Here is a 55,763-nt window from a genome sequence, read left to right as displayed (position 1 = left end):
GCCCGGGAACGCGGGCAGGAACGGCCGCCACCAGGTCCCGGTCGCGGAGATCACGGCGCAGGCCGTCCACACCCCGCTGTCGGACTCGACCCGCAGACGGGCGCCGTCGCGATGGACGCCGGACACGCGCACCGGCCGTACGACGGGCAGCTCGTATCGCTTCTCGTACTCGCTCAGGTAGGCGACGACATGGGCGGCGTCGGGATACCCCTCGCCCGGCCGCCCCGGCATGGGACGGCCGGGCAGGGAGGAGAACGCCGCCGGGGAGAACAGGCGCAGCGAGTCCCATGCGTGCTGCCAGGCGCCGCCCGGCGTCGCCTGCGCGTCGAGGACGACGAAGTCCAGGTTCTGGCGGCGCAGGTGGTATCCGGCGGCGAGCCCTGCCTGGCCGCCACCGATCACCACCACATCGAGCACATGACCCTCGCCGCTCGCGTCCCTCACACCGGGCACACGACCCACACCGCTCGCGTCCCTCACACCGGGCACACGACCCACGCCGCTCGCATCCCCCACATCGAGCACACGACCCACGCCGCTCGCATCCCCCACACCGGGCACGCCGCTCACGAGAACCTTCCTACAGCGTGTTCAGCGGGGCGGACGCGAACTTCTTGCGCCGGGCGAGGGCGACGTAGACGAGTCCGATCAGGACCGGGACCTCGATCAGCGGTCCGACGACCCCGGCGAGGGCCTGCCCGCTCGTCACCCCGAAGGTGGCGACGCAGACCGCGATGGCCAGCTCGAAGTTGTTGCCGGCGGCCGTGAACGCGAGCGTCACCGTGCGGTCGTAGGCCATCCCGAGCGCCTTGCCCAGGGCGAAGGACCCGAAGAACATGATCGCAAAGTAGACGAGCAGCGGCAGCGCGATCCGTACGACGTCCAGCGGCTGCGAGGTGATCGCGTCACCCTGCAACGCGAAGAGGATGACGATCGTGAAGAGGAGCCCGTACAGGGCCCACGGGCCGATCTTCGGGAGGAAGTCGGACTCGTACTTCTGCCGGCCCATCCTCTTCTCGCCGACGCGGCGGGTGAGGTAGCCGGCGACCAGCGGAACGCCGAGGAAGACGATCACGTTCAGGGCGACGTGCCACACCGGGACGTCGAGTCCCTGGCCGTCGCCGAGGCCGAGCCACTGCGGCAGCAGGTCGAGGTAGAACCAGCCGAGCAGGCTGAACGCGATGACCTGGAAAACGGAGTTGAGGGCGACCAGCACGGCCGCCGCCTCACGGTCGCCGCACGCGAGGTCGTTCCAGATGATGACCATGGCGATGCAGCGGGCGAGCCCGACGATGATCAATCCGGTGCGGTACTCGGGCAGGTCCGGCAGGAAGATCCACGCGAGCGCGAACATGACGGCCGGGCCGACGATCCAGTTGATGACCAACGACGAGACCATGAGCTTCTTGTCGCCGGTCACGGTGTCGAGCCGGTCGTAGCGGACCTTGGCGAGCACCGGGTACATCATCACGAGCAGGCCGAGCGCGATCGGCAGCGAGATACCGCCGATCTCGACCTTCGACAGCGCGTCGCCCAGCCCCGGGATCAGGCGGCCGAGGCCAAGGCCGACGCCCATCGCGAGCAGGATCCACACGGCGAGGTAGCGGTCGAGCGTCGACAGCTTCGCCACGATCGAGGAGTCCTCGGCCGGGTGCGTCGTACGGGTGATGGTGGCGGCGGACGGATCGTCGATGCGGGTCACGGACAGGCCCTCTTGTTGTCGGCGGCGGCACGGGCGGACTCGGCCAGGTCGGTGAACCGGCCGGCCAGGGTGGCGATGACGTCCGGGCGCAGCTTGTAGTAGGTGAAGCGGCCGCAGGGCTCGGTCTCGACGACCCCCGCTTCGCGCAGCACTCTCAGGTGGTTGGAGAGGTTCGTCTGGCGGGCGCCGGTCTCCTCCACGAGGTGGGTGGTGCACAGCGTCTCGCGGGCGAGCAGGGTCACGATCCGCAGCCTGAGCGGGTCGGCCAGCACCCGGATCAGATCAGCGTCGGCTGACGTCATCATGGACTGATACTGTCACATCAGTTGCCGCTGATGTAACGAGAGAGACCCTGATGCCCGACAAGCCCTCCGTGCTCTTCGTCTGTGTCCACAACGCCGGCCGTTCCCAGATGGCCGCCGCCTGGCTGGCCCACCTGGCCAAAGACCGCGTCGAGGTCCGCTCGGCCGGATCGAACCCGGGCGAGCGTGTGAACCCGGCCGCCGTCGAGGCCATGGCCGAGGTCGGCATCGACATCTCCGCCGAGACCCCGAAGATCCTGACCGTCGAGGCGGTCAGGGAGTCGGACGTCTGCATCACCATGGGCTGCGGCGACACCTGCCCCGTCTTCCCCGGCAAGCGCTACCTCGACTGGCAGTTGGAGGACCCGGCCGGCCAGGGCGTCGCGGCCGTCCGCCCGATCCGCGACGAGATCAAGGTGCTCGTCGAGGGCTTGATCGCGGAGATCGCGCCGCGGCCGCGCGACTGACCGCCGGAAGTCGGCACCCACCCGCCCCACGTCGGCTTACGCCACGTCGTCCGACACACACGCGTGCGGCCGGTGCCGCTCTCGCTCGGCCCGGCGACGGCCGCGGACAGACCCACCCGGCGACGAGCGGCCGGCCCCGCTCCCGCCGTCGCCCGACCCCCCGCGGGCAGCATGTCACTCCTCCCCGACACGGGCCTAAATGCCCGGACCAGTAGTAAAAGTGAGCTTTCATCACTTTAAGGCGACTTGTCCATGCAGGGAGGCGCCTCCTCCCACCCGGAGAGGAACAGAACATGCTTCGCAACAGAACCCTGGCGGTGACCGCGTCCGTCGGGGTGGTCCTCATGGCCGGGGTGCAGGGGACGCCCGTGGCCCAGGCCGCCGCGGGAGACCCCTTTCCGGCCGCCGACCCCCTGGTGTTCGTGGCCCAGGGGCCCGCCCGCGGCGAGCCGAGCACGCTCTACCAGGCCGTCCAGGGCGCCGAAGCGATCTCCTTCGTCAAGCAGGGCACCGCGACGTTCGGGTACAACGCCATGGGATTCCGCCTCGCCGACCGGTACCTGTACGGGGTGAACGACAACGGCGGCCTCACGCGCATCGGCCAGGGCGGTGCCGCGACGGCGCTGGGCCAAGTCGGCCTGCCCAGGAGCGAGTTCAACTACAACCAGGGCACCTTCGGCGGCGGAGCCACCGCGGACACCCTGTACGTGCGGCTGGCGACGGCGGACAAGAACCTGTACGCGATCGACGTCCCCAACCGGACGACCACCAGGATCGCTCTCAGCGCCACCGTGCCGAACATCTCCGACTTCGTATGGGCCGACGGCTACCTGTGGGGGGTCTACGGCGAAGGTCGACGCCTCTACCGGATCGACCCCGCGACGGGCGCGGTCCTGTCCGTCCCGGTCACCGGTCTGCCCGCCAACCCGTACGGCGCCCAGTGGGTCTACGGCAACGGCAACATCGGCATCTCCAACAACGTCACCGGGACCGTCTACCAGCTGCAACTGAACAACCCGGCGTCCGACTCACCGTCGATCACCATCGTGTCGACGACCAAGGGGCCCGCCAACTCCCAGAACGACGGCGCCGCGTTCCCCGGCCTGCCCGCCGACCTGGGCATCACCAAGGACGGTCCGGCCACCTATACGGCGGGCGAGGACTTCAGCTACACGCTGACCGTCCACAACTACGGCCCCGGCAACTCCTCCGGTTACACGGTCACCGACACGCTTCCGGACAATCTGGAGAACCCGGCCACGGCCACTCCCGGCTGCGAGGTCGTCGCCGTCGGGACGGGCAACGCCGTGCGCTGTTCGGGAGCGGCGCTGGCCGCCGGGGCCGACGGCCCGCCGATCGTCATCACCGGGAAGGCCCCGGCGAGCCCGCCCGCCGACTGCACCGCGGGCGCCGTGCGCAACAGCGCCGAGGTCCTGGGCAACGAGAACGACCTGGCTCTGGGCAACAACAAGGCCAGCAGCACCGCCTGCCCCGCGGGCGCCGCGGTCCCCTCGTTCACGGTGTCCAAGAGCGCCGACGTGTCCGCACCGGAGCACGTGAGCCTCGGCGACACGGTGACGTACACGATCGACGTCACCAACACCGGCACGGTCGACTACACGGACGCCTCGCCGGCTTCGTTCACCGACGACCTGGCCAACGTCCTGGACGACGGCGAGCTGGTCACCGACAGCATCACCGGCGGCGCGGCCTTCAGCAACGGAAAGGTGACGTGGTCCGGACCGCTGGCCGCGGGCGCGCACACCACGATCACGTACCAGGTCACCGTCGGCGATCCCGACAACGGCGACCACCTTCTGACCAACGCCCTGGTGGCCGGGCCCACCGGCGCGTGCACGTCGGCGGCCGACTGCCAGGTGCAGACGCCCGTGGCGGAGTTCACCGTCGAGAAGTCGGCCTCCCCCGGGACGGCCGCTCCGGGCGGTGTCGTCACCTACACCCTCAAGGTGAAGAACACCGGCAAGGTGGCGTTCGACGCCGACACCCTGCCGGCCAGGGTCGAGGACGACCTGAGCAAGGTGCTCCCCCACGCCGCCTACAACGACGACGCCACCGACGGCGGCACCCTCGCCGACTCCGTCCTGAGCTGGGGACTGGATCTCGCCGTGGGCCAGACCAGGACCCTGACGTACTCCGTCACCGTCGACGACCCGATCGACACACCGGCGACGCTCGTCAACACCGTCACACCCGGCACCGACGGCACCTGCGCCACCAGCGACGCGTGCAGCACCACGGTGGACGTCCCGTCGGGCAGCTTCACGGTGGCCAAGGCCGCGTCGATCGACACGGCGGGCCCCGGTGACAAGGTGACCTACACGGTCACGGTGAAGAACACCGGGAAGACCGCTCTCACCGGAACCCACCCGGCGGCCTTCACCGACGACCTCGCCGCCGTCACGGACGACGCCACCTACAACGACGACGTCACCGGCGGAGCCACCGTCGAGGGCTCGACGCTGAGCTGGTCGGGTCCGCTGGCCGTCGGCGCGTCCACGACGATCACGTACTCCGTCACCGTCAACGACCCCGACGAGGGCGACCACAAACTGCGCAACACCGTCGTCCCCACCGGCCCCGAAGGCACGTGCGCCACCGCTGACGGATGCACGACCACAGTCGACGTCCCCACGCCGTCCCCGACGCCGACGCCCACCCCCACGCCCACCCCGACGCCCACCCCCACGCCGACGCCCACTCCGACACCGACGCCTTCACCCACCGGCACCACCACTCCGGCGCCCACCGGCGAACCCACCCCGGCACCCACCGGTTCCCCCACCCCACCGCCCGTCGACGATGGCGAGCTGGCGGAGACCGGATCCACGACGGCCGGCCTCGCGTGGACGGCCGCGGCCCTCGTCCTCACCGGCCTGGGCGCCCTGACCGTCCGCGCCAGGCGCCGCCGCTCCTGACCCGACCGCGCCCCACCGCACCACCCGCCATGGCCGGTACGCACCGCGTGCCGGCCATGGCCGTACGACGAGACCGGTCCGCCCGCGCTCAGCCCGTTTCGGTCAAGGCCGCGTGCGCGGCGGCGAGGATCTCCTCGGAGAGCGGGGAGCCCTTGGTGGCCCGGGACAGGACCAGCGCACCGAACAGGGTGCACAGGCGGACGATGCCGTCCTGGTCGTCACCGGCCAGGAAATCGGCGAAGTCGGCCACCCCCTCGGCGTAGACGCGACGGGCCTCGCTCCCCCCGCGCTCGCGCGCGATGTCGGTGGCGAGCGCGGCGACGGGACAGCCGTCCGCCGGGGCGTCACGGTGCTCGACGGAGAGGTAGGAGTCGATCAGCGCCCGCTGGGCATCGGCGCGCTCCCCGTCGTACTGCTCGAGTTCGACGCCGTGGCGTCGGGCGAGCTCGGCGAAGGCGTGGGCGGTGGCCTCGTCGACGAGCGCCTCCTTGGAGGCGAACTGCTTGTAGAAGGCGCCGTGGGTCAGGCCGGCCGCCTTCATCAGGTCGGCGACGCTGACCTGCGTGCCCTGCTCCCGGAACAGCCGGGACGCGGTGTCCACCACCCGCCGGCGGTTCTCCTCCGCCTGCGCCTGCGATACGCGGCCCATGGCCACCTCCCGTTTGGATGTCGACTGGCATCTATCATAGGCCCGTGTTTAGATTGTGCACATAATCTAAACGAGTCGCGGGTGGCCGACGGCACCCCGCCACGACCAGGAGCGAACATGGAACTCAAGAACGCTGTCGCAGTCGTCACCGGCGCCAACCGGGGCCTCGGACGACACCTGGCCGCCCAGCTCGTCGAGCGCGGCGCGAAGGTGTACGGCGCGGCCCGGCGCCCCGAGACGGTCGACCTGCCGGGCGTCATCCCGCTGCGCCTGGACGTGACGGACGAGGCGTCGGTACGTGAGGCCGCGCGCGTGGCGTCGGACGCGACCCTGCTGATCAACAACGCGGGCATCTCCACCGGCGCGACGCTGACCGAAGGCGACATGGCGGACGTGCGCCGGGAGATGGAGACCAACTTCTTCGGCCCGCTCACCGCGACCCGCGCCTTCGCCCCCGTGATCGAGGGCAACGGCGGCGGCGCCGTGCTCAACGTCCTGTCCGCCCTGTCCTGGTTCCACCCGGCCGGCCTCGGCTCCTACGCCGCGTCCAAGGCCGCCGCCTGGGCGCTGAGCGACGCGACCCGTGAGGAGCTGGCACCGCGCGGCATCACCGTCTCGGCGCTGCACGTCGGTTATATGGACACCGACATGGCCGCCGGTGTGCCCGCCGATCAGAAGGTCGCCGCCGCCGACGTCGCGACCCAGGCCCTGCACGGCGTCGAGACCGGCCTGCCCGAGATCCTCGCCGACGAGACCAGCCGGTACGTCAAGCAGAGCCTGTCCGCGGCACCCCAGCCGAACGCGGCCTGAGACTCTCGCCCACCCCGGCGCGAACGGACGCCCCGGCACGAACGGACACCCCGGCCTCGCACGGACGGGAAACGGAACGGAGACGACGATGAAGGCCTTCACGGTCGAGAAGTACGGCGACCAGGCCGGGATGCGTGCCGCGGACCTGCCCGACCCCGAGGCAGGTGCCGACGACGTCCTGGTCAAGATCCACGCGGCGGGCGTGAACCCGCTGGACGTCAGGATCCGCAACGGAGACTTCAAGGCGTTCCTGCCGTACCGTCTCCCGCTCGTGCTGGGCAACGACCTCGCCGGGACGGTCGTCCGGGTCGGCCCGTCCGTCACCCGCTTCGCGGTGGGCGACGAGGTCTACGCCCGGCCCGACAAGGACCGCATCGGCACCTTCGCCGAACTCATCGCCGTCCACCAGGACGACCTGGCGCCCAAACCGGCCACCCTCACCATGACCGAGGCCGCCTCCCTCCCCCTGGTCGCCCTCACGGCATGGCAGGCACTGGTCGAGCGGGCGAACGTCCAACCGGGCCAGAAGGTCCTCGTCCACGCCGGCACGGGCGGCCTCGGCTCCGTCGCCGTCCAACTGGCCAAGGCGCTGGGCGCGCACGTGGCCACCACCGTGAGCACCGCCAAGGTCGACCTGGCCAGGGACCTCGGCGCGGACGAAGTCATCGACTACCGCACCCAGGACTTCTCCGAGCTCCTCCGCGACTACGACGTCGTCCTGGACTCCCTCGGCGGCGAGAACCTCGCCAAGTCCCTGCGCGTCCTCAAGCCCGGCGGCCTGGCCATCTCCGTCGCGGGCCCGCCCGACCCGGCCTTCGCCCGCGAACTGGGCGCGAACCCGATCCTCCGCCTGGCCATGACGGCCCTCAGCTTCACGACCCGGCGCAACGCCAGGCGCCGCGGTGTGACGTACTCGTTCCTGTTCATGAGGGCCGACGGCGACCAGCTCCGCGAACTCACCACGCTCATCGACGCCGGGAAGATCCGCCCCGTCGTCGACCGCGTCTTCCCGTTCGACGAGACGCTCCAGGCCATGGAGTACGTCGAGAAGGGCCGCGCGAAGGCCGGCAAGGTCGTCGTCACGATGGCGTAGGCGCGAGGACGTCCTGCGGGCGCCCGCCCGATCCAGGTCGAGGTCCCGGTAGCGGGCACGCACGGACCGGGCGGCCCTTAGGTGATCCTCCGCGACCTCGGGGACGGCGACGCGACCGCGCCGCATCCGGTTCCGGAGGTCATCGACCGCGCTGAGCGCAGCTCCACGGCCGAGTTCCCGGGTGGCTGTGTGATCGGTCTCCGCGAGGAGCCCGGAGGTACCCGCGATGACGATGCTCGCGACCCGCACGACGTCGTCGCCGAACTCCTGCGGACAGGGCTTGGGCACAGCGACATCCGTCCCACCCTCTCCGCGGGGCAAGCCGGTTCAGGTGTCCCCCGATCGTGCGGCAGACCCGTTCGGGGAGCTGTGATGAGGTGAAGGGAGCGGCAGAGATGACGAGCAGCGGCGGGACAGGGCACATCCGATGATCGCGGCGGTGAACCCGGCCAGTCCGGCCGTCGCGAAACCGCCCGCCGGCACGGAGCTGTTAATGGCCACCCCGACGATGGGGGATCCGAGCGCGAAACCCGCACTCTGCGCAGCGGATTGCAGACCCGTCGCCTCACCCCGCACGCCGGTCGGCGCCATACGGGTCACCGCATCGGCCACCGCGGAAAGGGTCGGCGCGGCGAGAAGCCCGATGCCGACGACGGCTGCGCACAACCAGGGCCAGTCGTGGGCCAACCCTGCGGGCACCGTCACGAGCCCGAGCAGGCCGAGCAGCAGCCACGTGGGAAGCGACCGGGACAGCGCGCCGTAGATCAGCCCCCCGACGACGGACGTCACGCCGAGCACGGCCACGACCACGGCGGCCCGGGACACCTGGTCCGATTCCTCGAGTACGGCGACGACGGCGAGGTCGACGCCGCTGAGCAGCGCGGCAGTACCGAACGCCATCGTCAGTACGGCCTTCATCCCGCTGCCCAGCCACTCTCGCCGCGGAAGCCGTCCAGCCGCGCCGGACTTCGCCTCGTGCTCGGCGCGCAGCGGCGGGTCGAGCAGGGCGATCCCGGCTCCACCGGCCACGATCGCGGCGCCGAGCCCCCACGCCACCACATCGGTGGGCGCCTGCGCGGCGCACAGGATCACGACCGCCGGGCCCACCATGTACGACAGTTCACCCTGTACCGACTCCAGCGCGAACGCGGATCGGCGCTGCTCCGCCGTCGTCATCGCGGCGATCGCCTGCCTGGTGACCTGCTGCACCGGCACCATCAGCAGACCCGCTGGGAAGACGGCCCCCAAGAGGGCCCCGTACGGCAGGGTCGGCATGCCCAGCCAGAACACGGCCTGCGCCACGACGGTGACCGGCAGCACCGTACGCAGGCCCCACCGATCGGTCATGCGGCCGAGCAGCGGCCCGCCCAGGGTCAGCCCCGTCGTGAGAGCTGCCGTGACAGCACCGGCCGCGACATAGCTCATGTGCAGGCCCAGGACGACGTGCATCGTCAGTGCCATCGTGGCCGCCGTGATGGCGGTGCGGGCGAGAAGCGACACGGCCAGCAGTGATGGCATCCCTGGCACGGCGAGTATCTGCCGGTATCCCCTCACGTGACGGTCACCTGGGCCAGCGGGGCGAGAACGGCGTCGGCCAGCAACTTGTAGGAGGTCATGCGGTGTTCAGGAGCTGCGGTGACCGTATTGATCATGATCTCGCTGACCTGGTGGGCGTGGGCCAGTGCGGTCAGACGGTGGTGCAGCTGATCGGGGGTGCCGTGCAGGACAGCGCTGCGGTGCAGGGCTGCTTGCGTGCGTTCTTCCGAGGTCCAGGTGTGCTGCGCGAGGGTGTGCAGGCCGGGGACGGGACCGTCGTGGCCGAGGTCTTTGCGGGCTCTCCACAGCAGCATGGCCTGTGCGAGCGCGGCGGCCTTCTCGGGATCCTCGGCAGCGATCACTCGCACGGCGAGCAGAGGGGAAGGCTGTCGACCGTCGGGGAGATGACGGCGATATGCGGCCAGGGACGCAGGCCCGTTCCGGGGAGAGAAGAAGTGCCCGAAGGCATAGCCGGCGCCGAGCCTTCCGGCGAGCGGGGCTGTCGACCCACCCGCGCCGAGGAGCCACAGACCGTTCTCCGGTTCGGCGGGCGTGCTCGGCACGGGCGGATCTGCGGGGCCCTCGTCCATGAGGTGTTGACGCAGACGCAGAAGCTTCTGGTCGAAGTCGTCGGCAGGACCGCCACCACGGGCGATGCCCACGTCGACGCGGCCCGGGCTGAGGCGTCGCAGCAGATTCATCTTCTCGGCGACGGTGTCGGGGTGGTACCGGGGCAGCAGAATGCCGCCGGTGCCGACGCGGACCCGGCTGGTGTGCTGCAGCACGGGACCGGCGAGGACTTCCGGTGACGTACCGGCGAACGAGCGGGAGTTGTGGTGTTCGGCGAGCCAGTACCGGTGGTAGCCGAGGGAGTCGGCGAGGCGGGCGAGTTCGAGGGTGGTGTGCAGAGCGTCGTCGGGGGTCCGGCCCTCGCCGATGGGCGACTGGTCGAGAACGGACAGACGCAGTGGGCCGAAGTCGTTCATCGCGGCTGGGGTCCTTGGGGGTGGTGCGGGCGAGGATGGGCGTGGAGGGCCGGGACGATGCGCCAGTCGCGCTGGAAGACGAGGTTGTGCAGGTCGGCGGCGACGATGGCGCGGAGCGTGGGGACGAGTTCGTCGGCCTGTTCGGGGGTGAAGACGTTGAGGGGCCAGTCGGCGACGGTGGCGCCGCGCAGGTGGGGGTGGTGGAAGCCCGCGCCGTAGTGGGCGTGGAGCGTGAGCGGGGAGATGCCCGCGCGACTCTGTTCGGGCCAGGTCAGATTCCAGGTGGCGTGGCTGCCCCCGTGCTGGTCACGACGCAGGCCGGTGGCGTGCACGGCTCCGGTGTTCAGCAGCAGGTGGGTGTTGAACTCGGCGAGGACCTGGCGCGCGGGGGCGTCGAGGAGGAAGGCCGCCTCCTGGAAACGGCCTTCCTTGGCGGGCCGGTCGCGGTGCCCTCCGTGTGTGCCGTCGCGCAGGTCGGTGAAGTGGCGCACGAGGGCTGCCAGTGGTGAGGGCGCCTCAGGGCCCACGGGTCCGATGGCGCGGGCTGCGGAGTCGGTGTGAGTCATCGGGCGGATTCCTCCTCGGAAGGCGACGTCGAGCGGAGGTCGCGTAGCGCGGTGCCGAGAATCGGCAGCAGGCGGCTGTGTGGCCGGAGCAGGTCGGCATGACCTGTGTGCGGCGGTTGGACGAGGCGGACGGGCACGGACGCGTCACGGAGCCTGGCGGCGTACTCCACGACGTCGTCGGCTACCGGATCCTCTGCCCCTACGGCGAGGACGGCGGGCGCCACGCCGGCCAGGGAGCAGGCGTCGAACGGCGTGCGGTGGAGGGGCGTTCCGTCGGAGGTGGATACGAGGCCGGGCGACGCTCCGCGCCAGGCGCGCCAGGCCAGGCGCAACTGGGCGGGGTGCGGGAACCCCAGGGGGTCGCGGCGATAACTGGCGGCGGTGCAGTCGGGATCCAGCGGTGGATAGGCCAGCAGCTGCGCCGCGAGCGGCCGACCCCGGTCGCGTTCCGCCAGTGCGACGCATGCGGCCAGCGTGGCGCCGGCGCTGTCACCTCCCACCGCGACGGAGACCTGCGCGCCGGGGCGCTGTCGCGCCCAGTCGACGGCGGCGCGGAGATCCTCCAGAGGGGCCGGATACGGGTGCTCCGGGGCCAGCCGGTAGTCGACGCTCAGGACGTTCCAACCGGACAGGGAGGCGAGACGGTGGGTGACGGCGTGCCACTGGGCCGCGGAACCGTACTGCCAGCTTCCGCCGTGCGCCCACACCAGCCAGCCGTGCTCCTGCTGCGACGTACGGGCCGTGCCAGGGCGGTACATGCGAGCCGGCACCGGATGTGCGGCCGGCAGCATGACCTGCTGCCAGTGGACCGCGGTCCCGGCGGAGGGCGTGGAAGTGGTGGGCGCGTCCCGAACCATGGTGGCGAGGTCCTTCCGGGCCGAGCGGATGGGTCTGCGGCGCGGTCCGGGTTCAGGAGCCGGGCCGGCTCTCCGGTGTGTTCGTGCGGGTGCGCAGGAAGAGCGCCGCGAGGACGACGCCGAGCAGGACCAGGGCGGCGTTGACGGCGATGGCCACGGTGACGCCGTGGTGAACGGCGGAGGCCGTGGCCGCGCCCGCGGTGGTGGCGGTGACGACGGCGGACATGATCGGGGTGCCCATCGTGATGCCGACCTGCTGGGACATGGACGCCAGGCCGGTGGCCAGGCCCTGTTCGGCGTCCGGGAGCCCGCTGGTGGCGGTGACCATGAAGCCGACGATGACGAGCATGTTGCCGACGCCGCCGAAGAAGGTGGCGGGCAGGAGCAGGGCGAGGGAGGCGCCGGTCGTCGTACCGAGGAAGAGCAGGGCCGCGGTGAAGACCGTCTGGATGACGCCGCCGGCGACCAGGGCGGTCAGGGTCGACGTCCGCGCGATCACCTTCGGCGCGAGCAGGCCGCCGACGACGGTGCCGATGCCCAGGACGCCGAAGGAGACACCGGCCGCGAGCGGTGAGAAGCCGAGCGTCTTCTGCAGGTACAGGGTGAGCAGGTAGACCAGCGAGGTCTCGGTGACGAAGGCGAGCAGGCCCAGCACGTTGCCCCAGGCGACGGTGCGGCGGCCGAGGGTGCGCAGCGGCACAAGCGGTTCGGCGACCTTCCGCTCGACCAGGAAGAACGCGGCCAGGAAGACCACGCCTGCGGCCAGGCCGAGCAGTGCGTGCGGGTGGGACCAGCCGTACTCGCCGGCCTGGGTCAGGCCGTAGACGAGGCCGAGCAGACCGAGGGTGACGGCGAGCGCGCCGGGCAGGTCGAGCCTGGGGCGGGCGGCCGGCTTGGACTCCTTGATGACGGTCGGGGCGATCAAGACGACGGCGAGAGCGACGGGCACGTTGATGAAGAACGCCCAGCGCCAGGAGAGCAGGTCGGTCAGTACGCCGCCGAGGATGGCGCCGGTGGTGAAGCCGGCCGACATCAGCGCGCCGTTGATGCCGAGCGCCTTCTGCCGCAACGGCCCTTCGGCGAAGGAGGTCGTCAGCAGGGACAGGCCCGCAGGGGTGGCCGCGGCCGTCGCGAGTCCCTGGGCGACGCGGGCGGCGAGGAGCACTTCCGGGCTGGTGGCGAGGCCGCCGGCCAGCGAGGAGAGTCCCAGCAGGGCGAGGCTGCCGATGAAGATCTTCTTGCGGCCGATCAGGTCGCCGATGCGCCCGAAGAAGAGGGTGAAACCGGCGGCGGAGAGCGCGAAGGCCGTAGCGATCCACTGCAGGTTCGCGAGGGAGAAGCCGAGGCCGTCACCGATCGCGGGCAGCGCCACGTTCAGGATCGAGAAGTCGACGGCCAGCATGAACTGGGCGACCAGGAGCACCGCGAGGACCAGCTTCAACCGGCCGGTGAGTCGCTGGGATTCGGGCTCGATTCTGGCCCGGTCGGAGGTCGCGGACGCGGACGAGCGCGTCTCGGCACTGGTTGCAGACATGACATTCCTTCTTCGGAGTTGCGGGCTTGCGCCCTGTACGGACAAGGCAGGGGTGACAGACCAGGAACCCTCTAACGGGACTTGAGTACCATTACGCTCGGGAAAAGTAGCACGCGAGCCCCATTAAGGGAACCCTGGTACCGATAAAGGTGCGCAGTGCGGGCTCACCGCTCACTCGCGGGCTGAGCCCGCACCAGCGGGCCACGCGCGGCTCCCGCGGACGAACAGCGCGAACACCGGGACCGAGATGGCGAGGAAGATCCAGCGCCAGCCGAGACCGAAGAGGACCAGGCCGAACGACAGGCCGCCGACGACCTGGCCCGCGATCGAGGCGAGGCCGATCACGGCGCCGGACACCGCGAAGGCCGCGTCTGCGCGCGTCCGCGCAGGGAGTCCCGCATCACGGCAAGCACCTGCGGATAGAACAAGGCCGCGCCGACAGCCTGGATCACGCGAAAGGCGATGAGCGGCCAGGAGGCCGGGGCAGGCCCCGCTCCGAGTGAGGACAGGCTGAAGAGTGCGATTCCGCCGACGACCAACTCCACCTGCGCGCAGTCGACTTGGAGATCGTCCCGCAGGGAGGGGACGGCGACGTTCACGAGGAACGAGTCCATGACCGCCACAGGGGTGGCGGCCACGCCGACGGCGAGCACCGCAGGCTGACGCCTCGTCATACCCCTTGCACCGTCTTGCACTTCCCCGCCATGGGAGGTGTGTACGAGAGGGTTCAGAACTTCCGCCACGCCACGGCACCCCTTGATCGCTTGACGTTCGACTGGGAACGCCAACAACCTTGTTCGCCGCTCGCGCCTGGAACAACGCCGATCTGCTGAAGTACCGTGCAACAGGGCTAAACGATGAGGGGGATCATGGAACGGCAGGAGTGGGAGGCACTGCTGACCCTGGCCGAGGAGCTGCACTTCGGCCGTACCGCCGACCGGCTGGGCGTCTCCGTCGGCAGGGTCAGCCAGATCATCCGCAAACTCGAACGTCGCGTCGGCGTTCAGCTCTTCGAGCGCACCAGTCGCCGCGTCGTGCCGACGATGGTCGGACAGCAGCTCTGTGATGATCTCCTGCCCGTCCGCCGGCAGATGGACGCGGCGCTGGCACGCGCCGTCGCAGCGGGGAGAGGCGTCACCGGGGAACTACGTGTCGGCTATTCCAGCCCCATGGCGGCCAACCTGATTCTCCGATCCCTGGAACCGTTCAAGGCGGCGTACCCGGACTGCGAGCTGCTGATCCAGGAGATCCAGCTCTCCTCCCCCTTCAGCTCGCTCCGCAGTGGAGGGGTCCACGTCCAGATAACCGAACTTCCGCTCCAGGAAGCCGATTTGGTGGCAGGCCCGACACTGATCACCTGCGAACGGGCACTGATGGTGCCCAGCGAGCACCCCTTCGCCCGCTGTGCGTCCGTCTCCTTGGAGGACCTCGCCCTGGTGACACTGCTCACCATCGGTGGTTCTGTACCGCAGTACTGGTCGGATCACCACTTTCCGCGGCACACGCCCTCAGGCCGCCCCATCCATCACGGGCACCAGGCGACCTCCTGGCAGGAGATCCCCCTGCTGGTGGGAGCGGGGCAGGGGGTCTCGCTCGCCAACAGGGACGCGGAGCCGTACCACCGTCTCCCCGGCGTCGTCTGGGTGCCGGTCCGTGAGCGCATGCCGTGTGACTACGCGCCGATCTGGCTCAAGCAGGCGCAGAGCGGTCGCGTCCGAGCCTTCTTGGAGGTCGTAGGAGCTGTCGCCGGAACGAAAACCGGGACAGCTCAGCCTTGACCTCGCAGCGCAGGTCAGGCACCCTTCGCGGCGGGCTCAAGGATCGCGACGCACTCCACGTGATGCGTCATCGGGAACAGATCGAACGCCCGCAGCGTCCGCACCTTGTACCCGCCCTCCTTGAAGTACCCCAGGTCACGCGCCAGCGCGGCCGGGTCGCAGGCCACGTAGGCGATGCGGCGGGCGCCCAGCGTCGCGAGGTGGGCGACGGTCTTCTTGCCGGCGCCGGCCCGCGGCGGGTCGAGGACGATCAGGTCGACCTCGGTGATGCCGGTGCGCGGCAGGGCCGCCTCGACCTTGCCCTGCTCGATGCGGACCCGGTCGAAGGACTCCAGGTTGTGCCGGGCGTCCTCGACCGCGCGCTTGCCGGACTCGATGCCGAGCACCGCGCCCTTCTCGCCGACGCGGTCGGCGAGGGCGCCCGCGAACAGGCCGACGCCGCAGTACAGGTCGAGGGCCGTGTCGCCCTTGCGGGGCAGCAGGCCCTGCATCACCGCGCGCATGAGGGTGTCCGCCGCCTTCGGGTGGACCTGCCAGAAGCCGCCGTTGCCGACGCGGTACGTGCGGTCGTCGGCGCGCTCGCGGACGAAGGCGCGGCCGTGCACACGGTGCACGCCGCCGTCCTTCTCGCCGACGCGCATCACGGAGACCGGCTTGTCCAGCTCGACGAGGGGCAGCCGTGCGCCGGGCTTCGGCTCCAGGATCACCATGCGGTCCTGGGATCCGGTCGCCGCGATCGCGTCGACGGACTTCATGCCGGACCAGTCGCGCTGCTCGATGCCCAGCTCGGAGACGCCCTCGGCGGCGATCATGCAGTGCTCGATCGGCTCGACCTCGTGGGAGCGGTGGCGGCGCAGACCGGCGTTGCCGTCCGCGTCGATCGCGTACTGGACGCGCGTGCGCCACTGCGGGACCTCGCCCGAGGGGAGCTTGTCGCCCTCGGCCGGCATGACCGTGCCGTCCCAGCCGGCCTCCTCGGGCGTGAGGCCCGCGAGGTGCTTGAGCTGCTCGGCGATGACCTCGCCCTTCAGGCGGCGCTGCGCGCCCGGCTTGGCGTGCTGCCAGTCGCAGCCGCCGCAGCGACCGGGACCGGCGTACGGGCAGGGCGCCTCGACGCGGTCCTTGGAGGCCTCCAGGATCTGGACGGCGTCGGCGCGCAGGAAGCGGGCGCCCTCCTCGCCGTCGGTGACGCGGGCCACGACGCGCTCGCCGGGCAGCGTGTGCCGGACGAACAGGACCTGGCCCTCGGCCGTACGCGCGATGCAGTGACCGCCGTGTGCGACGGGTCCGACCTCGACCTCGTACTCGGCCCCCACCAGTGACTTCTTCGGTTCTGCCTGCATGGCGGGGTGACTCCAGTACGTAAGGGGACGGGCCGTAGGAAAAAACGGCCGGACAACAGCCCACCAGTCTACGTGGCTGTCGTCCGGCCGCTCACCAGGTACGAGTCCGGCTGCTCATCGGCCGGCCATGCACCGGTCGCTACTTGTTGGTGGGCTCCTTGGGGCGCTTCTCCACCGGACCGCGGCGCACCGCACCCGGCGCGTTCCACTCGGAGCGCCTGCGGGCCCGCTTCTTGGCGGCCTCGGAGGACTCCAGCTGGTACGGCACGGAGGTGACCATGATCCCGGGAGTGAAGAGCAGGCGGCCCTTCAGGCGCAGCGCGCTCTGGTTGTGCAGCAGGTGCTCGTACCAGTGGCCGACCACGTACTCGGGGATGATCACGCTGACCGCGTCGCGCGGAGACTCGCGGCGCAGGCCCTTCACGTATTCGATGATCGGCCGGGTGATCTCCCGGTAGGGAGAGTCGAGAACCTTGAGCGGGACATCGATACCTCGACGTTCCCACTCCTCCCTCAAGGCCTTCGTCTCGGCCGGATCAACATTGACGCTCAATGCCTCAAGAGTGTCCGTACGCATCAACTTGGCGTACGCCAGGGCCCGCAGCGTCGGGCGGTGGATCTTCGACACGAGGACGATCGAGTGGACGCGGGACGGGCGCACGCTGTCGTCGGACGGCGTCTCGGGCGCGGCGATCTCCTCGGCGACCCGGTCGTAGTGCTTACGGATCGCGGTCATCGTCGCGTAGAAGATGCACATGCCGAGGAGTGCGACCCAGGCGCCGTGCGTGAACTTCGTGACGAGGACGACCACGAGGACGAGTCCGGTGAAGAACGCGCCGAACGCGTTGATCGCGCGGGAGCGGACCATCTGGCGGCGCTTGTTGGCGTCCTTCTCGGACCGCAGGTGGCGGTTCCAGTGCCGGACCATGCCGGTCTGGCTCAGCGTGAAGGAGACGAACACGCCCACGATGTAGAGCTGGATCAGACGGGTCGAGTCGGCCCCGTAGATGATGACCAGGAGCATGGCCGCGCCGGCGAGCAGCACGATGCCGTTGGAGAACGCGAGGCGGTCGCCGCGGGTGTGCAGCTGGCGCGGCAGGTAGCGGTCCTGCGCGAGGATCGAGCCGAGCAGCGGGAAGCCGTTGTACGCGGTGTTGGCCGCCAGGAAGAGGACCAGGGCCGTGGCCGCCGCGAGGATGAGGAACAGGAAGCTGCCCTTGCCGAAGACGGCCTCGGCGACCTGCGAGATGACCGGGTTCTGGACGTAGCCCGAACCGACCGCGACGCCGTTGTGGATCAGGTCGGACGCCGGGTTCTCGGCCATGCGGACGTTGGTCGCCATGGCGAGGCCGATGATGCCGCAGAACATGGTGACGGCGAGCGCGCCCATGAGCGCGAGCGTGGAGGCCGCGTTCTTCGACTTGGGCTTGCGGAAGGCCGGGACGCCGTTGGAGATCGCCTCGACGCCGGTGAGGGCCGCACAGCCGGACGAGAAGGCGCGCAGCAGCAGGAAGACGAGCGCGAAGCCCGCGAGGCCCTGGTGCTCGGCCTTGATGTGGAAGTCGGCGGTGGGGGCCTTCATGGTGTCGTCGAGGACGAGCCCGCGGAAGGCGCCCCAGGCGATCATGATGAAGACGCCCGCGACGAAGACGTACGTCGGAATGGCGAAGAGCTTGCCGGACTCCTTCACACCGCGCAGGTTCATCAGCGTGAGCAGCACGATGACGGCACAGGCGCAGAGCACCTTGTGCTCGACCACGAAGGGGATCGCGGAGCCGAGGTTCTCGATGCCGGAGGCGATGGAGACGGCGACGGTCAGGACGTAGTCGACGAGCAGGGCGCTCGCGACGGTGAGCCCGGCCTTCGGGCCGAGGTTGGTGTTGGCGACCTCGTAGTCGCCGCCACCGCTCGGGTAGGCGTGCACGTTCTGTCGGTACGAGGCGACGACCGTGAACATCAGCACGACGACCGCGACCGCGATCCAGGGGCTGAAGTGGTAGGCCGACACGCCCGCGATGGAGAGGACCAGCAGGACCTCGCCCGGCGCGTACGCCACGGAGGAGAGCGGGTCGGAGGCGAAAACGGGGAGTGCGATGCGCTTCGGCAGGAGCGTTTCTCCGAGCCGATCACTGCGCAGAGCGCGCCCGATCAAGATCCGTTTGGGCACGTCGGTCAGTTTGGACACGCAGAGGATCGTAAGCGTTCGAACGGGGGGCCGCCCACCCACCACCCCTTAACTCCTCCGGATGCCCAAAATACGAACGCGGCGTGCACCCGTGAGCCCGGTATCCACCGACGATCTAGGCCGCTACGCGAAGGAGGACTTCGCCCACATTGCCGATACGGTGGTCATGACGCGAGCCATACGGGGTTCACGTCGTGCCCAGATCGAGCCGCACCCCGGCTGGACCGAGCCGCGAGAGAGAGACATGAGCAGGACGTTTAGGCAGGTCAGAAGGCCTATGAGGAGTGCGGGGTAGGGCCGTGCATATCGTGATCATGGGCTGTGGCCGCGTAGGGTCCCAACTCGCCCAGACCCTGGAACAGCAGGGCCACACGGTCGCCGTGGTCGACCAGGACCCCACGGCCTTCCGCCGCCTGGGCTCCGGGTTCGGCGGCCGCCGTGTCACCGGGGTCGGCTTCGACCAGGACACCCTGCGTGAGGCCGGCATCGAGGAGGCGGGCGCCTTCGCCGCCGTCTCCAGCGGTGACAACTCCAACATCATCGCGGCCCGCGTGGCCCGCGAGATGTTCGGCATCGAGAACGTGGCGGCGCGGATCTACGACCCCCGCCGCGCCGAGGTCTACCAGCGCCTGGGCATCCCGACGGTCGCCACGGTCCGCTGGACCGCCGACCAGATGCTGCGCCGGCTCCTTCCGTCCGGGGCCGAGCCGCTGTGGCGCGACCCCACCGGCGGTGTCCAGCTCGCCGAGGTGCACGCCTCGTCGTCCTGGGTGGGGCACAAGATCAGCCGCCTCCAGGAGGAGACGGGCGTGCGCGTGGCGTTCGTCACCCGGCTCGGTGAGGCGATCCTGCCGACGTCGCAGACAGTGCTCCAGGAGGGCGACCTCGTGCACGTGATGATGCGCACGGACGACGTCGAGAAGGTCGAGGCGGCGTTCGCCGAGGGTCCTGAAGAGGAGGGCGGTCACTGATGAGGGTCGCCATTGCCGGTGCCGGTGCGGTGGGCCGCTCGATCGCGGGCGAGCTCCTGGAGAACGGCCACGAGGTCCTCCTCGTCGACAAGGCGCCGACCGCCATCTCGGTCGAGCGCGTCCCGCAGGCGGAGTGGCTGCTCGCCGACGCCTGCGAGATCACGTCGCTGGACGAGGCGGCGCTCCAGCGCTGCAACGTGGTCATCGCGGCCACGGGTGACGACAAGGTCAATCTCGTCGTCTCCCTGCTCGCGAAGACCGAGTACGGGGTTCCGCGGGTCGTCGCCCGCGTCAACAACCCCAAGAACGAATGGCTGTTCAACGAGTCGTGGGGCGTGGACGTGGCCGTCTCGACCCCGCGTCTCATGTCGGCCCTGGTCGAAGAGGCGGTGAGCGTCGGCGATCTGGTCCGGCTGCTGCGCTTCAGCCACGGCGACGCGAACCTGGTCGAGCTGACGCTCCCGCCCGAGTCGGCCCTCGCCGGCACGCGCGTGGGCGACGTCCAGTGGCCGGAGGACACGTCCCTGGTGACGATCATCCGCGGCACCCGCGTCCTGGCTCCCAGCCAGGAGGACTCCCTGGAGGCGGGCGACGAGCTCCTGTTCGTAGCGGCCCAGGCGCGTGAGGAACAGCTGGAGGACCTGTTGTCGGTCCGCCGCGAGGACGCGTAGCACGAGAAGCGGAGGTCCCCCCGAGCCTTGCTCGGGGGGACCTCCGCTTCTCGCCTTCAGGGGCGCGGGGAGCGACCCGCCTCCCGCACCCGCCGAGGACCTCAGGCCTCACGGCGATGCCGCGCCCCGCCTTCGGAACGGGCGGCCTCGGCCTTCGCCGCCTTCTCGGCCTTCTCCGCCTGTTCCGCGGCTTCCATCTCGGCGAACACGTCGATGGGCGCGGGCGCCTTCGCCAGGAACACCCACGTCAGCCACACCGCCAGCAGGAACGGCGGAATCTTCAGAGCGATGAGCACCCAGCCGAACTTGGTGGTGTCCGCCCACCAGTACATCGGGAAGAGAATCGCGCACTTGGCGAGCAGGATGAGCCCCCAGGCCCAACTCGCCTTCGCGTACGCCTTCTTGCGGCCGGGGTTACGTGTACGCCACGACAGGTTCTCCTTGAACACCGGCCCGAGGATGAGCCCGATCAAGGGAACCCCGCACAGCGTCGTCACGATGTACGCGAGCGCGAGCCCCAACGTGTAGAGCATGCCGGGGAGATAGAAGTCCTTGGCGTTGCCGGTCATCATCGCGAAGACGACACCGAACACGACACCGAAGACACCACTGAAGGCGTGCTTGACCGTGTCCTTCATGACCAGGCGTACGACGACCAGCACCAGGGACACCGCGAGGGCCGCGATGGCCGACATGTGCAGGTCCTTGTTGATCGTGAAGATGGTCACGAAGAGGAGACCGGGCACGACGGTCTCCACCATGCCCCGCACGCCGCCGAAGGCCTCGAAGAGCGCGGCCTCGGTCACCGCCCTGTCCGCGGTTTCCTGGCCTGCGAGGTCTTCGCGGTCGGTCGGCTTGTCGAGGGACGTCACCGGCTACTCCCGTCCGAGCGGTCTGAGTTCGTATTTCGGGTTGAAGAGCACCCTACGGCCCCGGCTCATCGAGATCCGTCCCGATGCGATCAGCTTGCGGCCCGGCTCGATCCCCACGATGGAGCGCCTGCCGAGCCACACCACGTCCAGGGCGGCCGAGCCGTCGAACAACTCCGCCTCCAGTGCCGGGACTCCGGCGCGTGGCCGAAGGGTGACCGTGCGCAACGTACCAGTAACCGTGACTATCTGACGGTCGTGGCAGTCGCCGATACGCGTACAGCCCGTGGTCTGCGAGTCCTCGCGCAGCTCCTCCGACTCCAGGTCCTCCTGCGAGGTGGAGAGCCGGTCGAGCATGCGCCGGAATCGGCCCGCCGGCTTCTCGGACGTCCTGTCGGAACGAGGAACAGCACTCATACAGGAAGCGTACCCGGGGCCGGTGACACGGTCGTACCCGCTGGTGTACCCCGGATTCGAGGTCCTTATCTCTCGAACCGGTAGCCCATCCCCGGCTCCGTGACGAAGTGCCGCGGATGCGACGGATCGGTCTCCAGCTTGCGGCGCAGTTGGGCCATGTACACCCGCAGATAGTTGGTCTCCGTGCCGTACGAAGGGCCCCACACCTCCTGGAGCAGCTGCTTCTGGCTGACCAGGCGTCCGGTGTTGCGCACGAGCACCTCCAGGAGGTGCCACTCCGTGGGCGTGAGCCGCACGTCGCGGCCGCCGCGGTTGACCTTCTTCGCGGCCAGGTCGACGGTGAAGTCGTCCGTCTCGACGATCCCCTCGTCCTCGCCTCCCCCGGTGGGCTCGGCCCGGCGCACGGCCGCGCGGAGCCGCGCGAGCAGCTCGTCCATGCCGAAGGGCTTGGTCACGTAGTCGTCGGCGCCCGCGTCGAGCGCCTCGACCTTCTCGTCGGAGGAGTGCCGCGCGGACAGGACCAGGATCGGCACCCGGGTCCAGCCGCGCAGTCCCTTGATCACCTCGACGCCGTCCATGTCGGGCAGGCCCAGGTCGAGGACGACCACGTCGGGGTGGCGGGCGGCGGCGAGCTGGAGCGCCTGCGCGCCGTCGGCGGCGGCGTCCACCTCGTACTTGCGCGCCTTGAGGTTGATGACGAGGGCGCGGACGATCTGCGGTTCGTCGTCGACCACGAGCACCCGGGTCATGCGGGCCTGCCTCTCTGCGTTCCAGCGGACTGCGGGGCGGCCTCGGGGGCCGCCGCCGGGGTGAGGGTGCGGGGCGCTGCCCGCAGGGTCAGAACCATGGTGAGCCCGCCTCCTGGCGTGTCCTCCGCGGCGAGCGTGCCGCCCATCGCCTCGGCGAAGCCCCGCGCCACGGCGAGCCCGAGGCCGACCCCGGCGCCGCGCGGAGCGTCACCGTAGCGCTGGAAGGGCGCGAAGATGCGGTCCTTGGCGTCGTCGGGGACGCCGGGGCCGCGGTCCACGACCCTCAGTTCGACGCGGTCGCCGAGCGTGCTCGCGGCGACGAGGACGGGCTCGTCGGGCGGGCTGTACTTGACCGCGTTCTCGACGATGTTGGCGACGGCGCGCTCCAGGAGGCCCTTGTCGACGGTGACCATCGGCAGCGACTCCGGGATGTCCAGGTCGACGCTGAGTTCCGGGTCCGGTACGCCGACGAGCGCCAGCGGCACCACCTCGTCGAGGTCGATCTCGCGGATGAGCGGGGCGACGGTGCCGGTCTGGAGGCGCGACATGTCGAGCAGGTTCCCGACGAGGTGGTCGAGCCGGTCGGCGCCCTCCTCGATCCCGGCGAGCAGCTCGGCCTGGTCCTCGGGCGACCATTCGACGTCCTCGGAGCGCAGGGACGACACCGCGGCCTTGATGCCGGCCAGCGGGGTGCGCAGATCGTGCGAGACGGCGGCGAGCAGTGCCGTACGGATGCGGTTGCCCTCGGCGAGGGTGCGGGCCTGGTCGGCGGCGTCCTGGAGGCGCCTGCGATCGAGCACGACGGCGGCCTGCGCGGCGAAGGCGCCGAGGACGCGCCGGTCCTCGGCGGGCAGCACGCGTCCCGACAGGGCGAGCGCCATGTGGTCGCCGACCGGCATGTCCACGTCGGCGTCCTCGGGCCGCCCGTCGGGGTGCGGCCCGACGCTGCCCGCGCAGGTCCACGGCGCGGTGTCGCTCTCCCGCTCCAGAAGCGCCACGGACTCCATGGCGAACGTCTCCCGTACGCGCTCCAGGAGGGCTTCCAGGGTCGTCTCGCCGCGCAGCACGCTGCCCGCGAGGAAGGACAGGATCTCCGACTCGGCGCGGAGCCTGGCCGCCTGGTGGGTGCGTCGCGCGGCGAGATCCACGACGGACGCGACGGACACGGCGACGCCCACGAAGATCACGATGGCGACGATGTTCTTCGGGTCGGCGACCGTGAACAGGTGCAGCGGCGGCGTGAAGTAGTAGTTCAGGAGCAGAGACCCGACGGCCGCCGAGGCGAGCGCGGGGAGGAGTCCGCCGACCAGCGCGGCCGCGACCGTCACCGACAGGAACAGGAGCATGTCGTTGGCGAGGCCGAGATCGGTGCGCGCGTGGGTGAGGAGCAGCGCGAGGAGCACCGGGCCGCCGACGCCGACGAGCCAGCCCCACACGATCCGGGACCGGCCGAGCCGGGCGCCGCGCGCGACGGGCAGCCCGCGTCCCTTGGCCACCTCCTCGTGCGTGACGATGTGCACGTCGAGGTCGGGGCCCGACTCCCGGGCGACGGTGGTGCCGACGCCGGGTCCGAAGACGTACTGCCAGGTCTTGCGGCGCGAGGAGCCGAGGACGATCTGGGTGGCGTTGACGCCGCGCGCGAACTCCAGGAGAGCCGAGGGTATGTCGTCGCCTATGACGTGGTGGAACGTTCCGCCGAGGTCCTCGACGAGCGTGCGCTGGAGGGCGAGCTCCTTGGGCGAGGCGGCGGTGAGCCCGTCGCTGCGGGCGATGTAGACGGCGAGCACCTCGCCGCCGGCGCCCTTCTCCGCGAGGCGGGCCGCGCGCCTGATCAACGTACGGCCCTCGGGTCCGCCGGTCAGTCCTACGACGATGCGCTCACGGGCCTGCCAGGTGGTGCGGATGTTGTGCTCGCCCCGGTACTCCTGGAGGTACTCGTCGGCCCGGTCGGCGACCCAGAGCAGGGCCAGCTCGCGCAGGGCGGTGAGGTTGCCGGGGCGGAAGTAGTTGGACAGGGCCGCGTCGACCTTGTCGGACTTGTAGATGTTGCCGTGGGCCATGCGGCGCCGCAGGGCCTGGGGCGACATGTCGACGAGCTCGATCTGATCGGCGCGGCGCACGACCTCGTCGGGGACGGTCTCGCGCTGGCGCACACCGGTGATCGACTCGACCACGTCGCCCAGCGACTCCAGATGCTGGATGTTGACGGTCGACACGACATCGATGCCGGCGGCGAGCAGCTCCTCCACGTCCTGCCAGCGCTTGGCGTTGCGCGAGCCGGGGACGTTCGTGTGGGCGAGCTCGTCGACGAGGGCGACGGCGGGCGCCCGGAGCAGGACGGCGTCGACGTCCATCTCGTGGAAGAGCGACCCCCGGTACGCGATCTCGCGGCGCGGCACCTGCTCCAGGCCGTGCAGCATCACCTCGGTGCGCGGCCGGTCGTGGTGCTCGACGAACGCGACGACGCAGTCGGTGCCACGCTCGACGCGGCGGTGCGCCTCGGACAGCATCGCGTACGTCTTGCCGACGCCCGGGGCGCTGCCCAGGTAGATCCGAAGCTTGCCGCGTCCCATGGCCCCATTGTCTTCCAGTCGCTGCTGCACGCAGTCTCGACCTTACGGCCGACGAGGGCGACAAATGGGACGGATGCCTGGTGGGCGGCTGGCTTTGACGCAACCCTGATGCCGGTGGGAACCGGCTCAGTGCTGGACGATCTCGCCGTCGCTCAGCTCCAGGACGCGGTCGGCGAGGTCGAGCAGGGTGGTGTCGTGGGTGGCGACGAGCGCGGTGACCTGCTCGCTGCGCACGACGGCGCGCAGCAGCTCCATCACGGCGAGCCCGGTCTCCGCGTCGAGCTGTCCGGTCGGCTCGTCGGCGATGAGCAGCGCGGGGCGGTTGGCGAGCGCGCGGGCGATGGCGACGCGCTGCTGCTGCCCGCCGGACAGCTCGCCGGGCCGCTGCTTGGCGTGGCCGCCGAGGCCGACGAGGGAGAGCAGCAGTTCGACGCGTTCCTCGCGCTCGCGCGGGTCGGCCTTGCGCAGCCGCATCGGCACGCCGACGTTCTCGGCGGCGGAGAGGATCGGGATCAGGCCGAAGGACTGGAAGATGAAGCCGATGCGGTCGCGGCGCAGCTCCAGGAGGCCGTTCTCGCCGAGCTCCGCGAGATCGAGCCCGTCGACGGTGATCCTCCCCTCGTCGGGCATGTCGAGGCCGCCCACGAGGTTGAGCAGCGTCGTCTTGCCGGATCCGGAGCGCCCCTTGAGGGCGACGAGCTCACCGCGCGGCACCTCGAAGGAGACCCCGCGCAGCGCGTGCACGGCGGCGGCGCCGGTCCCGTACGAGCGGCGCAGCCCTTCGACGACGACCATCGGCCCGCGGCCGTCCTGCTCCAGGACGGCGGTCCCCGCCTCGGTGCTCTCGGTCATGCGCCCACTCCCCCGTACGTACGTTCCCGGCCGGGCGCCAGTATGGTCACGCGGCGCCGGGCCGGGCAATGGTCGAGACCGGTTCGAGGCTTCTAGCTGGGGTTCTCCGCGTGGGTGAGGGTCTCCCAGGCGACGAAGAGGTTGTTGGAGCCCGCGGGCCGCTGTTGTTCGGTGAGCTTCTGGGTGTTGGTCATGGCCGTGCCGAGGCGGGTGTGCAGGGCGTTGTAGCCGACCTCGGTGACCGGTCCGAGGCCGCGGTCGACGGTGCCGCCGCACAGCCAGCTGGGCGGCGCCTCACCGAGCTCGTACTTGGAGTGGAACCCGAGCGCCTGCCGCAGCCGCTCGCCGACGTCGGTGCCGTACAGGTCCTGCCCCTGGATGCGGCTGGTCTCGGCGATGTGCGAGATCGCGGAGATGCCGTACCCGGTGTGCGTGAAGTCGCGGCAGGTCTCCTGGCTCAACCCCGTCACGAAGGTTGACTGACCTTGCCAATAGTTGACGATCTTCGTCTTGGTATCCAGGTTCTGGCTCGGCACGGTCTTGGGCAGCGCCCCGTCCGAGGCCAGGTACACATACGCGGCCGTCCGTGTCCGGAACTTCGCCATCGCCTTGTCGTACGACGTCCTGTCCTCCAGGAAGACGGAGATCCCGACGGCGGCCTCCATCATCGACAGCTCCCAATTGCCGTTGGAGTTGGAGCCGTTGATGATCTCGGGCAGGTAGACGTCCCGCAGCATGGTCCGGAAGCGGCCCTCGTTCGCCCAGCCGCCGCTGTACGTGTACGTGATGATCTCGGCGGCCTTGGGCCAGGAGGAGCCGGCCCAGCCGGTCTGCAACGGCGCGTTGCTGTTGGTGTGGTCCGCGAGGGTGGCGGACCAGGCGTCCATGAGCGCGATCGACTTCTTCGCGTACCGCTCGTCGCGCGTGATGTACCAGGCGAGCGCGTCGGTGTACGCGGCTATGGCGTCCTCGCGCTCGTCGGTGCACCCGTAGTCGGGGTTGGAGTACGAGCCGCACTCGACGACGGCGCGGGGCTTGGGCGTGCGGTTCAGATCGGCGTACTTGCTGGCCATCATCTGGTCGAAGGCGCCCTTCCAGGGCTGCGCCCCGGCGTCGACCTTGGCCTTGGCGAAGTCCAACTGCCCCTTGGAGACGGTGACTCCGGGGTGCGCGAAGGTGGTGGGCGCGGCGTCCGCGCGCTCGGCGCCGGGCCAGGCGACGACGCCGGTGACGACAGCCGCGAGTGCGGTGAGGGTGGCGAGCGGGGTGGTGCGCGATCTTCTGTGACGAGCCTGCATGGTGGGGGCCATCCGTTCTCGTATGTGAACGCGGGGCGTCGACATGAACATGACGCTGGGCGGTGACCCTAGGTACGGACCAGGCTTCCGTCAATACCTGAAGAAAGAACGGCAGTTGAGCGGCCCGGACCACGGAAAAGGCCAGGGGCCGCGCATCCCGAAGGATGCGCGGCCCCTGGCCACGTACGACTGCTGGAGAGCGTCAGCGCACCTCGGTGATCTCCGGGCCACGGGCCAGCTGACCCATGCCACCGCCGAAGCGCGAGCCCTCCGGGCCCTCCTGTCCGGCGCCCTCGGCGACCATCTGCGCGTCGTCCGGGAGCTTGAGGACGATCGGGTCGCGCGGGGCCATCGGGCCGTCACCGCGCACCACGACCGTGTCGCGGAAGATCTGCTCGAGCAGGCCGGCCGCCTGCGGCTGCACCGCGCCCTGACCGGAGATCACGCCCCGCAGGAACCAGCGCGGGCCGTCCACACCGATGAAGCGCACGACCTGGAAGCCGCCCGTGCCGTCCGGCAACTGCACCGGCACCTGGGCACGCAGCTCCCAGCCGAGCGGACCCTCGACCTCGTCGATCACACCACCCTGCTGGGTGATGCCCGTGGCGATCTCCTCGCGGACCTCGCCCCAGATGCCCTCCTTCTTGGGGGCGGCGAAACCCTGGAGCTGGATGGCGCTGTCCTGGAGGACCACGGTCGCGGCGACGATCGCGTCACCCGCGACCTCCACCCGCAGCTCCATGCCCTCTACACCGGGGACGAAGAGTCCACCGAGGTCGACCCGGCCCTCGCCGGGCTCGCGGACCTCGGAATCGTCCCACGGGCCGTCGGGGCGCGGCTCGGGCTCGAGGCGGACACGCTCCGACCCGGCCTCGGCGTCCGCGTCGGCATTGTCGACGACCTGCTCGGCCTCGCCCGCCGCGTCCACTGCGTCTTCAGCGGAGCTGTTCTTCTTGCGACGTCCGAACACGTCACTGTCCTTCCCGGTCAGATACGACCGAAGCGTATCGATTCCCACCCTGCTGACCGCCCGAGCCATCGACGGCTCCGACGGTCTCGGCGGAGCCACCCACGGAGGCATGCCCGCCGGTGGACCCGAAACCCCCCTCGGCCCGCGCCGATTCGGGAAGCTGCGCCACCTCGTGGAAGCGCACCCTCTCGACCTGCTGAACGACGAGTTGGGCAATCCGGTCGAAGCGCTCGAACCGCACGCTCTCGCGCGGGTCGAGATTCACCACGATCACCTTGATCTCTCCACGGTACCCGGCATCCACCGTCCCTGGGGCATTCACCAGGGCGATGCCGCAGCGCGCGGCGAGACCGGATCGCGGGTGCACGAAGGCCGCGTACCCCTCGGGGAGCGCGACAGACACTCCGGTGGGCAGCACGGCCCGCTCACCGGGTGCGAGTTCGCACGCCTCGGTGGTGCGCAGATCGGCTCCCGCGTCGCCGGGGTGCTCGTACGCGGGCAGCGGCACGTCGGGGTCGACGCGTCGGATCAGCACATCAAGCGTCACGGGTTCACCTCGAAGGCACGGGCACGCCGGACCTGGTCCGGGTCGCTCATGGCCGCCTGGATCTCTTCCTTGCGGCCGTTGTCGATGAAGTGGTCGACCTTCACCTCGATGAAGAGGGCGTCGGCGCGGACGGCCACGGGCCCGTCGGGGCCGCCGATCCGGCCGGTCGCGGTCGAGTAGATCTTGCGCCCGGCGACGGCGGTGATCTCGGCGGACAGGTGCAGCACGGTGCCGACGGGTACCGGGCGTACGTAGTCCGTCTCAAGGCGTCCGGTCACGGCGATGGTCTGGGTCAGCCAGTTGAGCGAGCCGAGCGTCTCGTCGAGCGCGGTGGCGAGCAGGCCGCCGTGTGCGAGACCGGGCGCGCCCTGGTGCGCCGCGCGCACCGTGAACTCGGCGGTGACGTCGACACCGGCACCGGCGCGCGCCTCCAGATGCAGCCCGTGCGGCTGATCGCCGCCGCAGCCGAAACAGTGTCCGTAGTGCGCGCCGAGGAGCTCGCCCGGGGCGGGCGCGTCGGGGTGCCGCACCGGCGCTATGGCGTCGGCCGGGGGCGTCAGAGCTGCTGAAGTACCACTCACAGGCGCAGACCTTACCCGCGCGTCCTATGGCTTCACGCATCGTGCCAAGCTTGTCCGCATGGACCTCTCGACGACGCCTTACGAAGAACGCCTCACCGCGCCCCGTTCCTGGTGGCTCGTGACCTTCCTCGTGGGCGTCGCGGGCGGGCTGATCCTGCTGCCCTTCGGGACGCTCCCGCTGCTCGGCGGCTTCGTCGGCGGCCTCCTGGTGGCGGCCGTGATCACCAGCTCGTACGGCTCGATCCGGGTCCGTGTCGTGGCGGACTCGCTGGTCGCGGGCGACGCGAGGATCCCGCTGTCCGCGCTGGGCCCGGTGGAGATCCTGGACGCGGAGGAGGCCCGCGCCTGGCGCACGTACAAGGCGGACCCGCGCGCGTTCATGCTTCTGCGCAGCTACGTCCCGACGGCGATCCGGGCCGAGATCACGGATCCGACGGACCCGACCCCGTACGTGTACGTGTCGACCCGCGAACCTGAAGCTTTGGCAAAGGCTCTCGGCGCCTGAGGCCGCGGGGCCGCGACAGCGGGGGCTCAGCCCTCGGTCCCGCCCTCGATCTCCAGGGCGTCCTTCGGGGTCTCCAGCGGTGCCAGTCCGGACAGCTGGTCCCAGGGCACCTGCATGCCCCGCAGGTCCTTGCGGACGCGGTCGGCGAGTTTCTTGGTGTCCCTGCGGTTCATGGTCGCCCCGACGGCGGCGCCGATCATGAACGGCGTCAGGCTCGGCAGATTGCGCATCGTGCGCTTCATGATCTGCTGGCGCAGCTCGCGCTTCATCTGCCCGCCGAGCGCCGCGTTGACCGACATCGGCTTGGCGACGTCGATGCCCCGCTCCTGCGTCCACGAGGTCAGATAGGCGCTGCTGCGGTCCTTGATGGTGCCGGGCGGGCGCACCCCGTACACCTCGTGCAGCTCGGCGATGAGCTTCAGCTCGATCGCCGCCACACCGGTGACCTCCGCGGCCAGTTCGGTCGGCATCGCGGGCGGTACGGGGAGCATCGCCGCGGCCCCGATCCCGGCGCCGACCGTGGACGAGGCGTTGGCCGCGCCGGCGACCAGCTTGTCCGCGATCTCCTCGGGCCCCAGGCCCGGGAAGTGTCTGCGGAGCGTCGCGAGGTCCCGTACGGGGACCCGCGGCGCGATGTCGATGATCCGGTCGGCGAGATGACCGAACCCGGTCCGGGCGGCGGCGCCGCCCTTGACCATGCCTGTCTTCGCGATGACGCCGCTTTTGCGTATCCCCGTTCTGGCGGCACTGCCGCCCTTGCGTACGCCGTCCTTGACGGCGTCGACGCGCCGCCTGGCCGGCCGCGCGTCGTCCCCCACGGCCGCCGTGTCGGCGTCGTGAAGTACGACGTCGGCAGGCGCCGGGGCGCCCGTCTCACCGTGCTCGTACCGATGTGCCGGTTCGAGCGAGGCTGCTCCGGGGTCGGAAGAGCCTCGCTCGTCGTCACGCACGGCCTCTGACGGGCCTTCTGCCGCACCTCGGAGGTGTTTCCGGGGGCGGCGCTTCCAGGGCGGGGTCGAGCCAGTCATGCCCGACCCTGCCTCAGTCGCAGTCGCGGCAGATCGGCTGCCCGTTCTTCTCCCGCGCAAGCTGGCTGCGGTGGTGCACCAGGAAGCAGCTCATGCAGGTGAACTCGTCCTGCTGCTTGGGCAGGACACGAACGGCGAGCTCCTCGTTCGAGAGGTCGGCGCCCGGAAGCTCCAGGCCCTCGGCCGCCTCGAACTCGTCCACGTCGACGTTCGACGCGGACTTGTCGTTACGCCGCGACTTCAGTTCTTCGATGCTGTCCTCGTTGAGGTCGTCATCGGTCTTGCGTGGGGTGTCGTAATCCGTTGCCATGTCGCTCTCCCCCTCTGGGTGTAGGCGGTGTCTCAGCGCACGTAACGCATGAGAGGCCGGACTTGTGCCCGACCTGAGGCGGAGATTTTGCCTCACATCAAGGTCTGTTACTCAATCGACACCCAACCGGATCCCTCACGAGTGATCGGCTGGAGTGGCGAAGCGGACCGTACACGGTCCGAATGCCGCACTGCACGGGCGCCACCCCGTGTACTTCCCGTGATCAAGCTGCCCGAAAACCCGGATTTTCCCGGCTTTCCGACGGCTTTTGCGATCACGGAGAGTGGATTCCGGAAAATTCGCCCATGTGATCGATCACACACGATCTCCGTAGGCGCAGGTCCCGAAAATTCCGCTAAAAGCGAACTCCGCAGCGCGTCGGCGGAAGCATCTCAGATCAGTCCCGCCGCCGCACGTCGGATCGGCCTAGATCGGCAGGGTGACCCGCATCACGAGCCCACCCCCCTCGCGTGGCTCGGCCGCGATGCGCCCGCCGTGGGCGCGCGCGACGGACCGGGCGATGGACAGACCGAGACCGACGCCCTTGTCGCTCCCGGTGCGCTCGGTGCGCAGCCGCCGGAACGGCTCGAAGAGGTTGTCGATCTCGTACGCGGGGACCACCGGGCCCGTGTTGGCGACCACGAGGACCGCCTGGCCGTGCTGCGCCTCGGTGTCGACCTCGACCCAGCCGCCCTCCGGCACGTTGTACCTGATCGCGTTCTGTACGAGGTTCAGCGCGATGCGTTCCAGGAGGACGCCGTTGCCCTGGACGACCGCTTCCTTGCGCTCGCCGCGGATCTCCACGCCCTTCTCGTCGGCCTCCGCGCGGGCCTGGTCGAGCGCCTGGGAGGCGACCTCGGCCAGGTCCACGGGCTTGCGCTCGACGATCTGGTTGTCGCTGCGGGCGAGCAGCAGCAGGCCCTCCACAAGCTGCTCACTGCGCTCGTTGGTGGCGAGCAGCGTCTTGCCGAGCTGCTGGAGCTCCACCGGGGCGCCCGGGTCGGAGAGGTGGACCTCCAGGAGCGTGCGGTTGATCGCGAGCGGGGTGCGCAGCTCGTGCGACGCGTTGCCCACGAAGCGCTGCTGCGCCGTGAACGCCCGCTCAAGTCGGTCGAGCATCTCGTCGAAGGTGTCCGAGAGCTCCTTCAACTCGTCGTCAGGGCCGTCCAGTTCGATCCGGCGCGAGAGGTCCGTTCCGGCCACCCGGCGGGCGGTGCGCGTGATGCGGCCCAGCGGGGACAGGACGCGTCCCGCCATCGCGTACCCGAAGGCGAAGGCGATGATCGCGAGGCCGAGCAGCGCCATCAGGGAGCGGCTCAGGAGCACGTCGAGGGCGTGCTGGCGCTGGTCGTTGACGCACTTGCTCAGCACGTCGTTCAGCTCGCTGGCGGGGAGCTTGGTGCCGTCCGGGATGTTGCAGGTGTTGCTGGAGACGGTGCCTTCGACGATCTTGAACGGTAGCTCGCTGCCGACGTTCAGGGCCTGGGCCGCGAGCAGGTAGATGATCGACAGCAGCAGGATGCCCGCGATGAGGAACATGCCGCCGTAGAGCAGCGTGAGCCGTATGCGGATGGTGGGGCGCAGCCAGGGGAAGGGCGGTTCGACCGGCGCTCCCGGCTTCCAGGTCGGCTTCGGTGGCGCCTTGGGCGGCGCCGGTGTGGTGGCCATGGAGGGATCAGATCCGGTAGCCGGAGCCGGGGACCGTGACGATGACGGCGGGCTCGCCGAGCTTGCGGCGCAGGGTCATGACGGTGACACGGACGACGTTCGTGAACGGGTCCGTGTTCTCGTCCCAGGCCTTCTCCAGGAGCTGCTCCGCGGAGACCACGGCGCCCTCGCTGCGCAGCAGCACTTCGAGGACGGCGAACTCCTTGGGGGCGAGCTGGATCTCCTTGCCGTCCCGGAACACCTCGCGGCGGTTCGGGTCGAGCTTGATGCCGGCGCGCTCCAGGACGGGCGGCAGCGGCACGCTCGTACGGCGTCCGAGGGCCCGCACACGGGCCGTCAGCTCGCTGAACGCGAAGGGCTTGGGGAGGTAGTCGTCGGCGCCCAGCTCCAGGCCCTCGACGCGGTCGCTGACGTCGCCGGAGGCGGTCAGCATCAGGATGCGGGTGGGCATGCCCAGCTCGACGATCCTGCGGGCGACGTCGTCGCCGTGCACGAGCGGCAGGTCACGGTCGAGGACGACCACGTCGTAGTCGTTGACGCCGATGCGCTCGAGGGCGGCCGCACCGTCGTACACGACGTCGACGGCCATGGCCTCCCGGCGCAGTCCGGTGGCCACCGCATCGGCGAGCAGCTGCTCGTCCTCGACGACGAGTACGCGCACGTCGCTTGTCCTTCCTCTGGTCACCCACGGGCAGCGTTCGGGCGCACGCGGGCGGGTCGTGTCATGGGGTGTGAGCCTCCATCCTGCCCCTTTCGGCCATAAACCGGCTGTAAGGCGGCCAGGCGTCCCGGGAATGCCGGATTTCTCAAGGCGTTGAGGTTTCTGTGGAAGGGACCCTGGGGAGGACGGCTGTACACCCGCGATCACGCTTTGTATGTGGCATGCCACGAGCCGCTGTCGAGTTCGCTTCCCGCAGGGCGGCTCGATTCGTGATCGCCCCTTCCACCGGGCACACCCCCGTGCCACCGACCCACGACCCAGGACGAGGGGGCGCAACCATGGACGCATTCACCGCAGGACTGCTGCAGCGCATAAGGGCGGCGGAGACCGACCTGACGCGGGCGCGCGAGACCGGCGACGACTTCCTTGCCGAGGTCGAGCAGGGCGAGCTGGACGACCTCCACCGCCTTGCCGCCGAGCACGGCGTGGAGATCCACGCCTCGAGCGTCTGACGGGTACAGCGAAGGGCCCCGGCACCTGTTCGATCCAGGCAGGTGCCGGGGCCCTTTCGTGTGCCCTCGGGGGTCGCGGGGCTCAGTCGTGCCAGGCGCCGAGCTCTTCCAGCCAGTTCTGGAGTGGCTGGAAGAGGCCGGGGGGCGCGGCGATCGTCAGCTCGGGCGAGACCGGCTCGCCGGGACGGCCGCCGGTCAGCGCGCCGGCCTCCCGCGCGATGAGGTCGCCGGCCGCGAAGTCCCAAGGATTCAGGCCGCGTTCGTAGTACGCGTCCATGCGGCCCAGCGCCACGTCGCACAGGTCGATGGCCGCGGAGCCGCCCCGCCTGATGTCCCGCACGCGCGGCACGAGCTGCCGTACGACGTCGGCCTGGTGGACGCGGCGGGACTCCAGGTAGCCGAAGCCGGTGCCGACCAGGGCCTGTTCGAACGGGGGCGCCACGCGCACGCGCGCGGGACGGTCGTTCACATGGGCGCCGCCACCGAGGACGGCGCGGTACGTCTCGCCGCGCATCGGCGCCGCGACGACGCCGACGAGCGTCTCGCCGTCCTTGCGGGCCGCGATGGAGACGGACCAATCGGGGCGCCCGTAAAGGTAGTTGACCGTTCCGTCGATGGGGTCGATCACCCACTCGACGCCACTGGTGCCCTGGGCGCTCGCGCCCTCCTCGCCGAGGACGCCGTCGTCGGGGCGGCGCTCAGCCAGGTAGTCGGTGATCAGCTTCTCGGACGCGATGTCCATCTCGGTGACGACGTCGACGGCGCTGGTCTTGGTGGCGGCGACCCCGAGGTCGGCCGGGCGGCCGTCGCGCAGGAAGACCCCCGCGCGGGCGGCCGCTTCCAGGGCGACGTCGAGGAGCTCTGCCTTCAGGTCGGTCATCTGGCGTCCTTACGCGTACGGGCTGTCGGCGCCCGCGGCGGCGGGCTTGGGCGCGCGGGCCGGGCAGCAGCCCACCGGGCACACGTTGTGGCTCGCGCCGAGGGCGCCCAGGGCGCAGGGCGTGACCTGCGCGCCGCACTCGACGGCGGCCCGCTCCAGGACCAGCTCCCGGACGGCGGCGGCGAAGCGCGGGTCCGCGCCGACGGTCGCGGAGCGGCGCACCGGGAGGCCGAGCTCGGCGGCCTTGGCGGTGGCCTCGGTGTCGAGGTCGTACATGACCTCCATGTGGTCCGAGACGAAGCCGATGGGCGCCATGACGACGGCCGGCACACCGGCGGCGTGCCGCTCCTCCAGGTGGTCGCAGATGTCGGGCTCCAGCCACGGGATGTGCGGAGCTCCGGAGCGCGACTGGTAGACGAGCTGCCAGGGATGTTCGACGCCGGTCTCCTCGCGCACCGCGTCAGCGATGATCCGCGCGACGTCGAGGTGCTGCTTCACGTACGCGCCGCCGTCGCCGTGATCCTCGACGGGCCCGGAGGTGTCGGCAGCGGCGTCCGGTACGGAGTGCGTGGTGAAGGCGATGTGAGCGCCGTCCCGTACGTCCTCGGGGAGGTCGGCGAGGGACTTCAGGACGCCGTCGACCATGGGCCGTACGAAGCCGGGGTGGTTGAAGTAGTGCCGCAGCTTGTCGACCGCCGGCAGCTCCAGGCCCTCCGCTTCCAGGGTGGCGAGGGAGTCCGCCAGGTTCTCGCGGTACTGGCGGCAGCCCGAGTACGAGGCGTACGCGCTGGTCGCGAGAGTGAGGATGCGGCGATGACCGTCGGCGACCATCTCGCGCAGGGTGTCGGTCAGGTACGGCGCCCAGTTCCGGTTGCCCCAGTACACCGGCAGGTCGAGGCCGTGGTCGGCGAAGTCCTTGCGCAGGGCGTCGAGCAGGGCCCGGTTCTGGTCGTTGATCGGGCTGACCCCGCCGAACAGGAAGTAGTGCTGGCCTACTTCTTTGAGCCGCTCCTTGGGGATGCCGCGGCCGCGTGTCACGTTCTCCAGGAACGGGACCACGTCGTCGGGGCCCTCGGGGCCTCCGAACGAGAGCAGCAGCAGGGCGTCGTAGGGGCGGGCGTCGGAGGTGGGGGCGGGCGCTTCTGGCATGTGTTCGATCCTGCCACCCGTCACTGACAGGCGGAAAACCGCCATGCCGTCGAACTGGGACACGCGTAAGCTGTGTCAGCCGAGTTCACGCCTTACTGTTCCTGTCGGAGTCCCGTTGCCCAGCCCCTACCGCGCCATATTCGCCCTGCCCGGGACCAAGAGTTTCTCGGTGGCCGGGTTCCTGGGCCGGATGCCCCTGTCGATGATGGGCATCGGCATCGTCACGATGGTCTCGCAGCTCACCGGCCGCTACGGCCTCGCCGGCGCCCTGTCGGCGACGGTGGCGCTGTCCGCCGCCGCGATCGGGCCGCAGATCTCCCGCCTCGTCGACCGGCACGGGCAGCGGCGCGTGCTGCGCCCGGCGACCCTCGTCTCGCTCGCCGCGGTCTCCGCGCTCCTGCTGTGCGCCACGTACAAAGCGCCGGACTGGACGCTCTTCCTGTGTGCGGCGTTCATCGGCTGTGTGCCCAGTGTGGGCTCGATGATCCGCGCGCGGTGGGCGGTCCTGTACCGGGACACCCCGCGGCAGCTGCACACCGCGTACTCCTTCGAGTCCGTGATCGACGAGGTGTGCTTCATCTTCGGGCCGATCATCTCGATCGGTCTCTCCACGGCGTGGTTCCCGGAGGCGGGGCCTCTCCTCGCGGGCTGTTTCCTCGCGGTCGGTGTCTTCTGGCTGACCTCGCAGCGGGCCACGGAACCCGCCCCGCACCCCCGGGAGCAGCAGGGTGCCGGATCGGCGCTCCGCGCGCGCGGGTTGCAGGTCCTGGTGGCGACCTTCGTGGCGACCGGCGCGATCTTCGGAGCGGTCGACGTGGTGACGGTGGCCTTCGCGGAGGAGCAGGGTCACAAGTCGATGGCCAGTGTGGTGCTCGCGATCTACGCGGCCGGCTCCTGCGTGGCGGGCGCCGTGTTCGGCCTGCTGCACTTCAAGGGGGCGCCCGCCCCCAGGTGGCTGGTGGGTGTCGTCGCGATGGCCGTGAGTATGATCCCCCTCCAACTGGTCGGGAACCTGCCGTTTCTGGCCGTGGCGCTCTTCGTTGCGGGCCTGTCCATCGCGCCGACGATGATCACGACGATGGCCCTCGTCGAGCAGCACGTACCACGCGCGAAACTGACCGAGGGCATGACGTGGGTGAGCACCGGGCTCGCGGTCGGGGTCGCGCTCGGTTCCTCCGTGGCCGGGTGGGTGATCGACGCCTACGGTGCGCGGGCCGGGTACGGGGTGCCGGGGGTCTCCGGCATCGTCGCGGTCCTGGTTGCGTTCCTCGGCTACCGCCGGCTGAAGCAGCCGGTTCCGCAGCGGGGAGGACCTACCGATGAGCACGGCGCAGACGGGCAGCACGAAGAGCAGCGAAGCGTGGCGTAACTGGGCGGGGAACGTCGTCTCCCGCCCGGTGCGCGAGGTGACGCCCGCGTCCGTGGAAGAACTCACCGCGGCCGTCCGCAGGGCCGCACAGGACGGCCTGAAGGTGAAGGCGGTCGGCACCGGCCACTCGTTCACGGCGGCTGCGGCGACCGACGGGGTGTTGATACGCCCTCAACTGTTGACCGGTATCCGCGATATCGACCGTGAGAACGGCACCGTCACGGTCGAGGCCGGTACGCCGCTCAAGCGACTCAATCTGGCCCTGGCCCGCGAGGGCCTGTCGCTCACGAACATGGGCGACATCATGGAGCAGACCGTCTCCGGCGCCACGAGCACCGGCACCCACGGCACGGGCCGCGACTCCGCCTCCATCGCCGCTCAGATCAAGGGACTCGAACTCGTCACCGCGAGCGGTGAACTGATCACCTGCTCCGAGAAGGAGAACCCCGAGGTCTTCGCCGCCGCCCGCATCGGCCTAGGCGCGCTCGGCATCATCACCGCGATCACCTTCGCCGTGGAGCCGGTCTTCCTGCTCACCGCGCGCGAGGAGCCGATGACCTTCGACAAGGTCCTCGCCGACTTCGACGAGCTGCACGCCGAGAACGAGCACTTCGAGTTCTACTGGTTCCCGCACACCGGCAACTGCAACACCAAGCGCAACAACCGCAGCGCGGGACCCGAGGCGCCGGTCTCCCGGCTCAGTGGCATCTGGGAGGACGAGATCCTCTCCAACGGTCTGTTCCAGGCAGTCAATTCGCTGGGCCGCGCCGTGCCCGCCACGATCCCGACGATCGCCAAGATCTCCAGCAAGGCGCTGTCCGCCCGCACGTACACGGACATTCCCTACAAGGTCTTCACATCTCCGCGCCGCGTGCGCTTCGTGGAGATGGAGTACGCGGTTCCGCGCGCGGCCCTGGTGGAGACGCTGCGCGAGCTGAAGTCCATGGTGGACCGCTCGAATCTGCGCGTCAGCTTCCCCGTGGAGGTCCGCACGGCCCCGGCCGACGACATCGCGCTGTCCACGGCGGCCGACCGCGACAGCGCGTACATCGCGGTCCACATGTACAAGGGCACCCCGTACCAGCGGTACTTCACGGCGGCCGAGCAGATCTTCACCGCCCACGAGGGCCGCCCGCACTGGGGCAAGGTGCACACGCGCGACGCCGAGTACTTCGCGCGGGTCTACCCGCGCTTCGGCGAGTTCACGGCGCTGCGCGACCGCCTGGACCCGGACCGGCTGTTCGGCAACGCCTACCTGCGCCGGGTCCTCGGCGACTGACCGCTACTCGGCCGGGGTCTCCCCGAAGCCGCTGCCGGACCCGGTGTCCGCGCCCGAACCCGTGCTCTGCGAGGGGGTCGGCGTAGGCGTCGGGGTCGGTGTCGTATCGCTGTCCCCGGAGTCCGCACCGGAGTCGCCGCCGGAACCGCTGTCAGAGTCGGAGCCCGTGTCGGACCCGGTGCCGGTGCCGTCGCTGGGGGTCGGCGTGGGCGCCGTGCTGCCGTCCGTGGACGAGTCGTCGCCGTTCTGCCGCGAGCCGTCGTCCGAGCCCGTGCTGCTGTCCCCGGAGGGCGTCTGCGAGGTGCTGGGCGTCGGATCGTCGCCACCGGAGGACGAACGGCCGGAGAAGGCGTCGTGGAAGGTCGTGCTGCCGCTGTCCCCGCTGAAGCTCTGCCCGGACACCAGCTCGTACGTGGTGATGCCGCCCATGGTCACGCCGAACACGACGGCGGCGGCGATCAGCGGCCGCTTCCAGCTCTTCATGCGCGTGCGGTGCACGGTCCCGTCGGTGAACTCCTCGGACGGGAGCGGGGGTTGGGACGGCTCACTCGCGGGCCGCAGCAGGCGCGTGGCCTCGTCGACGGCGTCGGACCGCAGGAGCTGCGTCTTCTCGGGGTCGACCGTGCCCAGGAATCGGGTCTTCTCGGGGTCGGTCGTGTCCAGAAGCTGGGTCTTCTCGAACGTGTCGGGCAGCAGGTCGGCCACCGCGCCGGTGTCCAGGAGCTGGGTCCCCGCGTCGTCGGACATGTGCCGGTCGACGGATATCTGCTGCTCCGCCGCCGGCGGTGTGCCCCAGGTCGTGGTCGTCGGCAGCGCCCCGGTGGCGGGTCGCGCGGCCGGCGGCCTGGCACCGGTGGCCATGGCCTTCGTGGCGTCCATCGCGTCGTCCGAGCGGAAGGTGCGCGGCACCGGGCGCCCGTCGGCGGTGACCGGGACCTGGCGTGCCTTCGGCTTGGTGTGCACCGCGACGTCGCGTATCTGCTCGCCGGTGCGCTTGAAGAAGTGCTGGAAGACCGTGCCGCCACAGGTCGCGAGGGCGCTGACCAGACCGGCACCCAGAATCGTTCCGTAGACCCCGAAGCTGGAGGCGAGCTTCGCGGCCACGACGGCGGCGACCGCACTGCCCGCCACCTGGGGCACGCTCAGATCCAGCCGCTTCTTCTCCTCGGGCTCGCCCTGACCGTCCTTGGAGTTCTCCGGCTTCTCGCCCATTTCCGGACCTTGCCTGCCTTTCTCGACACATCCTGACATCGCGCCTGTTTCACGGCGAAGCTCACGAGACTACGTGAAACTTCCCGTGTCACACGAGAAAGGGACGTACAGCCGAAGCGAATGGTTCCGGTTCTGGAGATTCCGTGAAGCACGCCACGCGCATCTCCCGCGAATCGGACGCCGGCGGCCCATGCCCCGTACCCAACTCCCGTTCCCCGTGAGAAGTTCGGCGGCGTGCCGATCCACGCAAGTGGCCCGAATGGAGTACTGTTGCGAGCCCTGGGTCCGGTCTCCCGCCAGGGTGTCCGGGGCCTTCCAGGACCGCCGGGAGGGGGCTCGTTGCACAGGGTGACGTACTCGGTCACTTAGCGTTGCGAATAGGTAACCGTGCCATAACGGCGCTCTCGGGTCGATGCCCGACACGCCGGGCAACTCGGCAAGGTTGTGGCAGGCTGCACCCGGGCAGGCCACACTCGACTAGCGGAAGCAGCGACGCACGTGACGTCGGCAGGCACCACCCGGGAGGTCCCCATGCCCGAACTGCGTGTCGTGGCCGTCTCTAACGACGGCACACGGCTGGTGCTGAAGGCTGCGGACAGCACGGAGTACACGCTTCCGATCGACGAGCGCCTCCGGGCCGCCGTGCGCGGCGACCGTCCGCGTCTCGGCCAGATCGAGATCGAGGTGGAGAGCCACCTCCGCCCGCGCGACATTCAGGCGCGCATACGGGCCGGCGCCTCCGCCGAGGAGGTCGCCCAGTTCGCGGGCATCCCGGTCGATCGTGTACGCCGCTTCGAGGGCCCCGTGCTCGCGGAGCGTGCCTTCATGGCCGAGCGGGCCAGGAAGACCCCCGTGCGCCGTCCCGGCGAGAACACCGGCCCCCAGCTCGGCGAGGCGGTGCAGGAGCGACTCCTGCTGCGCGGCGCCGACAAGGAAACCGTCCAGTGGGACTCCTGGCGCCGCGACGACGGCACCTGGGAAGTCCTGCTCGTGTACCGCGTCGCGGGCGAACCGCACTCGGCGAGCTGGACCTACGACCCGCCCCGCAGGCTCGTCCAGGCCGTGGACGACGAGGCGCGCTCGCTGATCGGCGAGTCCGACGACATCGGTGCGCCCGAACCCACGTTCCCGTTCGTACCGCGCATCGCGCGGCTGCCCAGGGACCGGCCGCTGGACCGTGCCCTGGACCGGCAGTTGGAGCGTCCGACGCCACCGCCGCCGGAGGTCGGCCCGCCGGCGCCCGAGGAGAACCTGCCCGCGATCGCCTCCGCCTCGGAGCGCGACTCGCTGACCAGCCTCCTGGAGGCGGTGCCCAGTTACCGCGGCGACATCGTCGTGCCCGACCGTCCGACGACGGCTCCCGAGCCGCCGCCGGAGGAGCCCGAGCCGTCCACGGCAGCCGAGTTGGAAGAGCCGGCGGCACCCGCCGCGTCGGCCGGTGCCGGATCGGCGTACGCGGATGTCCTGATGCCGCGCTCCGTCGCGGGCCACCGGGACCGTCTGACCGGCACCACCGACCGGCAGGCCGAGGCCGACGGGGTGCGCCCCGGCCGGCGGGCCGCGGTGCCCAGCTGGGACGAGATCGTGTTCGGCACGCGGCGCAAGAAGCAGGAGTAGCGCTCCGCCGGGCACGCCCGGTGCTGCGCAGTCAGTAGTACGTGGCCGGGGCCCGTGCCGTTCAGTCGGCGCGGGCCCCGGCCACGTTCACGGGCAGAGCTGCTCAGCCGCCTCGGGCCCCGGCCGCGTACCGGGGCAGGGCCGGTCAGTCGGCGTGGGCCCTGGCCACGTACGGGGACGGGGTCACTGGGGGTCCGGACCCGTCGCTACCGGGCGGGACTCGTCCGACGACCACTGGGACCACGAGCCGACGTAGAGCTGGGCGTCGATGCCCGCCACCGCGAGGGCGAGGACTTCATGGGCGCCGGAGACGCCCGAGCCGCAGTAGACGCCGACCTGACCCGGATCGCCGGTGGCGCCGAGGGACTTGAAGCGGTCGGCGAGTTCGGCGGCGGAGTGGAAACGGCCGTCCGCCGCCACGTTCTCCGTGGTCGGGGCCGACACCGCGCCCGGGATGTGGCCGCCGACGCGGTCGATGGGCTCCACGTCGCCGCGGTAGCGCTCGGCGGCGCGGGCGTCCAGGAGCAGCCCCGAGCGGGCGAGGGCCGCCGCGGCGTCCGCGTCGAGCAGGCCGGTGGCACCCGGTGCAGGTTCGAAGGTGCCGGGCTCCGGGGACGGCGCGGAGGTCTCCAGGGGACCGTCCCAGGCGGCGAGGCCGCCGTCGAGGACGCGTACGGACGGATGCCCCGTCCAGCGCAACAGCCACCAGGCGCGAGCGGCCGCCCAGCCCTGTCCACCGTCGTACACAACGACGTCCCGGTCGGCCGAGACGCCCGCGGCGCGCAGCACGGCCCCGAGGTCCGCCAGATCGGGCAGCGGGTGCCGTCCCTCGCCCGGACCCGCGTGACCTGCGAGTTCCGCGTCGAGATCGATGAAGACCGCGCCCGGCAAGTGCCCCTTGGCGTACTCGGCGCGACCGTCGAAAGCGGGCTCTCCAGCGGCCTTCGCGACGCTCAGCTGCCAGCGGATGTCGAGCAGCACCGGCGGAGTGTCCCCCGCCAACTCGCTCGCAAGTTCGGATGCGGAGATGATGGCATTCATGAGGGCCATCCTTGCTCATGGTCTGGTACGAGCGGCGCGGTTCGGCTAGCGTGCTCGATCGACTACCGAGCGTGCACCGACCGGACACGGTCGGGTCATGGCGTCGCAACGCATGCGAAACACCGAATCGGGCATCCTCTGCCTGGAGTCCGGTGGATTCGGCGCGGCCAGGGAGCGCCGCGCGGCACGGAGTGCCACCATCAGCACGGGCGTGATGCGACACGCGGGGCCCCGAGTGCGGGGCCGAAGGTCCTGGTTAGAGGAGTCCGAGGAGAGAGTGACGATGACCGAGGCAGCAGCCCGGCGCGCACCGGGCACACCGTGCTGGGTGAGTCTGATGGTGCACAGCTTGACGGCGAGCCAGGAGTTCTACGGGGCGCTGTTCGGCTGGGAGTTCAGGCCGGGGCCGCAGCAGCTCGGCCCGTATGCGCGGGCGCTCCTGAACGGCAAGGAAGTGGCCGGCATCGGCCAGCTGCCGCCCGACCGCCACCTGCCGGTCGCCTGGACCCCGTACCTGGCCACCGACGACGTGGACGCGACGGCGGAGACGGTCCGGCACTGCGGCGGCACGGTGGGCGTCGGCCCGCTCGACGCGGGCGAGGCGGGCCGGATGGCGATCGGCTCCGACCCGGCGGGCGCGGTGTTCGGCGTCTGGCAGGCCGCGGCGCACCTGGGCATGGCGGTGACCGGGGTGCCGGGCGCGGTGGCGTGGAACGAGTTGGTGACGCGGGAGACGGCGAGCGTCGGCAAGTTCTACCAGGCGGTCTTCGGATACGCCGAAGAGGCCGTGGTCTCCGCCGACTTCGACTACCTGACGCTGCTCCTGGAGGAGCACCCGGTGGCGTCCGTGCACGGCGTGGGGAACGCCCTGCCGCGCGATCGCGGCGCGTACTGGATCACGTACTTCGAGGTCGCCGATGTGGACGAGGCCGTGGAGCGGGTCGCGGACCTGGGCGGTCATGTGATCAAGCCGCCGCGCGACGGTTCGTACGGGCGGGTGGCCACGGTGGCCGACCCCGAGGGAGCGCAGTTCGCGCTCGTGACGTCGCGGACGGACTAGGTCCTGCCCGTCGCTCAGCCTCCCACCGGCAGCACGTCCGGCGACAGGGCCGCCGCGTGCGCCGAGGCGCTGGTCATGCGCTTGCGGTGGTGGCGGCGGCACAGGACCTCGTAGCCGACCTCGGCCGCCGGGCGGTCCACGTCGCCGATGACGACCTGCGCGCCCTCGACGACCATCTCGCCGCCCACCGTGCGCGCGTTGTGCGTGGCGCGCTCGCCGCACCAGCACATCGCCTCGACCTGCAACGCCTCTATCCGGTCCGCCAGCTCGATCAGGCGCTGCGAGCCGGGGAAGAGACGCGTGCGGAAGTCCGTCGTGATACCGAAGGCGAAGACGTCCAGGTCCAGGTCGTCCACGACGCGGGCCAGTTGGTCGATCTGCTCCGTGGCGAGGAACTGGGCCTCGTCCACGATCACGTAGTCCACCTTGTCGCCCCGCGACAACTGCCCCACCACATACGCGTACAGGTCGAGCCCGGCGCCCGCCTCCACCGCGTCCGTCACCAGGCCGAGCCGCGACGACAGCTTGCCCTCGCCGGCGCGGTCGTCCCGTGTGAAGATCAGGCCCTTGAGTCCCCGTGCCGAACGGTTGTGCTCGATCTGGAGCGCCAAGGTGCTCTTTCCGCAGTCCATCGTTCCGGAGAAGAACACAAGCTCGGGCATGGGGAGTCGAGCACCTTTCGAAGCTGGGGTCGGGAGGGAGGAGCGGGGGCGGGCCGCGGAGTCAGGAGCGCACTTCGAGCAGCGGTACCAGTTGTTCCACCGGGGTCATCGAGCCGTGGTTGCCGACCATCGCCGACTCCTTCGGTTCGTTCTCGGACGCGATGATCACCACGTCGTCGCGGGCGGCGGCGATCACGTCACCGAGCCGCTCGTACACGCGCCGGTCGACCTGCGGACCGAACCAGCCCGCGGCGATCGCCTCGTCGCGGCTCGCGATCCAGAACTGCTCGCCGAGCACCTCGCGCCACACCGCGAGGACGTCGTTCTGCGCGCCCGGCACCGCGTACACGTGGCGCGCGCGGCCCTCGCCGCCCAACAGGGCCACGCCCGCGCGCAGTTCCCAGTCCGTGTCGAAGTCGATGCGGGACTGCTCGTCGAAGGGGATGTCGAGCATGCCGTGGTCGGCCGTGACGTACAGCGCGCTGCGCGGCGGCAGTTGCTCGGCGAGGCGCTGGGCGAGCCGGTCGACGTACATGAGCTGGCCGCGCCAGGGGTCGGAGTCGACACCGAAGCGGTGCCCCTTGCCGTCGACCTCGCTGTAGTACGTGTAGACCAACGACCGGTCCCCCGCCGCCAGTTGCTCGGCGGCCAGGTCCATGCGGTCCTCGCCGGACAGACGTCCGTGGAAGGTGCCGCCGCTGAGGGCGATCTTCGTGAGCGGCGTCGACTGGAAGGCGGGCGCGGAGACCTGCGCCGTGTGGACGCCCGCGTCGTGGGCGCGCTGGAAGATCGTCGGGTACGGCTGCCAGGTCTGCGGCTTGGTCCACGGGTTCCACCGGAGCTGGTTCATCAGCTCGCCGGTGTCGGGGTTGCGCACGGTGTAGCCGGGCAGGCCGTGGGCGCCGGGCGGCAGTCCCGTACCGACCGAGGCGAGGGAGGTCGCGGTGGTGGCCGGGTATCCCGCGGTGATCGGCTGTCCGGTGCCGCCGCGTGAGGACGCTATGAGCGAGCTCAGGAAGGGCGCCTCGTCCGGGTGGGCCTTCAGCTGCTCCCAGCCGAGGCCGTCGATGAGGAAGACGCAGGCGCGGTCGACCGGAGCGAGCTCCGGAATCGCGGCCGTGCAGTCGGGGACGCCGAGGTGGGCGCCGAGGGTGGGCAGCAGGTCGGCGAGGGAGCCGGAGCCGTACGCCGGGACGGGAGCGGAGTGGACGGGCAGCGGCTCTACGTCGTCCCAGGCGGCCTGCGTCATCAGCGTCCCGCGTCCGCGGTGGCCTCGGAGAGCGCCTGCGCGAAGGCGAGGGCCTGGCGCACGGTCTCCGGACCGTCGCCCGCCTCGCTGACGCGCAGGCTCAGGTCGTCGGCGGTGGAGCTGCCCGTGTAGCCGTGGTCCGCCTCGCAGTTGGGGTCGCCGCAGGCGGCGGGCTCCAGGTCGATACGGGAGACGGCGCCCCAGCCGATGGTGAGGACGACCTCGCGAGGCAGCGTGCCCGGCACGTACTTCTCCGGGTTGGCGACGACGCGGCTGAGCACGACGGAGGAGATCCGGCCGATCTTCACGGATTCCGTGGACGTCGTCGCGTACGGCGTCGGGGACGTGGTGTCGGCCGCCTGCTCGTCGGTGTGGCTGACGATGAAGCGGGTGTCGGTCAGGACCAGGACCGTGACATGACGACGGACCTCGTTCGCGTCGAACGTGGTCTCCTGGTGCACGAGGTACGACGACATGGGTTCGCCGCCGACCGCGGCCTCCACCGCCTCGGCCACGAGGGCCGGGTAGTAGCCGCTGCGCTCGATCGCCGCTCGCAACCCTTGGGTCGTCGTACTGGTCTTGGCCATGAGGTCCATCCTAAGGCCCGGGAAGAGACTGCCGTTGCCCCTGTGGATAACTCTGCGTGAGGGCTCCGGGCGGGTCGGGTCAGTACGCGACGGGCAGGGTTCGCGGGCCGAGGTCGTCGCGGGCGGGAGGGGGCGCGAGCCGGACGGACGCGCCGAGCACGGACAGTCCGTGCTGGGCCACGACGACCGGTTCGAGGGCGACGCCGACGACCTCGGGGTGGTCGTCGACGAGGCGGGACACGCGTTGCAGGAGTTCTTCGAGCGCGGGCGTGTCGACGGGTGCGGAGCCGCGCCAGCCGAAGAGGATCGGCGCCGTCTTGATGGAGCGGACGATGCCCTGGGCGTCCCGGTCGGTGACCGGGATCAGACGGTGGGCGGTGTCGCCGAGCAGTTCGGACGCGGCGCCGGCGAGGCCGAAGGAGAGCACGGCTCCGGCCGCCGGGTCGATCACGGCCCGTACGACGGTGTCGACGCCGCGCGGTGCCATCGCCTGGACGACGGGCCGCAGCTCGGCGGGCGCCCCGAGCCGCTCCCCGAGCTCTTCGTAGGCGCGCCGCAGCTCTCCTTCGTTGGCGAGGTCGAGGCGGACGCCGCCGAGGTCGGGGCGGTGGCGCAGGTGCGGGGCCGTCGTCTTCAGGGCCACCGGGTAGCCGAGCGCACGCGCGGCCGCGGCGGCCTCGTCGGGGTCGGGGGCGGGCAGCGTCCTGCGTACGTCGACGCCGTAGCGGGCGAGCAGTTCGCGGGCGGCGTCCGGGGCGAGCTCCGTGCCGCGCGGGTCGTCCTCCTCGGCGAGCAGTTCGGTGATGAGGGCGGCGGCCCCGGCCTCGTCGATGTCGTCGTACTCGGGGACCTTGCCGGGCTCCGCCGCGTCGCGCCGCCACTGGGCGTACTTGGCGACCTCGGACAGGGCGCGGACGGCGCGCTCGGCGGCGGGGTAGGCGGGGATGAGGCGCCGGGTGGTGCCGGGGGCGTCCTCGGCGGCGGGTGCGGGCCGGGCCGCGGGCTGCGCTCCCGGGGCGTTGGGCCCGGTGCTCGCCGCGGCGGACAGGGCCTCGGCGAGGCCGCCCAGCTCCACGTGGACGACGAGCACCGGCTTCGTGGGCACGGTCGCGGCGGCCGCGCTCAGGGCGGCGGCCAGCTCGGCGTCCTCGGTCGGGTCCTCCCCCACGGTCGGCATCGCGGTGACGACGACGGCGTCGGTCTTGTCGTCCGCGAGCGCGTCCTCCAGGGCGGCACGGAAGTCCTGTGCGGAGGCCTCGGTGGTGAGGTCGCGGGGCGGCTTGGGCCGCAGCCCTTCGGAGAGACAGACGTCGTACGTGAGCAGACCCAGCGATTCGGAGTTGCCCAGGATGGCGACGCGCGGGCCCGCCGGGAGCGGCTGGCGGGCCAGCAGGAGCCCCGCGTCGACGAGTTCGGTGATGGTGTCGACCCGGATGACGCCGGCCTGGCGCAGGAGCGCGGAGACGGTGGCGTACGGGAGGCGGGTGGCGCGCACGGTGTGCCCGGTGGGGGCGATGCCGCTGTGCCGGGCGCCCTGGACGACCACGAGGGGCTTCGCGGCCGCGGTGCGGCGGGCGAGGCGGGTGAACTTGCGCGGGTTGCCGATCGATTCGAGGTACATGAGAGCGACGTCCGTGTCCGGGTCGTCGTACCAGTACTGGAGGACGTCGTTGCCGGAGACGTCCGCGCGGTTGCCCGCGGAGACGAACGTGGAGACGCCGGTGAGGCCGGTGACTCCCCCGCCGCGCCGCTGGAGCCGCGCGAGGAGGGCGATGCCGATGGCGCCGGACTGGGCGAACAGGCCGATGCGTCCGGGGCGGGGCATCTCGGGGGCGAGCGAGGCGTTGAGCCGTACGTCGGGTGAGGTGTTGACCACCCCGAACGCGTTGGGCCCGATGATGCGCATTCCGTAGGTGCGGGCCTGGCGCACCAGTTCCCGCTGGCGCTCGCGGCCTTCGGCGCCGCTCTCCGCGTAGCCGGCGGAGATGACGACGAGGCCCTGTACGCCTCGTTCGCCGCATTCGGCGACGACCTCGGGGACGTCGGGGGCGGGGACGGCGACGACGGCCAGGTCGACGGGCTCGGCGGGGTCGATGTCACGGACGGAGCGGTGGGCGGGGACGCCGTCGAGCTCCTTGAAGTCCTCGGGGTAGGCCTTGTTCACCGCATACATGCGGCCGGTGAAGCCCGCGTCCTTCAGGTTGTCGAGAACGCTGCGGCCCACTCCCCCGGGTGTACGCCCCGCGCCGATCACGGCGACCGATCCGGGGGCGAGGAGGCGCTGCACGGATCGGGCCTCGGCGCGCTGCTCCCGGGCGCGCTGCACGGCGAGCGACGCCTCCGTGGGCTCCAGGTCGAACTCCAGGTGGACGACGCCGTCCTCGAAGCTGCGCTTCTGCGTGTATCCGGCGTCCGTGAACACCTTGATCATCTTGGTGTTGGCGGGCAGCACCTCGGCGGCGAACCGGCGGATGCCGCGCTCGCGGGCGACGGCCGCGATGTGCTCCAGAAGGGCGGACGCCACGCCACGCCCCTGATGGGCGTCCTGCACGAGGAAGGCGACCTCGGCCTCGTCGGCCGGCGCGGAGGCGGGCCTGCCCTGCGCGTTGATCCGGTCGTAGCGCACCGTCGCAATGAACTCGCCGCCCACCGTGGCCGCCAGTCCGACGCGGTCCACGTAGTCGTGATGGGTGAACCGGTGGACATCCTTGTCGGACAGACGCGGGTAGGGCGCGAAGAAGCGGTAGTACTTCGACTCGTCCGAGACCTGCTCGTAGAAGCTGGTCAGGTGCTCGGCGTCCTCGGTGGTGATCGGCCTGATCCGCGCGGTGCCGCCGTCGCGCAGCACGACGTCGGCCTCCCAGTGGGCGGGGTAGGCGTGCCGGTCCGACGGGGTCTCCATGCCGCAAGGGTAGGGCGGCCCACCGACAAGCGGGGGCTCGTCGTACGGGTCGCGTCGTGCGCGTGGGGCAGGCAGGCTATGGAGGGCCGAACGGCCGTGCGCGCAGGGGACCTGGGTCCGCGTCGAGCACGTTCGCCGGTGTGTGAGAATGGTCTAGACAACCGTGAGACACCTGAAGGGCAGCATCACATGGCTGAGCGCCGCGTCAACGTCGGCTGGGCCGAGGGCCTCCACGCCCGCCCCGCCTCCATCTTCGTCCGCGCGGCCACCGCGTCCGGCGTCCCCGTGACGATCGCCAAGGCCGACGGCAACCCGGTCAACGCCGCCTCCATGCTCGCGGTGCTCGGCCTGGGCGCTCAGGGCGGCGAGGAGATCATCCTCGCCTCCGACGCCGAGGGTGCGGATGCCGCCCTCGACCGTCTGGCGAAGCTGGTCGCCGAGGGACTCGAGGAGCTTCCCGAGACCGTCTGAGTCATCGATCTCAGCAATAACAGCGGAGCCGCGCGATTCCCCCCGGGGTCGCGCGGCTCCGCTGTTTTACTTTCCCCCCCGGCCGCACCTGAATTCACGTACGGGAAAGCGCGCACCGGAAATCAATGGGCAGCATCAATTACTCCGCGACCCATTCGGCGAATAGCGCACTTCTTTGTATACGGCCCCCCTGTTAATGGCGGAGCCCCGCCGTGTTTACAGGAGGTTGCGAAGTCCTCACACGATCGCCCGCGCGGGGAACGCGCAGCCGATGGGCCGCCGTGGCCCGCTCGGTGTGCAGGGCGGTCAGGGTCCGCGCGCGCGTGGCGTCACCGCGCGCCACCGCGTCGACGATGGCGCCGTGCTCCGCCCAGGACTCGGCGGGCTGGGCCGGCGTCTCCACGGCGTACATCCAGGCGATCTTGTGGCGGAGCTGGGTGAGCAGGGCGATCAGACCCGGGCTGCCCGAGGCCTGGGCGAGCGTCTCGTGGAACCAGCCGCCGAGGGAGCGCAGATCCTCGCTCTGACCTCGCCTGGAGCGCTCCTGGCCCAGCCTGACCAGGCCGCGCAGGACCTTGAGGTGGGCCTCGGTGCGGCGCTGCGCCGCGCGGGCCGCACCCAGCGGTTCGAGCAGCATGCGGATCTCCAGGAGATCGGCCGCCTCCTGCTCGGTGGGCTCCGCGACGCACGCGCCCGCGTGCCTGCGCGTGACGACGAACCCCTCCGCCTCCAGGGTGCGCAGCGCCTCACGGACCGGCACACGCGAGACTCCGTAGCGGCGCGCGAGCAGTTCCTCGGTGAGCCTGCCGCCGCGCTCGTAGACACCCGCGACGATGTCGTCGCGGATCGCCGTGCATACCGAGTGCGCGGGAATGCGCATGACCCGACCTCCGCCTTAATCCCCGCGAAACGCGGTCGATTGACGCCCCTGCAAGCGCGATTGACACTCGATCAGCGCGCTTGTCCAATGACTCTATTCCACCGTCCCTGAATTTCCGACGGCAGCCCTGAATCCATGGATATTTTTTGGACAGGAGTGGTCTGCACGCGCGAAAGCCCCGGCTCGATGAGCCGGGGCTTTCGTGAGGTCCGTCGAACGGGTCAGACGCTGACGCCGTGCGAGCGCAGGTACGCGACCGGGTCGATGTCCGAGCCGTACTCGGCGGTCGTACGGGCCTCGAAGTGAAGGTGCGGGCCCGTGACGTTGCCCGTGGCACCGGAGAGGCCTATCTGGGTGCCGGGGGTGACCGACTGGCCCACGGAGACACCGATGGACGACAGGTGACCGTACTGGGTGTACGTACCGTCGTTCATCTTGATCACGATGTTGTTGCCGTACGCACCACCCCAGCCGGCCTCGACGACGGTGCCGGAGCCGACGGCGTGGACCGCGGTGCCGCTCGCGGCGTGGAAGTCGATACCGGTGTGGCTGCCGGAGGACCACAGGCCGCTGCTCGCCTTGTAGGCGGTGGAGACGTACGAGTTGGAGATGGGCGCCACGTAGGTGTTGAGGCGCTTGCGCTCGGCCTCACGGGCGGCGCGCTCCTTGGCCTCGCGCTCCTTCTTGGCCTTCGCCTCGGCGGCGCGCTTCTCGGCCTCGGCCTTCCTCTTCGCCTCTTCGGCCGCCTTCTTCTCGGCGGCGGCTTCGGCGGCGGCCTTCTTCTGGGCGGAGGCCTGGGCGTCGATCTGGTCGGCCAGGGAGTCGCCGATGGCGATGGCCTGGGTCAGACCGTTCTGCTCGGCGGCCGCGGTGTCGGCGGCGAGAGCCGGGGCGGCGAGGCCTCCGATGACACCCGTCGTGGTGAGCGCCGCGACGCCCGCGACGTGCGCGGTGGTACGCGTGAGGCGACTCGGACGACGGTGCTTCCCGGTGGCACGGGTGAACGCCATGAAGGGGCTGTTCCTTTCCTTCCCTCTCGCCTACCGGGTTAGCTGACGGGTTCGGAGCAGGAAGGTCTCCTACGGGCCCCCTCCCCTCGCGGGAAGAGCGCCCGATTCACCCCAGGGACTGCGGTGGGTCCCCGGCTCCCCTGGCTCGCGCCTGGGGGACTCGGCGATGACTGCCCGGTGTCGCGGGCGCGACGTGTGTCTGGCGGGCAGCCGGACCGACGCTAAGCGGGACATCTTTCAATCAACAAACGGATCCCGGCTTTTGTAGTGCATGCCACAGAGCAGACAGGCAACCTCCACCTCAATTCGGACATATGCGATCCAAGTCTGTTCAAGAGATGGACAACTGTGGACGTGAGCGACACCACGAAGCCCCGCAGGCCTATGGGGCCTGCGGGGCTTCGTGGTGTCGTACGGGGCGTCCGGTCAGCCGGCGACGACGCTCACCTCGCCGATCCCGAGCGCCTTGACGGGCTCCTCGATCTGCGCGGCGTCTCCCACCAGGATCGTCACCAGACGGTCGGCCGGGAAGGCGCTCACGACCGCCGCGGTGGCCTCCACGGTGCCCGTGGCGGCCAGTTGGCGGTACAGCGTGGCCTGGTAGTCGTCCGGCAGGTGCTGCTCGACCTGGTCGGCGAGCGTGCCGGCGACGGCCGCGGCGGTCTCGAACTTGAGCGGGGCCACCCCCACCAGGTTCTGCACCGCGGTGTCCCGCTCGGCGTCCGTGAGGCCCTCCGCGGCCAGCGTGCGCAGGACCTTCCAGAGGTCGTCGAGCGCCGGCCCGGTGTTCGGCGTGTCCACGGAACCACTGATGGCGAGCATCGCGGCGCCCGTCCCGTCCGGCGCCGAACGCAGCACCTGGGCGAAGGAACGCACCCCGTAGGTGTAGCCCTTCTCCTCGCGCAGGACACGGTCCAGACGCGACGTGAGGGTGCCGCCGAGGCAGTACGTACCGAGGATCTGCGCGGCCCACACACGGTCGTGCCGGTCGGGTCCGATGCGGCCGATGAGCAGCTGCGTCTGCACGGCGCCCGGGCGGTCCACGATGACGACCCGTCCGGTGTCGTCGGCGGTGACCGGCGCGACGGGACGGGACTCGGTGGTGTCGCCGGTCCAGGCGCCGAGCGTGTCCCCCAGGAGGGCGTCGACGTCGACGCCCGTCAGGTCGCCCACCACCACGGCCGTGGCCGTGGCGGGGCGTACGTGCTTCTCGTAGAAGGCGCGTACGGCGGCCGCGTCGATGGCGGCGACGGTCTCCTCGGTGCCCTGACGCGGGCGCGACATCCGCGCGGTGGCCGGGAAGAGCTGCCGGGAGAGCTCCTTGGCTGCGCGGCGGGCCGGATTGGCGCTCTCGTGCGGGATCTCGTCCAGGCGGTTGCGCACCAGGCGCTCGATCTCGCTGTCGGCGAAGGCGGGCGCGCGCAGGGCGTCGGCGAGCAGCGCGAGCGCCTTCGGGAGCCGGGAGACGGGCACCTCGAGGGAGACGCGGACGCCGGGGTGGTCGGCGTGCGCGTCCATCGTGGCGCCGCAGCGCTCCAGTTCGGCCGCGAACTCCTCGGCGGAGTGCTTGTCGGTGCCCTCGTTGAAGGCACGCGCCATGATCGTGGCGACGCCGTCGAGCCCGGCGGGCTCGGCGTCCAGAGGCGCCTCCAGGTTGACCTCGACGGCGACGACCTGCTGGCCGGGGCGGTGACAGCGCAGCACGGTCAGGCCGTTGCCGAGCTGACCGCGCTCCGGGGCCGGGAAGGCCCACGGCTTGGCGGCGCCGGCCTGCGGCTGGGGGTGGAAGTCCATGGTCGCGAGCTGCTCGGTCACCGGCCCGCCTCCTCGTCGCTGTCGTCTTCGGTCTCGGCGGGTGCCGTGGGCTCGTACACGAGGACCGCGCGGTTGTCGGGGCGCAGGCGGGCCTTGGCGATCTCCTGGACCTCCTCGGCGGTCACGTCCAGGACGCGCTGTACGGCGGTGAGGGCGAGCTGCGGGTCGCCGAACAGGACGGCGTAGCGGCACAGTTCGTCGGCGCGGCCCGCGACGGTGCCGAGCCGGTCGAGCCACTCGCGCTCCAACTGGGCCTGGGCGCGCTCCATCTCCTCGGCGGTGGGGCCTTCCTCGGCGAACCGGGCGAGCTCCTCGTCGACGGCTGCCTCGATCACCGGCACCTCGACGTCACCGGAGGTCTTCACGTCGAGCCAGCCCAGGGACGGCGCCCCGGACAGGCGCAGCAGACCGAACCCGGCGGCCACGGCGGTGCGGTCGCGGCGGACGAGGCGGTTGTAGAGCCGCGAGGACTCGCCGCCGCCCAGCACGGTCAGGGCGAGGTCCGCGGCGTCACCCGCGCGCGTGCCGTCCTCGGGGAGCCGGTAGGCCGCCATCAGGGCGCGCGCGGGCACGTCCTCCTCGACGACCTCGCGCAGTTCCTCACCGATGACGTCGGGCAGGGAGCCGTCGCGCGGCGCGGCCTTGCCGTCGTGGCCGGGGATGGAACCGAAGTACTTCTCGACCCAGGCGAGCGTCTCCTCGGGGTCGATGTCGCCCACTACGGAGAGCACCGCGTTGTTGGGCGCGTAGTAGGTGCGGAAGAAGTTCCGCGCGTCTTCGAGGGTGGCCGCGTCCAGGTCGGCCATGGAGCCGATGGGCGTGTGGTGGTACGGGTGGCCCTCGGGGTACATGAGGGCGGTCAGTTTCTCGAACGCGGTGCCGTAGGGCACGTTGTCGTACCGCTGCCGGCGCTCGTTCTTGACGACGTCGCGCTGGTTCTCCATCGACTCGTCGTCGAGCGCCGCGAGCAGCGAGCCCATGCGGTCGGCCTCCAGCCAGAGCGCGAGCTCCAGCTGGTGGGCGGGCATGGTCTCGAAGTAGTTCGTGCGCTCGAAGCTCGTCGTACCGTTGAGCGAGCCGCCCGCGCCCTGGACCAGTTCGAAGTGGCCGTTGCCGTGCACCTGCTTCGAGCCCTGGAACATCAGGTGCTCGAAAAGGTGAGCCAGGCCCGTACGGCCCTTGACCTCGTGGCGCGAGCCGACGTCGTACCAGAGGCAGACCGCGGCGACCGGGGTCAGGTGGTCCTCGGAGAGCACCACGCGCAGGCCGTTGGCCAGCCGGTGCTCGGTCGCTGTCAGGCCGCCGGAGCCGGCCTCGGCGGTGGCCGTGTGACCCATGGGCATGTACGTCCCTTCGATCGCGGAGAACGCAAAACACGCAGCAAACCACAGAGCTGCTGCCAGTCCTGCCACTGTATGCAAGCGTGCCGACCCCTGACGAAGTTCCCGCTCGGTCTACGCCGTAAGCGAGCAAGGGACCCTCGTGAGGACCGCGAAGCAGCCCGTACGGACGGGTCGCGGGCAGGGTTGTCAGTGGGGCGGTCCACAATGGTCCGCGACAGTTCCCGTTCATGTATCTGTTCATGTACCTGTTCATGTTGGTGAAGGAGCCGCAGCAGCGATGGCCCGCCGCAGCACGAAGACCCCGCCGCCCGACGACTTCGAGGAGAAGATCCTCGACATCGACGTGGTCGACGAAATGCAGGGCTCCTACCTGGAGTACGCGTACTCGGTCATCTACTCGCGCGCCCTGCCCGACGCCCGGGACGGGATGAAGCCCGTCCACCGGCGGATCGTGTACCAGATGAACGAGATGGGCCTGCGCCCCGATCGCGGCTACGTGAAGTGCGCCCGCGTCGTGGGCGAGGTCATGGGTAAGTTGCACCCCCATGGCGACGCGTCGATCTACGACGCCCTGGTGCGCCTGGCCCAGCCGTTCTCCATGCGCGTGCCGCTGGTCGACGGCCACGGCAACTTCGGTTCGCTGGGCAATGACGACCGCCCGGCCGCCATGCGTTACACCGAGTGCAAGATGGACGCCGCCGCGTCCCTGATGACCGACTCGATCGACGAGGACACGGTCGACTTCACACCGAACTACGACGGGCAGGAGCAGGAGCCCGTCGTCCTCCCGGCGGCCTACCCGAACCTGCTGGTCAACGGCACGTCGGGCATCGCGGTCGGCATGGCGACGAACATGCCGCCGCACAACCTGGGCGAAGTCATCGCGGCCGCCCGGCACTTGATCAGGCACCCGGGCGCCGACCTCGAGACGCTCATGAAGTTCGTGCCCGGCCCCGACCTGCCCACCGGCGGCAGGATCGTCGGCCTGACCGGCATCAAGGACGCCTACGAGTCGGGTCGCGGCACTTTCAAGATCCGTGCGACGGTCGCCGTGGAGAACGTCACGGCGCGCCGCAAGGGTCTCGTCGTCACCGAACTGCCCTTCGCGGTGGGCCCCGAGAAGGTCATCGCGAAGATCAAGGAACTGGTCGGCTCGAAGAAGCTCCAGGGCATCGCCGACGTCAAGGACCTCACCGACCGCGAGCACGGCCTGCGCCTGGTCATCGAGGTCAAGAACGGCTTCGTGCCGGAGGCCGTCCTCGAGCAGCTCTACAAGCTGACGCCGATGGAGGAGTCCTTCGGCATCAACAA

General features: G+C 70.7%; 53 protein-coding genes and 1 riboswitch (2 of these 54 cut by a window edge). Of the genes, 15 read left to right on the top strand and 38 right to left on the bottom strand.

The window, feature by feature from the left end; all coding sequences use genetic code 11:
- The 3 genes from V2W30_RS30185 to V2W30_RS30175 all read right to left on the bottom strand — a co-directional run.
- Positions 1-453, bottom strand: the beginning of a protein-coding gene (locus tag V2W30_RS30185) for an ArsO family NAD(P)H-dependent flavin-containing monooxygenase (RefSeq protein ID WP_338701437.1). It extends 636 nt beyond the left edge of the window; only the first 453 of its 1,089 coding nucleotides appear in the window; its start codon is at positions 451-453; its stop codon lies off the left edge, out of view.
- A 127-nt stretch (positions 454-580) separates the two neighbouring features.
- Entirely contained in the window at positions 581-1,669 is a 1,089-nt protein-coding gene (gene arsB, locus V2W30_RS30180) for an ACR3 family arsenite efflux transporter (RefSeq protein ID WP_338703822.1), read from the bottom strand.
- Positions 1,670-1,698: 29 nt separating this feature from the next.
- Positions 1,699-2,007 (bottom strand): metalloregulator ArsR/SmtB family transcription factor, encoded by a 309-nt coding sequence (locus V2W30_RS30175; protein ID WP_338701435.1) that lies wholly within the window; start codon positions 2,005-2,007, stop codon positions 1,699-1,701.
- Between the two features lie 50 nt (positions 2,008-2,057).
- Here V2W30_RS30175 and V2W30_RS30170 point away from each other — a divergent pair, with 50 nt between their 5' ends.
- Both V2W30_RS30170 and V2W30_RS30165 read left to right on the top strand, forming a co-directional pair.
- Positions 2,058-2,471: an arsenate reductase ArsC gene (locus V2W30_RS30170; protein WP_338701433.1), complete on the top strand. Its 414-nt coding sequence runs from the start codon at positions 2,058-2,060 to the stop codon at positions 2,469-2,471.
- Positions 2,472-2,764: 293 nt separating this feature from the next.
- Positions 2,765-5,407 (top strand): DUF6923 family protein, encoded by a 2,643-nt coding sequence (locus V2W30_RS30165; protein WP_338701431.1) that lies wholly within the window; start codon positions 2,765-2,767, stop codon positions 5,405-5,407.
- 88 nt (positions 5,408-5,495) lie between these two features.
- On the opposite strand, the gene V2W30_RS30160 is transcribed toward V2W30_RS30165, so the two are convergent.
- Complete coding sequence (locus V2W30_RS30160; RefSeq protein ID WP_338701429.1) at positions 5,496-6,056, bottom strand: TetR/AcrR family transcriptional regulator; 561 nt, start codon at positions 6,054-6,056, stop codon at positions 5,496-5,498.
- A gap of 117 nt (positions 6,057-6,173) precedes the next feature.
- Here V2W30_RS30160 and V2W30_RS30155 point away from each other — a divergent pair, with 117 nt between their 5' ends.
- Positions 6,174-6,866, top strand: coding sequence for an SDR family oxidoreductase (locus V2W30_RS30155; RefSeq protein WP_338701428.1), 693 nt, complete (start codon positions 6,174-6,176; stop codon positions 6,864-6,866).
- Positions 6,867-6,954: 88 nt separating this feature from the next.
- Positions 6,955-7,959 (top strand): NADP-dependent oxidoreductase, encoded by a 1,005-nt coding sequence (locus V2W30_RS30150; RefSeq protein ID WP_338701427.1) that lies wholly within the window; start codon positions 6,955-6,957, stop codon positions 7,957-7,959.
- Positions 7,960-8,286: 327 nt separating this feature from the next.
- Here the strand turns inward: V2W30_RS30150 and V2W30_RS30145 are convergent, their stop codons facing one another.
- The 7 genes from V2W30_RS30145 to V2W30_RS30115 form a co-directional block, all read right to left on the bottom strand.
- Entirely contained in the window at positions 8,287-9,477 is a 1,191-nt protein-coding gene (locus tag V2W30_RS30145; protein WP_338701426.1) for an MFS transporter, read from the bottom strand.
- A gap of 32 nt (positions 9,478-9,509) precedes the next feature.
- Positions 9,510-10,481: an MsnO8 family LLM class oxidoreductase gene (locus V2W30_RS30140; protein WP_338701424.1), complete on the bottom strand. Its 972-nt coding sequence runs from the start codon at positions 10,479-10,481 to the stop codon at positions 9,510-9,512.
- The gene (locus tag V2W30_RS30135; RefSeq protein ID WP_338701422.1) at positions 10,478-11,047 is read right to left on the bottom strand and encodes a hypothetical protein; all 570 of its coding nucleotides are present in this window, start codon (positions 11,045-11,047) and stop codon (positions 10,478-10,480) included. The genes V2W30_RS30140 and V2W30_RS30135 overlap by 4 nt, the downstream gene beginning before the upstream one ends.
- On the bottom strand, positions 11,044-11,904 hold the full coding sequence (locus tag V2W30_RS30130) for an alpha/beta hydrolase (protein WP_338701421.1): 861 nt from the start codon (positions 11,902-11,904) through the stop codon (positions 11,044-11,046). Before V2W30_RS30130 ends, V2W30_RS30135 begins: the two co-directional genes overlap by 4 nt.
- A gap of 52 nt (positions 11,905-11,956) precedes the next feature.
- A complete protein-coding gene (locus tag V2W30_RS30125) occupies positions 11,957-13,438 on the bottom strand; it encodes an MFS transporter (protein ID WP_338701419.1) in 1,482 nt (493 codons plus the stop codon).
- 171 nt (positions 13,439-13,609) lie between these two features.
- A complete protein-coding gene (locus V2W30_RS30120) occupies positions 13,610-13,783 on the bottom strand; it encodes a hypothetical protein (protein WP_338701417.1) in 174 nt (57 codons plus the stop codon).
- The gene (locus tag V2W30_RS30115; RefSeq protein ID WP_338701416.1) at positions 13,780-14,112 is read right to left on the bottom strand and encodes a hypothetical protein; all 333 of its coding nucleotides are present in this window, start codon (positions 14,110-14,112) and stop codon (positions 13,780-13,782) included. The genes V2W30_RS30120 and V2W30_RS30115 overlap by 4 nt, the downstream gene beginning before the upstream one ends.
- 195 nt (positions 14,113-14,307) lie before the next feature.
- Here V2W30_RS30115 and V2W30_RS30110 point away from each other — a divergent pair, with 195 nt between their 5' ends.
- Positions 14,308-15,216 carry a LysR family transcriptional regulator gene (locus V2W30_RS30110; protein ID WP_338701414.1) on the top strand — a complete coding sequence of 303 codons (909 nt, stop codon included), beginning with the start codon at positions 14,308-14,310 and terminating at the stop codon, positions 15,214-15,216.
- A 14-nt stretch (positions 15,217-15,230) separates the two neighbouring features.
- Here V2W30_RS30110 and V2W30_RS30105 read toward each other — a convergent pair whose 3' ends face one another.
- A complete protein-coding gene (locus V2W30_RS30105) occupies positions 15,231-16,559 on the bottom strand; it encodes a class I SAM-dependent RNA methyltransferase (protein ID WP_338701412.1) in 1,329 nt (442 codons plus the stop codon).
- A gap of 139 nt (positions 16,560-16,698) precedes the next feature.
- Positions 16,699-18,744: an APC family permease gene (locus V2W30_RS30100; protein ID WP_338701411.1), complete on the bottom strand. Its 2,046-nt coding sequence runs from the start codon at positions 18,742-18,744 to the stop codon at positions 16,699-16,701.
- A 299-nt stretch (positions 18,745-19,043) separates the two neighbouring features.
- Here V2W30_RS30100 and V2W30_RS30095 point away from each other — a divergent pair, with 299 nt between their 5' ends.
- Both V2W30_RS30095 and V2W30_RS30090 read left to right on the top strand, forming a co-directional pair.
- Positions 19,044-19,715: a TrkA family potassium uptake protein gene (locus V2W30_RS30095; protein WP_338701409.1), complete on the top strand. Its 672-nt coding sequence runs from the start codon at positions 19,044-19,046 to the stop codon at positions 19,713-19,715.
- The gene (locus tag V2W30_RS30090) at positions 19,715-20,386 is read left to right on the top strand and encodes a potassium channel family protein (protein ID WP_207826409.1); all 672 of its coding nucleotides are present in this window, start codon (positions 19,715-19,717) and stop codon (positions 20,384-20,386) included. The genes V2W30_RS30095 and V2W30_RS30090 overlap by 1 nt, the downstream gene beginning before the upstream one ends.
- Before the next feature lie 101 nt (positions 20,387-20,487).
- Here the strand turns inward: V2W30_RS30090 and V2W30_RS30085 are convergent, their stop codons facing one another.
- The 9 genes from V2W30_RS30085 to V2W30_RS30045 all read right to left on the bottom strand — a co-directional run bounded on the left by V2W30_RS30085 (position 20,488) and on the right by V2W30_RS30045 (position 29,242).
- On the bottom strand, positions 20,488-21,258 hold the full coding sequence (locus V2W30_RS30085) for a DUF3159 domain-containing protein (protein ID WP_338701406.1): 771 nt from the start codon (positions 21,256-21,258) through the stop codon (positions 20,488-20,490).
- Between the two features lie 3 nt (positions 21,259-21,261).
- Entirely contained in the window at positions 21,262-21,672 is a 411-nt protein-coding gene (locus V2W30_RS30080; protein ID WP_338701405.1) for an OB-fold nucleic acid binding domain-containing protein, read from the bottom strand.
- Between the two features lie 65 nt (positions 21,673-21,737).
- Entirely contained in the window at positions 21,738-22,421 is a 684-nt protein-coding gene (locus V2W30_RS30075; RefSeq protein ID WP_338701403.1) for a response regulator, read from the bottom strand.
- Positions 22,418-24,994, bottom strand: a complete 2,577-nt coding sequence (locus tag V2W30_RS30070; RefSeq protein ID WP_338701401.1) for a sensor histidine kinase KdpD — start codon at positions 24,992-24,994, stop codon at positions 22,418-22,420. The genes V2W30_RS30075 and V2W30_RS30070 overlap by 4 nt, the downstream gene beginning before the upstream one ends.
- A gap of 126 nt (positions 24,995-25,120) precedes the next feature.
- Entirely contained in the window at positions 25,121-25,846 is a 726-nt protein-coding gene (locus tag V2W30_RS30065) for an ABC transporter ATP-binding protein (RefSeq protein WP_338701399.1), read from the bottom strand.
- Between the two features lie 92 nt (positions 25,847-25,938).
- Entirely contained in the window at positions 25,939-27,156 is a 1,218-nt protein-coding gene (locus tag V2W30_RS30060) for an alginate lyase family protein (RefSeq protein ID WP_338701398.1), read from the bottom strand.
- Between the two features lie 190 nt (positions 27,157-27,346).
- On the bottom strand, positions 27,347-28,114 hold the full coding sequence (locus tag V2W30_RS30055) for a DUF3710 domain-containing protein (protein ID WP_338701397.1): 768 nt from the start codon (positions 28,112-28,114) through the stop codon (positions 27,347-27,349).
- 1 nt (position 28,115) lies between these two features.
- On the bottom strand, positions 28,116-28,661 hold the full coding sequence (gene dut, locus V2W30_RS30050) for a dUTP diphosphatase (RefSeq protein WP_338701396.1): 546 nt from the start codon (positions 28,659-28,661) through the stop codon (positions 28,116-28,118).
- Positions 28,658-29,242, bottom strand: coding sequence for a PaaI family thioesterase (locus V2W30_RS30045; RefSeq protein ID WP_338701394.1), 585 nt, complete (start codon positions 29,240-29,242; stop codon positions 28,658-28,660). The genes dut and V2W30_RS30045 overlap by 4 nt, the downstream gene beginning before the upstream one ends.
- 58 nt (positions 29,243-29,300) lie before the next feature.
- Between V2W30_RS30045 and V2W30_RS30040 the strand changes: the two genes are divergently transcribed.
- On the top strand, positions 29,301-29,747 hold the full coding sequence (locus V2W30_RS30040) for a DUF3093 domain-containing protein (RefSeq protein WP_338701392.1): 447 nt from the start codon (positions 29,301-29,303) through the stop codon (positions 29,745-29,747).
- Positions 29,748-29,773: 26 nt separating this feature from the next.
- On the opposite strand, the gene V2W30_RS30035 is transcribed toward V2W30_RS30040, so the two are convergent.
- The 4 genes from V2W30_RS30035 to V2W30_RS30020 all read right to left on the bottom strand — a co-directional run bounded on the left by V2W30_RS30035 (position 29,774) and on the right by V2W30_RS30020 (position 33,414).
- Positions 29,774-30,775 carry a hypothetical protein gene (locus V2W30_RS30035; protein WP_338701390.1) on the bottom strand — a complete coding sequence of 334 codons (1,002 nt, stop codon included), beginning with the start codon at positions 30,773-30,775 and terminating at the stop codon, positions 29,774-29,776.
- Between the two features lie 13 nt (positions 30,776-30,788).
- Complete coding sequence (locus V2W30_RS30030; RefSeq protein WP_018535993.1) at positions 30,789-31,085, bottom strand: DUF4193 domain-containing protein; 297 nt, start codon at positions 31,083-31,085, stop codon at positions 30,789-30,791.
- A gap of 426 nt (positions 31,086-31,511) precedes the next feature.
- Positions 31,512-32,753 (bottom strand): sensor histidine kinase, encoded by a 1,242-nt coding sequence (locus V2W30_RS30025; RefSeq protein WP_338701371.1) that lies wholly within the window; start codon positions 32,751-32,753, stop codon positions 31,512-31,514.
- Positions 32,754-32,760: 7 nt separating this feature from the next.
- On the bottom strand, positions 32,761-33,414 hold the full coding sequence (locus V2W30_RS30020; protein WP_338701370.1) for a response regulator transcription factor: 654 nt from the start codon (positions 33,412-33,414) through the stop codon (positions 32,761-32,763).
- 338 nt (positions 33,415-33,752) lie between these two features.
- Between V2W30_RS30020 and V2W30_RS30015 the strand changes: the two genes are divergently transcribed.
- Positions 33,753-33,926 carry a hypothetical protein gene (locus V2W30_RS30015; protein ID WP_338701369.1) on the top strand — a complete coding sequence of 58 codons (174 nt, stop codon included), beginning with the start codon at positions 33,753-33,755 and terminating at the stop codon, positions 33,924-33,926.
- Between the two features lie 82 nt (positions 33,927-34,008).
- Here V2W30_RS30015 and V2W30_RS30010 read toward each other — a convergent pair whose 3' ends face one another.
- Both V2W30_RS30010 and V2W30_RS30005 read right to left on the bottom strand, forming a co-directional pair.
- On the bottom strand, positions 34,009-34,806 hold the full coding sequence (locus V2W30_RS30010) for an inositol monophosphatase family protein (RefSeq protein WP_338701367.1): 798 nt from the start codon (positions 34,804-34,806) through the stop codon (positions 34,009-34,011).
- 9 nt (positions 34,807-34,815) lie between these two features.
- Entirely contained in the window at positions 34,816-35,955 is a 1,140-nt protein-coding gene (locus V2W30_RS30005) for a ferrochelatase (RefSeq protein ID WP_338701365.1), read from the bottom strand.
- Between the two features lie 115 nt (positions 35,956-36,070).
- Here V2W30_RS30005 and V2W30_RS30000 point away from each other — a divergent pair, with 115 nt between their 5' ends.
- Positions 36,071-37,324: an MFS transporter gene (locus V2W30_RS30000; protein WP_338701364.1), complete on the top strand. Its 1,254-nt coding sequence runs from the start codon at positions 36,071-36,073 to the stop codon at positions 37,322-37,324.
- Positions 37,275-38,603: a D-arabinono-1,4-lactone oxidase gene (locus V2W30_RS29995; protein WP_338701362.1), complete on the top strand. Its 1,329-nt coding sequence runs from the start codon at positions 37,275-37,277 to the stop codon at positions 38,601-38,603. Before V2W30_RS30000 ends, V2W30_RS29995 begins: the two co-directional genes overlap by 50 nt.
- Positions 38,604-38,606: 3 nt before the next feature.
- Here the strand turns inward: V2W30_RS29995 and V2W30_RS29990 are convergent, their stop codons facing one another.
- Complete coding sequence (locus tag V2W30_RS29990; RefSeq protein WP_338701360.1) at positions 38,607-39,815, bottom strand: hypothetical protein; 1,209 nt, start codon at positions 39,813-39,815, stop codon at positions 38,607-38,609.
- Positions 39,816-40,346: 531 nt separating this feature from the next.
- On the opposite strand from V2W30_RS29990, the gene sepH reads away from it, so the two are divergent.
- A complete protein-coding gene (gene sepH / locus V2W30_RS29985; RefSeq protein WP_338701359.1) occupies positions 40,347-41,432 on the top strand; it encodes a septation protein SepH in 1,086 nt (361 codons plus the stop codon).
- A gap of 183 nt (positions 41,433-41,615) precedes the next feature.
- Here sepH and V2W30_RS29980 read toward each other — a convergent pair whose 3' ends face one another.
- The gene (locus V2W30_RS29980; RefSeq protein WP_338701358.1) at positions 41,616-42,473 is read right to left on the bottom strand and encodes a sulfurtransferase; all 858 of its coding nucleotides are present in this window, start codon (positions 42,471-42,473) and stop codon (positions 41,616-41,618) included.
- A gap of 283 nt (positions 42,474-42,756) precedes the next feature.
- Between V2W30_RS29980 and V2W30_RS29975 the strand changes: the two genes are divergently transcribed.
- The gene (locus tag V2W30_RS29975; protein ID WP_338701356.1) at positions 42,757-43,533 is read left to right on the top strand and encodes a VOC family protein; all 777 of its coding nucleotides are present in this window, start codon (positions 42,757-42,759) and stop codon (positions 43,531-43,533) included.
- Positions 43,534-43,547: 14 nt separating this feature from the next.
- On the opposite strand, the gene V2W30_RS29970 is transcribed toward V2W30_RS29975, so the two are convergent.
- From V2W30_RS29970 to V2W30_RS29955, 4 genes are all read right to left on the bottom strand, one after another.
- On the bottom strand, positions 43,548-44,195 hold the full coding sequence (locus tag V2W30_RS29970; RefSeq protein WP_338701354.1) for a thymidine kinase: 648 nt from the start codon (positions 44,193-44,195) through the stop codon (positions 43,548-43,550).
- A gap of 61 nt (positions 44,196-44,256) precedes the next feature.
- The gene (locus tag V2W30_RS29965; protein ID WP_338701352.1) at positions 44,257-45,444 is read right to left on the bottom strand and encodes a nucleotide pyrophosphatase/phosphodiesterase family protein; all 1,188 of its coding nucleotides are present in this window, start codon (positions 45,442-45,444) and stop codon (positions 44,257-44,259) included.
- Complete coding sequence (locus V2W30_RS29960; RefSeq protein WP_338701350.1) at positions 45,444-46,031, bottom strand: DUF5998 family protein; 588 nt, start codon at positions 46,029-46,031, stop codon at positions 45,444-45,446. Before V2W30_RS29960 ends, V2W30_RS29965 begins: the two co-directional genes overlap by 1 nt.
- A gap of 79 nt (positions 46,032-46,110) precedes the next feature.
- Complete coding sequence (locus V2W30_RS29955) at positions 46,111-48,933, bottom strand: GNAT family N-acetyltransferase (protein WP_338701349.1); 2,823 nt, start codon at positions 48,931-48,933, stop codon at positions 46,111-46,113.
- A gap of 189 nt (positions 48,934-49,122) precedes the next feature.
- Here V2W30_RS29955 and V2W30_RS29950 point away from each other — a divergent pair, with 189 nt between their 5' ends.
- Complete coding sequence (locus V2W30_RS29950; RefSeq protein ID WP_338701347.1) at positions 49,123-49,404, top strand: HPr family phosphocarrier protein; 282 nt, start codon at positions 49,123-49,125, stop codon at positions 49,402-49,404.
- A 193-nt stretch (positions 49,405-49,597) separates the two neighbouring features.
- On the opposite strand, the gene V2W30_RS29945 is transcribed toward V2W30_RS29950, so the two are convergent.
- The 4 genes from V2W30_RS29945 to V2W30_RS29930 all read right to left on the bottom strand — a co-directional run bounded on the left by V2W30_RS29945 (position 49,598) and on the right by V2W30_RS29930 (position 54,446).
- Positions 49,598-50,284, bottom strand: coding sequence for a GntR family transcriptional regulator (locus V2W30_RS29945; protein ID WP_338701345.1), 687 nt, complete (start codon positions 50,282-50,284; stop codon positions 49,598-49,600).
- A 221-nt stretch (positions 50,285-50,505) separates the two neighbouring features.
- Positions 50,506-51,294 carry a M23 family metallopeptidase gene (locus V2W30_RS29940; protein ID WP_338701343.1) on the bottom strand — a complete coding sequence of 263 codons (789 nt, stop codon included), beginning with the start codon at positions 51,292-51,294 and terminating at the stop codon, positions 50,506-50,508.
- A gap of 12 nt (positions 51,295-51,306) precedes the next feature.
- A riboswitch (cyclic di-AMP (ydaO/yuaA leader) is annotated at positions 51,307-51,470 on the bottom strand.
- A 250-nt stretch (positions 51,471-51,720) separates the two neighbouring features.
- Positions 51,721-53,088, bottom strand: a complete 1,368-nt coding sequence (locus V2W30_RS29935; RefSeq protein ID WP_338703821.1) for a pitrilysin family protein — start codon at positions 53,086-53,088, stop codon at positions 51,721-51,723.
- Between the two features lie 17 nt (positions 53,089-53,105).
- The gene (locus V2W30_RS29930; RefSeq protein ID WP_338701341.1) at positions 53,106-54,446 is read right to left on the bottom strand and encodes a pitrilysin family protein; all 1,341 of its coding nucleotides are present in this window, start codon (positions 54,444-54,446) and stop codon (positions 53,106-53,108) included.
- Positions 54,447-54,729: 283 nt separating this feature from the next.
- Here V2W30_RS29930 and V2W30_RS29925 point away from each other — a divergent pair, with 283 nt between their 5' ends.
- Positions 54,730-55,763: the start of a DNA topoisomerase IV subunit A gene (locus V2W30_RS29925; protein ID WP_338701339.1), read on the top strand. The gene runs 1,423 nt beyond the window's last position; only the first 1,034 of its 2,457 coding nucleotides appear in the window; its start codon is at positions 54,730-54,732; its stop codon lies beyond the right edge, outside the window.

Source organism: Streptomyces sp. Q6 (assembly GCF_036967205.1).
Lineage (GTDB): Bacteria > Actinomycetota > Actinomycetes > Streptomycetales > Streptomycetaceae > Streptomyces > Streptomyces citrinus.
This window is presented reverse-complemented; position numbering and strand designations above follow the sequence as displayed.

Bases quoted from the DNA above. Each gene is read 5' to 3' on its own strand.
- V2W30_RS30080 (WP_338701405.1), bottom strand. From the start codon at position 21,672: ATGAGTGCTGTTCCTCGTTCCGACAGGACGTCCGAGAAGCCGGCGGGC.
- V2W30_RS30175 (WP_338701435.1), bottom strand. From the start codon at position 2,007: ATGATGACGTCAGCCGACGCTGATCTGATCCGGGTGCTGGCCGACCCG.
- V2W30_RS30125 (WP_338701419.1), bottom strand. From the start codon at position 13,438: ATGTCTGCAACCAGTGCCGAGACGCGCTCGTCCGCGTCCGCGACCTCC.
- V2W30_RS30150 (WP_338701427.1), top strand. From the start codon at position 6,955: ATGAAGGCCTTCACGGTCGAGAAGTACGGCGACCAGGCCGGGATGCGT.
- V2W30_RS30110 (WP_338701414.1), top strand. From the start codon at position 14,308: ATGGAACGGCAGGAGTGGGAGGCACTGCTGACCCTGGCCGAGGAGCTG.
- V2W30_RS30170 (WP_338701433.1), top strand. From the start codon at position 2,058: ATGCCCGACAAGCCCTCCGTGCTCTTCGTCTGTGTCCACAACGCCGGC.
- V2W30_RS30010 (WP_338701367.1), bottom strand. From the start codon at position 34,806: ATGACCGACCTGAAGGCAGAGCTCCTCGACGTCGCCCTGGAAGCGGCC.
- V2W30_RS30040 (WP_338701392.1), top strand. From the start codon at position 29,301: ATGGACCTCTCGACGACGCCTTACGAAGAACGCCTCACCGCGCCCCGT.
- V2W30_RS30075 (WP_338701403.1), bottom strand. From the start codon at position 22,421: ATGACCCGGGTGCTCGTGGTCGACGACGAACCGCAGATCGTCCGCGCC.
- V2W30_RS30090 (WP_207826409.1), top strand. From the start codon at position 19,715: ATGAGGGTCGCCATTGCCGGTGCCGGTGCGGTGGGCCGCTCGATCGCG.
- sepH (WP_338701359.1), top strand. From the start codon at position 40,347: ATGCCCGAACTGCGTGTCGTGGCCGTCTCTAACGACGGCACACGGCTG.
- V2W30_RS29995 (WP_338701362.1), top strand. From the start codon at position 37,275: ATGAGCACGGCGCAGACGGGCAGCACGAAGAGCAGCGAAGCGTGGCGT.
- V2W30_RS30015 (WP_338701369.1), top strand. From the start codon at position 33,753: ATGGACGCATTCACCGCAGGACTGCTGCAGCGCATAAGGGCGGCGGAG.
- V2W30_RS30115 (WP_338701416.1), bottom strand. From the start codon at position 14,112: ATGACGAGGCGTCAGCCTGCGGTGCTCGCCGTCGGCGTGGCCGCCACC.
- V2W30_RS30035 (WP_338701390.1), bottom strand. From the start codon at position 30,775: ATGACTGGCTCGACCCCGCCCTGGAAGCGCCGCCCCCGGAAACACCTC.
- V2W30_RS30145 (WP_338701426.1), bottom strand. From the start codon at position 9,477: ATGCCATCACTGCTGGCCGTGTCGCTTCTCGCCCGCACCGCCATCACG.
- V2W30_RS29955 (WP_338701349.1), bottom strand. From the start codon at position 48,933: ATGGAGACCCCGTCGGACCGGCACGCCTACCCCGCCCACTGGGAGGCC.
- V2W30_RS29930 (WP_338701341.1), bottom strand. From the start codon at position 54,446: ATGGGTCACACGGCCACCGCCGAGGCCGGCTCCGGCGGCCTGACAGCG.
- V2W30_RS29980 (WP_338701358.1), bottom strand. From the start codon at position 42,473: ATGAATGCCATCATCTCCGCATCCGAACTTGCGAGCGAGTTGGCGGGG.
- V2W30_RS29935 (WP_338703821.1), bottom strand. From the start codon at position 53,088: ATGGACTTCCACCCCCAGCCGCAGGCCGGCGCCGCCAAGCCGTGGGCC.
- V2W30_RS30155 (WP_338701428.1), top strand. From the start codon at position 6,174: ATGGAACTCAAGAACGCTGTCGCAGTCGTCACCGGCGCCAACCGGGGC.
- V2W30_RS29960 (WP_338701350.1), bottom strand. From the start codon at position 46,031: ATGGCCAAGACCAGTACGACGACCCAAGGGTTGCGAGCGGCGATCGAG.
- V2W30_RS30165 (WP_338701431.1), top strand. From the start codon at position 2,765: ATGCTTCGCAACAGAACCCTGGCGGTGACCGCGTCCGTCGGGGTGGTC.
- V2W30_RS30065 (WP_338701399.1), bottom strand. From the start codon at position 25,846: ATGACCGAGAGCACCGAGGCGGGGACCGCCGTCCTGGAGCAGGACGGC.
- V2W30_RS30105 (WP_338701412.1), bottom strand. From the start codon at position 16,559: ATGCAGGCAGAACCGAAGAAGTCACTGGTGGGGGCCGAGTACGAGGTC.
- V2W30_RS29990 (WP_338701360.1), bottom strand. From the start codon at position 39,815: ATGGGCGAGAAGCCGGAGAACTCCAAGGACGGTCAGGGCGAGCCCGAG.
- V2W30_RS29940 (WP_338701343.1), bottom strand. From the start codon at position 51,294: ATGGCGTTCACCCGTGCCACCGGGAAGCACCGTCGTCCGAGTCGCCTC.
- V2W30_RS30025 (WP_338701371.1), bottom strand. From the start codon at position 32,753: ATGGCCACCACACCGGCGCCGCCCAAGGCGCCACCGAAGCCGACCTGG.
- V2W30_RS30030 (WP_018535993.1), bottom strand. From the start codon at position 31,085: ATGGCAACGGATTACGACACCCCACGCAAGACCGATGACGACCTCAAC.
- V2W30_RS30060 (WP_338701398.1), bottom strand. From the start codon at position 27,156: ATGGCCCCCACCATGCAGGCTCGTCACAGAAGATCGCGCACCACCCCG.
- V2W30_RS30135 (WP_338701422.1), bottom strand. From the start codon at position 11,047: ATGACTCACACCGACTCCGCAGCCCGCGCCATCGGACCCGTGGGCCCT.
- V2W30_RS30070 (WP_338701401.1), bottom strand. From the start codon at position 24,994: ATGGGACGCGGCAAGCTTCGGATCTACCTGGGCAGCGCCCCGGGCGTC.
- V2W30_RS30005 (WP_338701365.1), bottom strand. From the start codon at position 35,955: ATGCCAGAAGCGCCCGCCCCCACCTCCGACGCCCGCCCCTACGACGCC.
- V2W30_RS29950 (WP_338701347.1), top strand. From the start codon at position 49,123: ATGGCTGAGCGCCGCGTCAACGTCGGCTGGGCCGAGGGCCTCCACGCC.
- V2W30_RS29945 (WP_338701345.1), bottom strand. From the start codon at position 50,284: ATGCGCATTCCCGCGCACTCGGTATGCACGGCGATCCGCGACGACATC.
- V2W30_RS29975 (WP_338701356.1), top strand. From the start codon at position 42,757: ATGACCGAGGCAGCAGCCCGGCGCGCACCGGGCACACCGTGCTGGGTG.
- V2W30_RS29970 (WP_338701354.1), bottom strand. From the start codon at position 44,195: ATGCCCGAGCTTGTGTTCTTCTCCGGAACGATGGACTGCGGAAAGAGC.
- V2W30_RS29965 (WP_338701352.1), bottom strand. From the start codon at position 45,444: ATGACGCAGGCCGCCTGGGACGACGTAGAGCCGCTGCCCGTCCACTCC.
- V2W30_RS30160 (WP_338701429.1), bottom strand. From the start codon at position 6,056: ATGGGCCGCGTATCGCAGGCGCAGGCGGAGGAGAACCGCCGGCGGGTG.
- V2W30_RS30140 (WP_338701424.1), bottom strand. From the start codon at position 10,481: ATGAACGACTTCGGCCCACTGCGTCTGTCCGTTCTCGACCAGTCGCCC.
- V2W30_RS30130 (WP_338701421.1), bottom strand. From the start codon at position 11,904: ATGGTTCGGGACGCGCCCACCACTTCCACGCCCTCCGCCGGGACCGCG.